Origin of the sequence: Frondihabitans cladoniiphilus (assembly GCF_039544345.1) — a bacterium.
In the GTDB taxonomy this organism is placed as follows: Bacteria; Actinomycetota; Actinomycetes; order Actinomycetales; family Microbacteriaceae; genus Frondihabitans; species Frondihabitans cladoniiphilus.
This window is the reverse complement of sequence record NZ_BAABLM010000011.1, coordinates 1-54,827: the sequence shown is the minus strand read 5'-3', so window position 1 is coordinate 54,827 and position 54,827 is coordinate 1. Positions and strand designations below refer to the sequence as shown.

Annotated in this window: 54 protein-coding genes (1 of these 54 running past the window's edge); 27 read left to right on the top strand and 27 right to left on the bottom strand. The window is 70.7% G+C overall.

Annotated elements, in window-relative coordinates; genetic code table 11:
• A protein-coding gene (locus ABEA39_RS17435) for a DedA family protein (protein WP_345377242.1) crosses the window boundary here: on the top strand, window positions 1–968 show its 3' portion. Its footprint begins 337 nt before the window's first position; only the last 968 of its 1,305 coding nucleotides appear in the window; its start codon lies beyond the left edge, outside the window; its stop codon occupies window positions 966–968.
• On the opposite strand, the gene ABEA39_RS17430 is transcribed toward ABEA39_RS17435, so the two are convergent.
• From ABEA39_RS17430 to ABEA39_RS17415, 4 genes are read right to left on the bottom strand one after another with little or no spacing between them, the layout of a single operon-like run.
• Window positions 965–2,311: a dihydrolipoamide acetyltransferase family protein gene (locus tag ABEA39_RS17430; protein WP_345377241.1), complete on the bottom strand. Its 1,347-nt coding sequence runs from the start codon at window positions 2,309–2,311 to the stop codon at window positions 965–967. The two genes, ABEA39_RS17435 and ABEA39_RS17430, sit on opposite strands and share 4 nt — an antisense overlap.
• An 8-nt stretch (window positions 2,312–2,319) precedes the next feature.
• On the bottom strand, window positions 2,320–3,342 hold the full coding sequence (locus ABEA39_RS17425) for an alpha-ketoacid dehydrogenase subunit beta (RefSeq protein WP_345377240.1): 1,023 nt from the start codon (window positions 3,340–3,342) through the stop codon (window positions 2,320–2,322).
• Window positions 3,339–4,469 carry a thiamine pyrophosphate-dependent dehydrogenase E1 component subunit alpha gene (locus tag ABEA39_RS17420; protein ID WP_425556997.1) on the bottom strand — a complete coding sequence of 377 codons (1,131 nt, stop codon included), beginning with the start codon at window positions 4,467–4,469 and terminating at the stop codon, window positions 3,339–3,341. Before ABEA39_RS17420 ends, ABEA39_RS17425 begins: the two co-directional genes overlap by 4 nt.
• 35 nt (window positions 4,470–4,504) lie before the next feature.
• On the bottom strand, window positions 4,505–5,569 hold the full coding sequence (locus tag ABEA39_RS17415; protein WP_345377239.1) for a pyridoxal phosphate-dependent aminotransferase: 1,065 nt from the start codon (window positions 5,567–5,569) through the stop codon (window positions 4,505–4,507).
• 54 nt (window positions 5,570–5,623) lie between these two features.
• On the opposite strand from ABEA39_RS17415, the gene ABEA39_RS17410 reads away from it, so the two are divergent.
• From ABEA39_RS17410 to purB, 3 genes are read left to right on the top strand one after another with little or no spacing between them, the layout of a single operon-like run.
• Entirely contained in the window at window positions 5,624–6,043 is a 420-nt protein-coding gene (locus tag ABEA39_RS17410; RefSeq protein WP_345377238.1) for a phage holin family protein, read from the top strand.
• 10 nt (window positions 6,044–6,053) lie between these two features.
• On the top strand, window positions 6,054–6,590 hold the full coding sequence (locus ABEA39_RS17405) for a low molecular weight protein-tyrosine-phosphatase (RefSeq protein ID WP_345377237.1): 537 nt from the start codon (window positions 6,054–6,056) through the stop codon (window positions 6,588–6,590).
• Complete coding sequence (gene purB / locus ABEA39_RS17400; RefSeq protein WP_345377236.1) at window positions 6,587–7,975, top strand: adenylosuccinate lyase; 1,389 nt, start codon at window positions 6,587–6,589, stop codon at window positions 7,973–7,975. The genes ABEA39_RS17405 and purB overlap by 4 nt, the downstream gene beginning before the upstream one ends.
• A 77-nt stretch (window positions 7,976–8,052) precedes the next feature.
• On the opposite strand, the gene ABEA39_RS17395 is transcribed toward purB, so the two are convergent.
• A complete protein-coding gene (locus tag ABEA39_RS17395; protein ID WP_345377235.1) occupies window positions 8,053–8,298 on the bottom strand; it encodes a hypothetical protein in 246 nt (81 codons plus the stop codon).
• Window positions 8,295–8,954, bottom strand: a complete 660-nt coding sequence (locus tag ABEA39_RS17390) for a DUF308 domain-containing protein (protein WP_345377234.1) — start codon at window positions 8,952–8,954, stop codon at window positions 8,295–8,297. The genes ABEA39_RS17395 and ABEA39_RS17390 overlap by 4 nt, the downstream gene beginning before the upstream one ends.
• Before the next feature lie 147 nt (window positions 8,955–9,101).
• On the opposite strand from ABEA39_RS17390, the gene ABEA39_RS17385 reads away from it, so the two are divergent.
• From ABEA39_RS17385 to ABEA39_RS17370, 4 genes are all read left to right on the top strand, one after another.
• Window positions 9,102–11,249, top strand: coding sequence for an alpha-L-rhamnosidase-related protein (locus tag ABEA39_RS17385; protein ID WP_345377233.1), 2,148 nt, complete (start codon window positions 9,102–9,104; stop codon window positions 11,247–11,249).
• A gap of 4 nt (window positions 11,250–11,253) precedes the next feature.
• Window positions 11,254–11,694, top strand: coding sequence for a hypothetical protein (locus ABEA39_RS17380; protein ID WP_345377232.1), 441 nt, complete (start codon window positions 11,254–11,256; stop codon window positions 11,692–11,694).
• 10 nt (window positions 11,695–11,704) lie between these two features.
• Window positions 11,705–12,736, top strand: coding sequence for an aldo/keto reductase (locus ABEA39_RS17375; protein WP_345377231.1), 1,032 nt, complete (start codon window positions 11,705–11,707; stop codon window positions 12,734–12,736).
• Window positions 12,737–12,819: 83 nt separating this feature from the next.
• Window positions 12,820–14,064, top strand: coding sequence for a mannosyltransferase family protein (locus ABEA39_RS17370; protein WP_345377230.1), 1,245 nt, complete (start codon window positions 12,820–12,822; stop codon window positions 14,062–14,064).
• Between the two features lie 72 nt (window positions 14,065–14,136).
• Here the strand turns inward: ABEA39_RS17370 and ABEA39_RS17365 are convergent, their stop codons facing one another.
• Window positions 14,137–15,039 carry a 2-deoxy-5-keto-D-gluconate 6-phosphate aldolase domain-containing protein gene (locus tag ABEA39_RS17365; RefSeq protein WP_345377229.1) on the bottom strand — a complete coding sequence of 301 codons (903 nt, stop codon included), beginning with the start codon at window positions 15,037–15,039 and terminating at the stop codon, window positions 14,137–14,139.
• A gap of 198 nt (window positions 15,040–15,237) precedes the next feature.
• Here ABEA39_RS17365 and ABEA39_RS17360 point away from each other — a divergent pair, with 198 nt between their 5' ends.
• Window positions 15,238–16,251, top strand: a complete 1,014-nt coding sequence (locus ABEA39_RS17360) for a glycoside hydrolase family 6 protein (protein ID WP_345377228.1) — start codon at window positions 15,238–15,240, stop codon at window positions 16,249–16,251.
• A 109-nt stretch (window positions 16,252–16,360) separates the two neighbouring features.
• Here the strand turns inward: ABEA39_RS17360 and ABEA39_RS17355 are convergent, their stop codons facing one another.
• Window positions 16,361–17,134 carry a YqjF family protein gene (locus ABEA39_RS17355; RefSeq protein ID WP_345377227.1) on the bottom strand — a complete coding sequence of 258 codons (774 nt, stop codon included), beginning with the start codon at window positions 17,132–17,134 and terminating at the stop codon, window positions 16,361–16,363.
• Window positions 17,128–18,630, bottom strand: a complete 1,503-nt coding sequence (locus tag ABEA39_RS17350) for a cryptochrome/photolyase family protein (protein WP_345377226.1) — start codon at window positions 18,628–18,630, stop codon at window positions 17,128–17,130. Before ABEA39_RS17350 ends, ABEA39_RS17355 begins: the two co-directional genes overlap by 7 nt.
• A 51-nt stretch (window positions 18,631–18,681) precedes the next feature.
• Here ABEA39_RS17350 and ABEA39_RS17345 point away from each other — a divergent pair, with 51 nt between their 5' ends.
• The 3 genes from ABEA39_RS17345 to ABEA39_RS17335 all read left to right on the top strand — a co-directional run bounded on the left by ABEA39_RS17345 (window position 18,682) and on the right by ABEA39_RS17335 (window position 21,764).
• Window positions 18,682–19,029: an SdpI family protein gene (locus ABEA39_RS17345; protein WP_345377225.1), complete on the top strand. Its 348-nt coding sequence runs from the start codon at window positions 18,682–18,684 to the stop codon at window positions 19,027–19,029.
• Window positions 19,030–19,080: 51 nt separating this feature from the next.
• Entirely contained in the window at window positions 19,081–19,647 is a 567-nt protein-coding gene (locus ABEA39_RS17340) for a PadR family transcriptional regulator (RefSeq protein WP_345377224.1), read from the top strand.
• 65 nt (window positions 19,648–19,712) lie between these two features.
• Window positions 19,713–21,764 carry an MFS transporter gene (locus ABEA39_RS17335; RefSeq protein ID WP_345377223.1) on the top strand — a complete coding sequence of 684 codons (2,052 nt, stop codon included), beginning with the start codon at window positions 19,713–19,715 and terminating at the stop codon, window positions 21,762–21,764.
• A 501-nt stretch (window positions 21,765–22,265) separates the two neighbouring features.
• Here the strand turns inward: ABEA39_RS17335 and ABEA39_RS17330 are convergent.
• From ABEA39_RS17330 to ABEA39_RS17315, 4 genes are all read right to left on the bottom strand, one after another.
• A complete protein-coding gene (locus ABEA39_RS17330; protein WP_345377222.1) occupies window positions 22,266–23,747 on the bottom strand; it encodes a C40 family peptidase in 1,482 nt (493 codons plus the stop codon).
• Between the two features lie 139 nt (window positions 23,748–23,886).
• Window positions 23,887–24,603: an SDR family oxidoreductase gene (locus ABEA39_RS17325; RefSeq protein ID WP_345377221.1), complete on the bottom strand. Its 717-nt coding sequence runs from the start codon at window positions 24,601–24,603 to the stop codon at window positions 23,887–23,889.
• Between the two features lie 90 nt (window positions 24,604–24,693).
• Entirely contained in the window at window positions 24,694–25,173 is a 480-nt protein-coding gene (locus ABEA39_RS17320; RefSeq protein WP_345377220.1) for a winged helix-turn-helix transcriptional regulator, read from the bottom strand.
• A 93-nt stretch (window positions 25,174–25,266) separates the two neighbouring features.
• Complete coding sequence (locus ABEA39_RS17315; RefSeq protein WP_345377219.1) at window positions 25,267–25,632, bottom strand: LysR family transcriptional regulator; 366 nt, start codon at window positions 25,630–25,632, stop codon at window positions 25,267–25,269.
• 45 nt (window positions 25,633–25,677) lie between these two features.
• Here ABEA39_RS17315 and ABEA39_RS17310 point away from each other — a divergent pair, with 45 nt between their 5' ends.
• Together ABEA39_RS17310 and ABEA39_RS17305 are read left to right on the top strand one after the other, a co-directional pair.
• Window positions 25,678–26,292, top strand: a complete 615-nt coding sequence (locus ABEA39_RS17310; RefSeq protein ID WP_345377218.1) for an acetate uptake transporter — start codon at window positions 25,678–25,680, stop codon at window positions 26,290–26,292.
• A 34-nt stretch (window positions 26,293–26,326) separates the two neighbouring features.
• Complete coding sequence (locus ABEA39_RS17305; protein WP_345377217.1) at window positions 26,327–26,674, top strand: MmcQ/YjbR family DNA-binding protein; 348 nt, start codon at window positions 26,327–26,329, stop codon at window positions 26,672–26,674.
• 113 nt (window positions 26,675–26,787) lie between these two features.
• Here the strand turns inward: ABEA39_RS17305 and ABEA39_RS17300 are convergent, their stop codons facing one another.
• Window positions 26,788–27,702: a DUF3105 domain-containing protein gene (locus ABEA39_RS17300; protein WP_345377216.1), complete on the bottom strand. Its 915-nt coding sequence runs from the start codon at window positions 27,700–27,702 to the stop codon at window positions 26,788–26,790.
• A 93-nt stretch (window positions 27,703–27,795) separates the two neighbouring features.
• Between ABEA39_RS17300 and ABEA39_RS17295 the strand changes: the two genes are divergently transcribed.
• Window positions 27,796–28,221, top strand: a complete 426-nt coding sequence (locus ABEA39_RS17295; protein ID WP_345377215.1) for a fluoride efflux transporter FluC — start codon at window positions 27,796–27,798, stop codon at window positions 28,219–28,221.
• Entirely contained in the window at window positions 28,218–28,610 is a 393-nt protein-coding gene (locus ABEA39_RS17290; RefSeq protein ID WP_345377214.1) for a CrcB family protein, read from the top strand. Before ABEA39_RS17295 ends, ABEA39_RS17290 begins: the two co-directional genes overlap by 4 nt.
• A gap of 149 nt (window positions 28,611–28,759) precedes the next feature.
• Here the strand turns inward: ABEA39_RS17290 and ABEA39_RS17285 are convergent, their stop codons facing one another.
• A complete protein-coding gene (locus ABEA39_RS17285) occupies window positions 28,760–29,329 on the bottom strand; it encodes a TetR family transcriptional regulator (RefSeq protein ID WP_345377213.1) in 570 nt (189 codons plus the stop codon).
• Between the two features lie 103 nt (window positions 29,330–29,432).
• On the opposite strand from ABEA39_RS17285, the gene ABEA39_RS17280 reads away from it, so the two are divergent.
• The 3 genes from ABEA39_RS17280 (at window position 29,433) to ABEA39_RS17270 (ending at window position 31,916) form a co-directional block, all read left to right on the top strand.
• A complete protein-coding gene (locus ABEA39_RS17280) occupies window positions 29,433–30,353 on the top strand; it encodes an SDR family NAD(P)-dependent oxidoreductase (RefSeq protein ID WP_345377212.1) in 921 nt (306 codons plus the stop codon).
• Between the two features lie 133 nt (window positions 30,354–30,486).
• Window positions 30,487–31,380 carry a factor-independent urate hydroxylase gene (gene pucL / locus ABEA39_RS17275; protein ID WP_345377211.1) on the top strand — a complete coding sequence of 298 codons (894 nt, stop codon included), beginning with the start codon at window positions 30,487–30,489 and terminating at the stop codon, window positions 31,378–31,380.
• 5 nt (window positions 31,381–31,385) lie between these two features.
• The gene (locus ABEA39_RS17270; protein WP_425556996.1) at window positions 31,386–31,916 is read left to right on the top strand and encodes a nucleoside deaminase; all 531 of its coding nucleotides are present in this window, start codon (window positions 31,386–31,388) and stop codon (window positions 31,914–31,916) included.
• 142 nt (window positions 31,917–32,058) lie between these two features.
• On the opposite strand, the gene uraH is transcribed toward ABEA39_RS17270, so the two are convergent.
• Together uraH and uraD are read right to left on the bottom strand one after the other, a co-directional pair.
• A complete protein-coding gene (gene uraH, locus ABEA39_RS17265) occupies window positions 32,059–32,385 on the bottom strand; it encodes a hydroxyisourate hydrolase (protein ID WP_345377210.1) in 327 nt (108 codons plus the stop codon).
• Window positions 32,382–32,912, bottom strand: coding sequence for a 2-oxo-4-hydroxy-4-carboxy-5-ureidoimidazoline decarboxylase (gene uraD, locus ABEA39_RS17260; RefSeq protein WP_345377209.1), 531 nt, complete (start codon window positions 32,910–32,912; stop codon window positions 32,382–32,384). The genes uraH and uraD overlap by 4 nt, the downstream gene beginning before the upstream one ends.
• Window positions 32,913–32,980: 68 nt before the next feature.
• Here uraD and ABEA39_RS17255 point away from each other — a divergent pair, with 68 nt between their 5' ends.
• From ABEA39_RS17255 to ABEA39_RS17240, 4 genes are all read left to right on the top strand, one after another.
• Window positions 32,981–33,595: a nucleotidyltransferase family protein gene (locus tag ABEA39_RS17255; RefSeq protein WP_345377208.1), complete on the top strand. Its 615-nt coding sequence runs from the start codon at window positions 32,981–32,983 to the stop codon at window positions 33,593–33,595.
• A gap of 40 nt (window positions 33,596–33,635) precedes the next feature.
• A complete protein-coding gene (locus ABEA39_RS17250; RefSeq protein WP_345377207.1) occupies window positions 33,636–33,914 on the top strand; it encodes a hypothetical protein in 279 nt (92 codons plus the stop codon).
• 103 nt (window positions 33,915–34,017) lie between these two features.
• On the top strand, window positions 34,018–34,830 hold the full coding sequence (locus tag ABEA39_RS17245) for an FAD binding domain-containing protein (RefSeq protein ID WP_345377206.1): 813 nt from the start codon (window positions 34,018–34,020) through the stop codon (window positions 34,828–34,830).
• Window positions 34,827–37,613, top strand: coding sequence for a molybdopterin-dependent oxidoreductase (locus tag ABEA39_RS17240; RefSeq protein ID WP_345377205.1), 2,787 nt, complete (start codon window positions 34,827–34,829; stop codon window positions 37,611–37,613). The genes ABEA39_RS17245 and ABEA39_RS17240 overlap by 4 nt, the downstream gene beginning before the upstream one ends.
• 119 nt (window positions 37,614–37,732) lie before the next feature.
• Here the strand turns inward: ABEA39_RS17240 and ABEA39_RS17235 are convergent, their stop codons facing one another.
• The 4 genes from ABEA39_RS17235 to ABEA39_RS17220 all read right to left on the bottom strand — a co-directional run bounded on the left by ABEA39_RS17235 (window position 37,733) and on the right by ABEA39_RS17220 (window position 41,100).
• Complete coding sequence (locus ABEA39_RS17235; protein ID WP_345377204.1) at window positions 37,733–38,101, bottom strand: HepT-like ribonuclease domain-containing protein; 369 nt, start codon at window positions 38,099–38,101, stop codon at window positions 37,733–37,735.
• On the bottom strand, window positions 38,098–38,580 hold the full coding sequence (locus ABEA39_RS17230) for a nucleotidyltransferase family protein (RefSeq protein ID WP_345377203.1): 483 nt from the start codon (window positions 38,578–38,580) through the stop codon (window positions 38,098–38,100). The genes ABEA39_RS17235 and ABEA39_RS17230 overlap by 4 nt, the downstream gene beginning before the upstream one ends.
• 41 nt (window positions 38,581–38,621) lie before the next feature.
• Window positions 38,622–39,980 carry an 8-oxoguanine deaminase gene (locus ABEA39_RS17225; protein ID WP_345377202.1) on the bottom strand — a complete coding sequence of 453 codons (1,359 nt, stop codon included), beginning with the start codon at window positions 39,978–39,980 and terminating at the stop codon, window positions 38,622–38,624.
• A 91-nt stretch (window positions 39,981–40,071) separates the two neighbouring features.
• Window positions 40,072–41,100, bottom strand: a complete 1,029-nt coding sequence (locus ABEA39_RS17220) for a YdcF family protein (protein WP_345377201.1) — start codon at window positions 41,098–41,100, stop codon at window positions 40,072–40,074.
• A gap of 138 nt (window positions 41,101–41,238) precedes the next feature.
• Here ABEA39_RS17220 and ABEA39_RS17215 point away from each other — a divergent pair, with 138 nt between their 5' ends.
• Both ABEA39_RS17215 and allB read left to right on the top strand, forming a co-directional pair.
• On the top strand, window positions 41,239–41,781 hold the full coding sequence (locus ABEA39_RS17215) for a hypothetical protein (protein WP_345377200.1): 543 nt from the start codon (window positions 41,239–41,241) through the stop codon (window positions 41,779–41,781).
• Between the two features lie 163 nt (window positions 41,782–41,944).
• Window positions 41,945–43,285 (top strand): allantoinase AllB, encoded by a 1,341-nt coding sequence (allB, locus tag ABEA39_RS17210; protein ID WP_345377199.1) that lies wholly within the window; start codon window positions 41,945–41,947, stop codon window positions 43,283–43,285.
• A gap of 532 nt (window positions 43,286–43,817) precedes the next feature.
• On the opposite strand, the gene ABEA39_RS17205 is transcribed toward allB, so the two are convergent.
• From ABEA39_RS17205 to ABEA39_RS17185, 5 genes are all read right to left on the bottom strand, one after another.
• Complete coding sequence (locus ABEA39_RS17205) at window positions 43,818–44,759, bottom strand: MurR/RpiR family transcriptional regulator (RefSeq protein ID WP_345377198.1); 942 nt, start codon at window positions 44,757–44,759, stop codon at window positions 43,818–43,820.
• Entirely contained in the window at window positions 44,756–46,018 is a 1,263-nt protein-coding gene (locus ABEA39_RS17200; protein ID WP_345377197.1) for an allantoate amidohydrolase, read from the bottom strand. The genes ABEA39_RS17205 and ABEA39_RS17200 overlap by 4 nt, the downstream gene beginning before the upstream one ends.
• Window positions 46,015–47,280 (bottom strand): pyridoxal-phosphate-dependent aminotransferase family protein, encoded by a 1,266-nt coding sequence (locus ABEA39_RS17195; RefSeq protein ID WP_345377283.1) that lies wholly within the window; start codon window positions 47,278–47,280, stop codon window positions 46,015–46,017. Before ABEA39_RS17195 ends, ABEA39_RS17200 begins: the two co-directional genes overlap by 4 nt.
• A 218-nt stretch (window positions 47,281–47,498) precedes the next feature.
• The gene (locus ABEA39_RS17190; RefSeq protein ID WP_345377196.1) at window positions 47,499–49,175 is read right to left on the bottom strand and encodes an AtzH-like domain-containing protein; all 1,677 of its coding nucleotides are present in this window, start codon (window positions 49,173–49,175) and stop codon (window positions 47,499–47,501) included.
• Window positions 49,168–50,268 (bottom strand): acetamidase/formamidase family protein, encoded by a 1,101-nt coding sequence (locus ABEA39_RS17185; RefSeq protein ID WP_345377195.1) that lies wholly within the window; start codon window positions 50,266–50,268, stop codon window positions 49,168–49,170. Before ABEA39_RS17185 ends, ABEA39_RS17190 begins: the two co-directional genes overlap by 8 nt.
• Window positions 50,269–50,373: 105 nt before the next feature.
• Here ABEA39_RS17185 and ABEA39_RS17180 point away from each other — a divergent pair, with 105 nt between their 5' ends.
• Window positions 50,374–52,641 (top strand): transglycosylase domain-containing protein, encoded by a 2,268-nt coding sequence (locus tag ABEA39_RS17180; RefSeq protein ID WP_345377194.1) that lies wholly within the window; start codon window positions 50,374–50,376, stop codon window positions 52,639–52,641.
• Between the two features lie 4 nt (window positions 52,642–52,645).
• Here ABEA39_RS17180 and ABEA39_RS17175 read toward each other — a convergent pair whose 3' ends face one another.
• Window positions 52,646–53,497, bottom strand: a complete 852-nt coding sequence (locus ABEA39_RS17175; RefSeq protein ID WP_345377193.1) for a patatin-like phospholipase family protein — start codon at window positions 53,495–53,497, stop codon at window positions 52,646–52,648.
• A gap of 40 nt (window positions 53,498–53,537) precedes the next feature.
• Here ABEA39_RS17175 and ABEA39_RS17170 point away from each other — a divergent pair, with 40 nt between their 5' ends.
• Window positions 53,538–54,719 (top strand): AI-2E family transporter, encoded by a 1,182-nt coding sequence (locus ABEA39_RS17170; RefSeq protein ID WP_345377192.1) that lies wholly within the window; start codon window positions 53,538–53,540, stop codon window positions 54,717–54,719.
• Window positions 54,720–54,827: the final 108 nt, after the last annotated feature.

The following is a 54,827-nucleotide window of genomic DNA, read 5'->3' as shown; positions in this document are numbered from 1 at the left end:
CCTGGGCCGTGCTGCTGACCCGGATGGTTCCGGTCGTCCGAACGCTGACTCCGGCCGCGGCCGGCGTGGCCGGCGTGGGCTACCGGCCGTTCGTCGCCGCCTCGCTCTCGGGGGCAGTCCTCTGGTCCGCCCTCTACGTGGGGGTCGGCTACCTCTTGCGCTCCTCCCTCGACGCGGTGCAGCACTACCTCGGCAACGCCGGCTGGATCCTGGCGGGGGCCGCGGTCGTCGTCGTCACCCTGGTCGTGGTGGTCCGCGCCCTTCGGCGGAGGCGGAGAGGCGCGGTCGACGACCCCGTGCGGGTGATCGGAGCGGGGGCTGACCTCGTCCTCCCCGAGCCGCCCGAGCAGACGCGACCGGCCACCCGCACCGTCGTCGTCGAGGCGTTCCAGGGTCGGACGGGTGCCATCGCCGTCTTCGCGGTCCGTGCATCCACCGTTCTCGCCGCTGCCGTCATTGCGGCGAACCAGCACTTCTTCGTCGCCGCCCTCCTGCTTCTGGCGACCCTGCTGTCGAAGCCCCTTCAGACGCTGCTTCGGCCCGAGGGGTCGCGTCGGTCTCCGCGCGACCGCGCACTGTGGACGGAGCCGACCCTCGACCGGATCACCGCGTCGCTCGTCGGCCTGGGGCTGTGGGCGGGTCACGCCCTGCCGTGGGAAGGCCTCGCCCTGCTGGTGCTGCCGGAGGTGCTCCTCGGGATCGCGACGGTGCTCGCGTTCCGGGGGTTGGTGGGACTGCCGGTGACCCGGGCCGAGCGCGTCCGCTCGTTCTTCCAGCTCATCGGCCTGACGGCGGTCTGTCTCGGGTTCGCCGGCCGCCTGGCCCTGCCCATCGTGGTGGCGCCCGTCACCGTGATCCTCGTCGGCTACCTGACGCTCTTCGTCGGCATCGTCGCGTCGTACGTCGTGGCCGCCCGGTTCTCGCGCGCGATGCTGGCGCGCTGGCAGATGAGCCTCGCCCGGCGCTAGTCGAGCAGCAGTGCCGGCTCTTCCAGCACGCTGGCGACGTCGGCCACGAAGCGCGAGGCCACGTCGCCGTCGACGACCCGGTGGTCGAAGCTGGCACCGATCGTCGTCACCATGCGAGGGCGGACCTCGCCGTCGACGACCCAGGCCTTCTGCTTGATCGTGCCGAGGGCGACGATCGCCACCTCGCCGCTGTTGAGGATCGGCGTGCCGGTGTCCATGCCGAACACTCCGATGTTGGTGATCGTGATGGTGCCCGCACTGGTGTCGGCAGGCTGCGTCTTCCCGTCGCGCGCCGTCAGCGTGAGCTGCTCGAGTGCCTGGGCCAGCTCGAGCAACGACATGCCCTGGGCCTCCTTGACGTTCGGGACGATGAGCCCGCGGGGTGTCGCAGCCGCGATGCCGAGGTTCACGAAGTGCCGGACGATGATCTCGTCGTCCGTCCATTCGGAGTTGACGGTGGGGTTGCGGCGGACCGCCCAGATGACGGCCTTGGCCATGATGAGGAGCGGGGAGACCTTGACCCCGGCGAACTGCGCCGAGTTCTTGAGCCTGGCGACGAACTCCATCGTGCGGGTCGCGTCGACGTCGACGAAGAGACTGACGTGGGGAGCCGTGAAGGCCGATCCGACCATGGCGGAGGCGATGGCCTTGCGGACCCCCTTGACCGGGATCCGCTCGATCCGCTCGTCGCCCCACTCCGGCGTCTCGATGTTGTGAAAGACGCTGGCCTGACGCGCGTGACGGATGACGTCGTCGCGAGTGGTCTCGCCGGCGAGGCCGGTGGGCTCGACGATGGCGAGGTCGACTCCGAGGTCTTTCGCGAGCTTGCGGATCGGCGGCTTGACCACGACCGGCTGAGCGGAGGATGCCGGTACCGACGTCGGGCGTCGGCGCTTCTCCTCGGCCACGCGAGCCACCCGCGCGTCCGCCTCGCCCTTGCTGGGGCGGCGGCGACGCGTCGAGAGGTGCCCCCCGGTGGTGCCGTAACCGACCAGGACGGCCCCGCCCGCCTCGTCGGCCACGGGGTGGGGCAGGCTGAGGACCTCGGCCTCGGCCTCGAGGATGTCGTCGGCCGGAGTGCGTGGGATCTCGCCGCCGGAGACACGGATGATCGGCGCCCCCACGTCGACGGTCTGGCCCACGGAGACGAGGAGTTCGTCGACGACACCGGCGAACGGCGAGGGGAGTTCGACGAGCGACTTGGCGGTCTCGATCTCGACCAGAACCTGGTTCACCGAGATGACATCGCCCGGGGCCACCTTCCACTCGACGATCTCGGCCTCGGTCAGGCCTTCGCCGACGTCGGGAAGATGGAATTCGTTGCTCGTGGTCGTCAAGGACACGGAGTCTCCTAGTAGGCGAGGGCGCGGTCGACGGCCTCGAGCACCCGGTCGGCGTCGGGCAGGTAGTCGGCTTCCAGTTTCGCCGGGGGGAACGGGGTGTCGAAGCCGCTGACCCGGAGCACCGGAGCCTCGAGCGAGTAGAACGCCTTCTCGGCGACCGTGGCCGCGATCTCGGACCCGACGCTCGTGCTTCCTGGCGCCTCCTGGGCCACGACGAGTCGACCCGTCTTGCGGACGGACGCGAGGATCGGACCGTAGTCGATCGGGGAGATCGAGCGGAGATCGATGACCTCGATGCTGATGCCCTCCTCGGCGGCGACCTCGGCGGCCTGCAGGAGCACGCTCACCATCGCGCCATGGCCGACGACGGTCACTTCGGTGCCCTGCCGCACGACCCGGCTGGCGTGCAGCGGGACGCCCGGCTCGTCGAAGTCGACCGGCCCCTTCGGCCAGTAGCGGCTCTTCGGCTCGAAGAACATGACGGGATCGTCGGAGCGGATGGCCTCCTGGATCATCCAGTAGGCGTCGTGCGGGGTCGACGGGCTAACCGACCGCAGGCCGGCCGTGTGCGCGAAGTAGGCCTCGGGGCTCTCCTGGTGGTGCTCCACCGCTCCGATGTGACCGCCGTAGGGAACCCGGATCACCACGGGCATCCGCAGCGAACCCTCGTGGCGGTTCGTGAGCTTGGCGAGCTGCGACGTGATCTGGTCGAAGCCGGGGAAGATGAAGCCGTCGAACTGGATCTCGCACACCGGACGGAAGCCGCGCATCGCGAGACCGATCGCCGAACCGACGATGCCCGACTCGGCGAGCGGGGTGTCGATGACGCGCTTCGACCCGAACTCCGTCTGCAGCCCCTCCGTCACCCGGAAGACACCGCCCAGCGTGCCGATGTCCTCGCCGAGGAGGAGGACGCGGGGATTCTCCTGCATGGCCCGTCGGAGGCCCGCGTTGATGGCGCGGCCGAGGGGCATCGTCTCGACGCCGGTCGGCGTCGCGCGAGCCGTCGAGGTCGCGATCGTGTCGGTCATTCGCTGCCTCCGAAGGACGACTCGTAGTTGGCGAGCCACTCCTTCTGCTCGTCGATACGCGGGTGGGGCTCGGAGTAGACGTGGTCGAAGATCAGGTCGGTGTCGGGGATCTCGAGGGCGAGAGTCCGCTTGCGGACGTCCTCGGCCAGGTCGCAGGCCTCGGCCTCGACGTCGGCGAAGAAGGCGTCGCCCTCGCCCCGACTCCGGAGCCAGGCCTCGAAGCGGGTGATCGGATCGCGGGCGATCCACGACTCCGTCTCGGCGTCGGTGCGGTATTTGGTGGGATCGTCGGACGTGGTGTGGGCGCCGATGCGGTAGGTCATCGCCTCGATGAAGCGGGGCCCCGCGCCGGCACGGGCGGCGTCGAGGTCGCGGAGGGTGACGGCGTAGCTCGCCAACACGTCGTTGCCGTCGATCTGTGTCGACGGGATGCCGAACCCCTCGCCGCGCAGGTAGAGCGGCGTGCGCGACTGCGTGGCGACCGGCACCGAGATGGCCCACTGGTTGTTCTGGAGAAAGAAGACCTGGGGGGTCTGGAAGCTGGCCGCGAAGACGAGCGCCTCGGAGACATCGCCCTGGCTCGTCGCGCCGTCGCCGAAGTAGGTGATGACGGCCTGGTCGCACTCGGGATCGCCCGTCGCGTACTCGCCGTCGAGGGTGATACCGAGGGCGTAGCCCGTGGCGTGGAGGGTCTGCGAGCCGATGACCAGCGTGTAGAGGTGGAAGTTGCCGCGCTCTTCGGGGACCCAGCCACCGTGCGTCACCCCGCGGAGGAGGCGCACGACGTCGACGGGGTCGATGCCGCGGACCATGCCGACGGCGTGCTCGCGATAGGACGGGAACAGGTGGTCTTGAGGGCGCGTCGCGTGGGCGGATCCGACCTGGGCGGCCTCCTGCCCGTGGCTCGGCACCCAGAGGGCAAGCTGCCCCTGTCGCTGCAGGTTGCCGGCCTCGTCGTCGAAGCGGCGGGTCAGGACCATGTCGCGGTGGAACCGGCGGAGGGTCTCGTCGTCGAGTGCGGCGATCACCGGAAGGAACTCCGCCGTGCGGTCGTTCTCCTGGAGGACGCCCGAGGCGTCGAGGAGTTGCACGGGCAGCTCTGCTGGCCCCATTGCGCTCGAAGACATGCCGTCGAGCCTATCCGGCGGCTGCATCCTCGGTCTTAGTGGGGACGGACAACCTGCTGGGCGGCAGCTAGGAGTTTCTCGACAGACTCGGCCTCGCCGATGCTGATGCGGACGCCCTCGGGAGCGAACGCCCGGACCACGATCCCGTGCGCCGAGAAGACCTCGGCGGCGTGCGCCGTGTGCTCGCCGGTCGGGAGCCAGACGAAGTTGCCCTGCGCCCTCGGGAGGTCCCAGCCCTGGGCGACCAGGGCATCCCGCACCTGATCGCGTCGCTCGACGAGCACGGCGACCCGTTCGAGCAGTTCGTCGTGATGGGCGAGGGATGCCAGGGCCGCCTGCTGGCCCGTCTCGGTCACGGACAGCGCGAGAGCCGTCGAGCGTGCCGCGTCGAGCAGGTAGGCCGGCCCGATCGCGTAACCGATGCGCAGGCCGGCGAGGCCGTAGGCCTTGGAGAAGGTGCGCAGGACGACGAGGTTCGGGTGACGCTCGGTCAGGGACTCGCCGTCGACCGCGTCGGGGTCGGTGACGAACTCGACGTAGGCCTCGTCGAGGATCACCAGGACGTCGTCGGGGACCTTCGCCATGAACGTCTCGAACTCGCGGGTGGTGACGATCTCGCCGGTGGGGTTGTTGGGCGTGCAGACGATGATCGCCCGGGTGCGGTCGGTGATCGCCGCGGCCATCGCCTCGAGGTCGTGACCGCCGTCGGGGCGGTTGGGGACCTGGACGCTCGTGGCGCCGGTCACGGTGACGAGGCCCGGGTACGCCTCGAAGGAACGCCAGGCGTAGAGGACCTCGTCGCCCTTCTGCGCCACGGCGTGGAGGAGCTGGGACAGGATCGACAGCGACCCGGCCCCGACGTGGATCTCGTCGACACCGGTACCGAAGCGCTGGGCGAGGGCCTCGCGGAGCGGCACGGCGGCACTGTCGGGGTAGCGGTTGACGTGGAGGGAGTCGTGGAGCACCGCGAGCACCGAGGGCAGCGGCTCGAACGGGTTCTCGTTCGAGGACAGCTTGAAGGCGTCGTCCGCCGCCTGACGGCCCTGGCGGTAGGGCGGGAGCGCGGCGATCTCGGGACGGAGGCGAACGGGCGTGGTCACGGAGCAAGCCTACGGGCTACCGGGATGCCGCCCCGGGTCGGCATAGTTGTCCGCATGCGATTCCTCGTCCGGCTGGTCATCAACGCCGTCGCCCTGTGGTTCACCACGTTCATCGTCTCAGGCGTCACGGTCGAACCGTTCGCGGGCGGAGGCGGCGACACGTCGAACACGATCCGCACCGTGCTCACCTATCTCATCGTCGCGTTCGTCTTCGGTCTCGTGAACGGCATCATCGGCACGGTCGTCAAGATCGTCGCCTTCCCGCTCTACATCCTGACGCTCGGGCTGATCTCGCTCGTCATCAACGGGCTGCTGTTGCTGGTCGTGTCGTGGATCTCGGAGGCGATCGGCTTCGGTCTCCACGTCGCGAGCTTCGGATCGGGCATCCTCGGCGCCCTGGTCCTCGCGATCCTGGCCTGGTTGATCGGACTCGTGCTCCGGCCGCTGTTCGGCTCGGTCACCCGGCGCGCCTGAGAGGCCCTCGATGAACCTCGCCCCCGACGCCGAGCCGCCCGCGCTGTTCCGCATCGTCTTCGTCTGCACCGGCAACATCTGCCGGTCGCCGATGGCCGAAGTCGTGTTCCGCGCCCTCGTGACGAAGGCCGGCTACGGCGACCGGGTCGTCGTGTCGAGCGCCGGCACAGGCGACTGGCACGTGGGCGAGCACGCCGACTCCCGCACGATCGAGGCGCTGGCACGGCGCGGCTACGATGGATCCCGGCACCGAGCGAGGCAGTTCGAGGCCGCGGACTTCGACCGGCACGACCTCGTGGTGGTCTTCGACCGCGGGCAGGAACGCATCCTCACGGCTGCCGCGCCGACCGAGTCCGACCGCTCGAAGGTCCAGCTGCTGCTGAGCTTCGACCACGACGCCGGCCGCCGCGGCACCGGAACGGACGTCCCCGATCCCTACTACTCGGACGCCGCCCTGTTCGAAAGTGTCCTGGACATGGTCGAACACGCCTCCACGGCGCTCTTCCGCCAGATCGAGCCCGCCCTACGTCAAGGAACCTCCTCATGAGCCCCGCCTCGTCCCTCCCGGTCCAGCCCCTCAGCCCGCTCGACGGGCGGTACCGACCGGCCGTGGCCGACCTCGGCGACCACCTCAGCGAGGCCGGCCTCAACCGGGCCCGGGTGCACGTCGAGATCGAGTGGCTGATCGACCAGACCGACCGGTCGTTCGCGGGATCCGAGCCGCTCACCGACGAGCAGAAGGCCTCCCTCCGCGGGGTCGTGACCTCGTTCGGGCAGGCCGACATCGACGAGTTGGGCGCCCTCGAGGCCACCACCCGCCACGACGTCAAGGCCGTGGAGTACTACGTCCGGGCCCGTCTCGAGCAGCTCGGTCTCGGGGCCATCGCCGAGCTGACCCACTTCGCGTGCACCTCGGAGGACATCAACAACCTCTCCTACGCCCTGACCGTCAAGGCCGCCGTCGAGAACGTCTGGCTGCCCCGCTTCGACGGCGTCGTCGCCCTGTTCGAGAAGCTGGCGGACGAGTACGCGGATGCGCCGATGCTCTCCCACACGCACGGCCAGCCCGCCACCCCGACCACCGTCGGCAAGGAGTTCGCGGTCTACGCCTACCGCCTGAAGCGGGTCCGCTCGCAGATCGTCGGCACCGAGTACCTCGGCAAGTTCTCCGGTGCGACAGGCACCTTCTCGGCCCACGTCGTCGCGTCGGCCGACATCGACTGGCCGACCGTCTCCCGCTCGTTCGTCGAGGGCCTCGGACTCGAGTGGAACCCTCTGACGACGCAGATCGAGTCGCACGACTGGCAGGCCGAGCTCTACTCGCGCGTCGCCCACGCCAACCGCATCCTGCACAACGTCGCCACCGACATCTGGACCTACATCTCGATGGGCTACATCACGCAGATCCCGCAGGCAGGGGCGACCGGCTCGTCGACAATGCCGCACAAGATCAACCCCATCCGCTTCGAGAACGCCGAGGCCAACCTCGAGATCTCGTCGGCCCTGCTGTCGTCGCTGGCCGAGACCCTGGTCACGAGCCGGATGCAGCGCGACCTCACCGACTCGTCGGCGCAGCGCAACATCGGCGTCGCGTTCGGTCACTCGCTCCTGGCGCTCGACAACATCACGCGCGGCCTCGGCGAGATCTCGGTGAACACCGCTGCCATGCTCGACGACCTCGACCACAACTGGGAGGTGCTCGGCGAGGCGATCCAGACGGTCATCCGCGCCGAGATCACCGCCGGGCGTTCGTCGATCAGCGACCCCTATGCGCTCCTCAAAGAGCTGACGCGCGGCCACAAGGTCGGGCAGGCCGAGCTGGTGGCGTTCGTCGAGGGGCTCGACATCGGAGCCGAGGCGAAGGCCCGTCTGGTCGAGCTGACGCCGGCCACGTACACGGGCCTGGCCGCCGACCTGGTCACGTACCTGTAGCGAGAGCCGGCAGGCACGGCCGGCCAGGCGCGGTCGGCCGGGACGGCCAGGCGCGGTCGGCCGGGCCGACGCGAGGGTCAGTGACCCCGGGGTCGGTCCTCTTCGTCGATCTCGTGCTGCTCGACGTCGTTCGGCTTCGCCGCCAACGTGAGCATGGCGAGGATGACGGCCGCGACGATGAACGCGATCAGCAGGAAGATCAGCGACAGCTTCGGCTCGCGGGTCGACAGCAGCACGATGACCCCGGTGAACACGGCGAAGACGCCGGCGATACCGAGGAGCTCCGCGGGGCGGATCCGTTCGCGGCGGGTGGGTTCGGTCATGGTCGGTGTGCTCCGTCGATCGTCGGGTCTGTCGTCGCTTCGGCCACGGACGCATCCGTGCCCTGCCATCTCAGGGAGAGCCCCTGGATCACGAGGAACACCCCGACGAGGGCGCCGTAGGCCCCGACGAGGCCCACGAGGATCGTCGACGACGTCAGTGTGCCGTGGATCTTCTCGATGCCGCCCAGCTCTTTCGAGTAGTCGGCGGGGACGACCAGATAGGCGATCGCGAGGATCAGGGTGATCGCTCCGACGATCATCCAGTCGCGGCCCAGAGCGCTGCGACGACGGCGTCGCAGCCCGGAGACGAGTTCGAGGACGCCGCTGACGAGCGCCCAGAAGGTGACGACGGCGACCAGGGTCGGGACCCCGCCACCGCGGAAGAGGATGGCCACGACGCCCATGACGAAGCCGAACGCCCCCTGCACCATCGCGAGGGTGCGGCTGCCGGAGTCGTCGAGCCACCGACGCGAGCCGTACATCAGCACCATGCCGGCGACGGCCGTCGTGAGCCCGAAGGTGAGCAGCCCGATGTCCGTCGAGTGGTTGTTGACGAACGTGATGACCATGCCGAGAACCAGCAGGGGCACCGCCCGGAGGAGAGGGACCGGCCAGTAGCGCGCGTCGGACGCCGCGTCGAGCTGGAGGGCCGTCACAGTACTTCTTCCGGGAGGATCGGGGGGACGATCGAGTTTACCTCTCCGCCGGCCGTGCCTCCGCCGCTGCCTTTCGAGCCGCGGACGGACCACGTCGCGCGTCCCCGCGTCACGGGGAGTTCGCGATGTCCCGGATAATTGGCGATCGTGAGCACCCCTCGACGTCGCCGCCTCATCATCACCATCGCCGCAGGCGCAGCCCTCCTTCTGGCAGCCGGCGTCGTGGTCGGCGTCGCCAGCACCCCTCACCCGACGGCGACCGCGCCCGTAGATACGATGGGCGCGTCGGCCGGGTGGCGGAAGGACGTCGTCGCACCCACCTCGCGCCACGTGATTCCGGCGGCGGTCCTCACCTCGACAAGCGGGGTCACGGATGCGCAGGCCCTCGTCGACGGAGGCACGACGGTTCTGACCCGCGCTCCGAACGCAGCGGTCCCGACCGTGACGCTCGACTTCGGGAAGGTCGTCAGCGGCTACCCCGAAATCACGTTCGCGGGAGCATCCTCCGATCGCCCGGGGCTCCGTCTGGCGTTTTCGGAGACCAAGGAGTACCTCACCGACGGATCCGACTTCTCACGGAAGGCCACCGGAGAGGCGGTCGATCCCGGCACCGATCAGATCGCCGTGCCCTCCGGTGCGTCGACGTGGAAGGACGCGGACGGCTGCGCTTCGGCCGGCAAGGTCTGCGCGAGCGGCCTCCACGCGTTCCGCTACCTCCGGATCGGCCTCGACGCCCTTGCGAGCGACGCGCCGTTGACCCGGGCGAGCGGCTCGATCAGCATCACCTCCGTCGCCCTCGACTTCACCCCGTACCTCGGCACGCCGGCGAGCTACAAGGGATCGTTCGAGTCGTCCGACGCCCAGCTCAACGCGTACTGGTACGACGCGTCTTACACGAACGAGCTCATCACGGACACTTTCCACGCGACGGACACCGATCCACGTGGCGCGGCCACCCCCGGGCTGGAGGGGAAACTGGTCCTCACCGACGGTGCGAAGCGGGACCGAGACCCGTACGTCGGCGACATCTCCGTCTCCGGCCGGACCGACTACCTCACGCACGACGTCGGGGAGGCGGCGGAGAACGTCCTCGCCGATGTCGCCGACCATCAGCGCGCCGACGGTTACATCCCACCCGCATCGATCCTCGGCTACGGCCTGCCGCTCTTCGATTACCCGATGTACTGGGTCACCTCGAGTTGGGACTACGAGGCCTACACCGGCGACGTCGCCTACGCACGGAAGTACTGGGGAGCCCTGACCAGGGTCCTGGACGACTGGTACCCGTCCGTGACCGACGCCAACGGCCTGCTCTCGCGCGGCATGAACGGCACGTCGACCTACGGCGACTACGCCTTCGTCTCCCGGACCGGCGAAGTGACCTATTACAACGCCCTCTACGTCGAGGCCCTCCACGACGCCTCCCGGACCGCTACGGCGCTCGGCCATCCCACTGAGTCCGCGGCCTGGTCGGAACGCGCCGAAGCTGTGAGGAAGGCGATCAACGTCCATCTCTGGGATGCCGGAGCCGGGGCCTACCTCGACTCGGCCACCGGCACGGCCCACGCCCAGGACGGCATCGGAACGGCGATCGTCGCGGGCGTGGCGAGCGAGGCACGCGCATCCTCGTCGCTGGCCCATCTGTCCGCGACGACCGCCAACCCCTGGGGGAACGCCTTCTACGACGACGACTCGACCGTCTCCGACGGGACGAAGCGGGTTTACGCGTTCACCTCCTACCCGGAGATCGAGGCGCGCTTCCTGACCGGCCACGCCGACTCCGCCATCGACGAGATCAAACGGCTCTACGGCTCCATGCTGGCGTCGGACCCGGGCACGACGTTCTGGGAGGGCGTCGGCGACGGGGGCGTGCCGTACGAGAAGGGCTACACGTCGATGGCGCACGGGTGGTCGACGGGAGTCCTGCCCGCTCTGACCAACGACCTCCTCGGAGCCGCTCCGACCGGGGTCGGCTTCTCCACCTGGACCATCGCTCCCCACCCCGGCAGCGTGAGCTGGGCCCGAGGCACCCTGCCGACGCCGCACGGCGACCTGGCCCTGACCTGGAAGCGGGCGAACTCGGGCGGAGGGTTCTCGCTCTCGGTCACCTCGCCGCAGGGTACGACCGGAGTCGTCTCGATCCCCGTCTCGGGCGCCCATCCAGTCGTCACCCTCGACGGCCTCACGGTCTACGACGGGTCGAAGGGCGTCTCCCACAACGCTTCGCGGTCGGGCGATCGGGTCTCGATCCCCTCGATCGCGGCCGGCTCCCACACGGTCACCGTGGCAGGCTGACCGCATGGACGAACCCGTCGTCGCGGCCCTCCGCGAGATCCGAGCGGCCGAGGCGGCCCGGATCCTCGGGCTGCTGCCGGCGGGGGGTCTCGTCGATCGCGCCGAGGGATGGGCGGCTGCGGGGGTGACCCAACCCGAGATCGTGCGCCTCGCGACCGACGCCACCGTCTCGGATCCCACGGCCCTCGCCCTTCTCGGCCAGGCCGCGGCCCGGCTCGGACTGACCTTCGCCTCGACGCAGGAGGCACGGAAGGCCTACGTCGACGACGTGCTTCCGGATCTCGCGGGGTCGCCGTACGTGGGCTCGCTCACGTTCACGCTCTCGAACAACTTCACAGACGAGCTCACCCGGAACACGCGCGGGCGGCTCGGGCGGCTGTTCCGGCGCAGGCGGGATCGGCCGGCGGCGAACCCGTCGGACCCGGAGGCCGGCCCCCGGGTCTAGCGTCGACCCCATGGACTACAGAAAACTGGGCAATTCGGGAACGATCGTGTCGGAGCTGACACTCGGCACCATGACCTTCGGCGCCGAAGCCGACGAAGCCACCTCACACCGCATCCTCGACACGTTCTTCGAGCACGGCGGCACCTTCGTCGACACGGCGGACGTGTACTCGGCGGGCACGTCGGAGAGCATCATCGGTCGATGGCTGGCCGAGCATCCCACCGAACGGGGTCAGGTCGTGCTCGCCACGAAGGGCCGGTTCCCGATGGGCGAGGGGCCGAACGACCTGGGGCTCTCGCGCCGCCACCTCGCGGCCGCCCTCGACGCCTCGCTGACGCGGCTCGGCGTCGACCACGTCGACCTCTATCAAATGCACGCGTGGGATGCCCTGACCCCTCTCGACGAGACCCTCCGGTTCCTCGACGACGCGGTGACGGCCGGCAAGATCGGCTACTACGGCTTCTCCAACTACCTGGGCTGGCAGCTGACCAAAGCGGTGCACCGGGCGAACGCCCTGCACCTGGCGCCGCCGGTCACGCTGCAGCCGCAGTACAGCCTGCTCGTGCGCGACATCGAGCACGAGATCGTGCCGGCCGCCCTCGACGCCTCGATCGGCCTGCTGCCCTGGTCGCCCCTCGGCGGCGGCTGGCTCACCGGCAAGTACAAGCGGGACGAGGCTCCCACCGGTGCCTCGCGACTCGGCGAGAACCCGACCCGGGGCATGGAGGCGTGGGAGGCGCGCAACCGCGACGAGCGCACCTGGACAATCCTCGACGCCGTGCAGGCCGCCGCCCGCGATCACGACGCGACGGCCTCGCAGGTCGCGATCGCCTGGTTGCTGGCCCAGCCCGCGGTGACCAGCGTGATCCTCGGCGCCCGCACCGTCGACCAGCTCGTCGACAATCTGGGGGCCTCCTCCGTCGACCTCGGCGAGGCCGACGTGCAGCGCCTGTCGGACGCCAGCGCCCCGCAGGTCGACGAGTACCCGTACGGGCGCGCCGGGGTGCAGCAGCGGCACCGCAAGGTCGAGGGCGGGCGGTAGCGCAAGGTCGAGGGCGGGCGGTGGCGACGGGACCATCCCGATGGGGGATGCCAACACGCAGGTCGGCATGAATACAATGCTTCGTGCTGGACAGAGACCCCGCGATCGCCCGAGTCGCGTTCGTCGAACCCGCACGTTCGCCGTCCCGTCTCCTCTCGGCGGCCAGTCGTCTGCCCTCCTGGGGCGCCGTCCTGGTCATCTACGGCCTCTCGCGGGTGTTCTCGACCGTGCTGCTCTTCGTCCTCTACCGGGTCGCCGCGACGCACCCGGGCCAGTACGCCGACAAGTACGTCGACGGCGGTGACACCAAGGGCTTCTTCGGCTTCCTGAACGTGTGGGACGGCCGGTTCTACACCAGCATCGCCGAACACGGCTACCCGCACGTGCTGCCGGTGGACGGCTCGGGAACGGTCGTCTCGAACGCCTGGGCGTTCCTGCCGGTCTATCCGTGGATCAACCGCATCCTCGCCGAGATCACCGGCTGGGACACCGGCGCCATCGCAGCCGGCGTCGCCACGATCTTCGGCGCCCTGGCCGCGGTGATGCTCCACAAGTTCCTGCGGCTGCGCGTCGACGAGCTGAGCGCTCTGTGGGGCACCGTCTTCTTCTGCTTCGGAGCCCTGGCCTTCGTGCTGGAGGTCGGCTACGCCGAGAGCCTGTTCTTCTTCCTGATGTTCACGGGTGTCTGGGCCCTGATGACCAAGCGGTACGTGCTGCTCGGCTGGGTCGGGGTCGTCGCCTCGTTCACCCGGCCCGGGGCCCTGGCCCTGGCGCTGGCCCTGCTGATCGTCGTGATCCAGAGACTGCGCACGCACGACGACTTCCCCCGCAAGGAGCGCATCGCGGCCGTCGTCTCGGGGCTCGCCATCGCCGCGGCAGGGCTCGCCTGGCCGCTCGTCGCGGCGGGGGTCACCGGCGACTCGGGTGCGTACCTGAAGACCGAGATGTCGTGGTGGACCGCGTACATCGGCCACGTGTCGTCGTTCGTGCCGCTGAGCCCGTGGTTCCTGTTCGGAGTGAAGTACCTCGGCCTGCCGGGGATCATCGTGGTCCTCGCGATCCCGGCGCTGTGGATCTGGGGGATGCGCAAACCGTCGCTCAAGCGGCTGGGCTTCGAGATCCGCGCCTTCCTCACCGCCTACGCGCTGTACCTGTTCGCGGTGTTCCTGCCGCAGCAGAGCCTGCCGCGGCTGATCATGCCGCTGGCGCCGCTCGTGGCCGTCGACAGCATCACGCACCACAAGCACCTGAGGCGCCTCGCCCTGGTCTCGAGCATGGCCATCCAGGTGGCCGTCGCCGTGACGATGTGGCTCGTCGGGCCCCCGTGATCGGCGCGGGACGGGCATCCCGCGTTCCGGTCGCGAAGTGCGAGTGAATCGGCCGCGACGCCGCCTCTCGGCCTACGAGCGAGCGGCGAGGAAGCGCTTGGCGTAGTCGAGGTACTCGGCACCGATGCGGCGCTGCGCCTCGGCCCGGTCGATCTTCTCGGCACGGAGGTCGACGAGCGCGTCCCACCAGATGCTGCGCCCGATGGCGAACCCGACGAAGTCGTCGATCGGGGCCGCGGCGTCGAGCCACTTGTCGAGGTCCTCCTTCGAGGAGTGGCGGCCGAGCACGATGCACTTGGCCTCGCGCCCGTCGCGGACGGCGAGGTCGGCGACGGCCTGGGCGTCCTTCTCCGAGTCCATGCCCTCGACCTTCCAGATGGCCGGGTCGGCGCCGTGGTCCTGCAGGTACTCGATCGCACGGAGCGTCAGCTCCGGACGCATCTCGTCGTCGTAGCGGTGCTTGTCGCCGTCGACCTGGGCCAGGTCGGCGTCGGTGGCCGGCACGAGCAGCTCGATGATGAGCGGGCGGTGGTTCTCGCGGCACCAGGTCGACAGCTCGGCCATCTTCTCGGCCTGCTTCGAGCGGTCGGCGTCGTCGAACTCGGGGTTGTCGCGGATCAGCACCTTGGCGTGGTCGTTCTCGAAGAACAGGCCGTGCGTCTGCCAGTCGGGGTAGGCAAACTCGAACCAGTCCTTGCCGGAAGCCTCGAGGGGCATCGACAGGTTGATCAGCCCGTCGCTCCGCGCGGCGAGCTCGGCGACGGCCGCCCCGTACTGCTCGTCGACGAGGATGCCCGCCTGCACTCCGTCGGGGAGCTCCGCCGCCACGTCGACCAGACCCTGGTACACCGTCAGCTTGTCCTGGCTGATGCGCGCCGCCTCGGCCGGAGTGGGCGAAGCCGTCAGCTCGTAGAGATCGGTCTCGAGGGAGTCGCGGTGGTCGGAGGCGAGGATGAGGAGAGTGTTCGCAGTCATTCCTCCGTCATACTCGCGACGGCTTCGACTGCGTGGAGCCGGGGGACGTGACCCGGTCGCCGCGCCGTGTCGACGTCGGCCGGGTTCCACCGACCTCCGTCTTCCCCGAGAGACGTTGATGCGACGGCCGCGACCGTGGTGGAATTGCCGGACGTACCGGAGTGGATGCGTCACCGCCACTCTCCGATCGGGGCCCCCATGACCTACTCGCGCGACCGACCCTCCCGGCTTCGCAGGCTCGCCCTCGCCTCGGCCGCCGTCGCGACCCTCCTCGTCCTGTCCGCGTGCAGTGCCGCGGCCCCTCAGCCGAAGGTGACCACCATCCACAGCGAGAAGAACACCGCCGTCTTCCAGGGCGGCCTCTACCTCCAGAAGGACAGCATCGCCGCTCTCGCCGCCTCGAGACTCGCGGCGAGCGGCCAGAGCGCCGATGCGTCGGTCGCCGAGCAGATCGCCAAGGTGCCCGTCGCGATCTGGCTCGGCGACCAGTACGACGACACGCAGGTCGTCCGAAAGATCGAGCTGAACCTCGCGGCCGCGAAGAAGCAGGGCACGACGCCGACGTTCGTTCTCTACGCCATCCCGAACCGCGACTGCGGCGACTTCTCCGCGGGCGGCTTCACGGCCGAGAAATACCCGGGCTGGATCAAGGCCGTCACGGGTGCGCTCAAGGGTCACAAGGCGACCGTCATCCTCGAACCCGACTCGCTGGCCATGCTCAGCAACTGCGCCGACGAGGCCGCGGTGCGCATCCCCCTGATCCGCAATGCGGTGAAAGAGCTGTCGGCGGCCAAGGTGCCCGTCTATCTCGACGCCGGCAACTCGCACTGGGTGCAGCCGACCGTCATGGCCGACCGCCTCGAGAAGGCCGGCATCGAATACGCCCGCGGCTTCTTCACCAACGTCGCGAGCTATTACCCGCTCGACGACGAAGAGGCGTACGCCGGCAAGGTCTCGGCCCTGACCGGAGGCGCCCATTACGTGATCGACGTCTCCCGCAACGGCACCGGCTGGAAGGGCACCTGGTGCAACCCCGACGGGACCGGCCTGGGCGAGCATCCCCACGTCACCGACGGGTCGACGAAGCTCGACGCGATCCTCTGGGTCAAGTCGCCGGGGACGAGCGACGGCACCTGCAACGGCGGGCCCGCTGCCGGCCAGTGGTTCCCGCGGTACGCGAGCGATCTCGTGCGGAACCGGGTGCAGAGCTAGCCTCTCGCTGGGCCTCTGTCGCAAATCGCGAGTGTATCGTCGGCGCGCCCGTGCAGCCATGCGGGCTGTCGGGCGGGTGCGGCCCATTCGCTCGACATTTGCGGCGGGATCAACCGCGGGAGTAGCGCACGTCGGCCCCGGTCGAGCAGAGCACCGAGTCCGGGGGCGTGCCGGCGAGCATCCCGAGACCCGCGGCGGCCAGCAGGGTCTCGTCGAGTTCGAGCACGTCCGCCCGCTCCAGCACCCACGGCTCGTGCTCGAGCCGCCACCACGACGTCCGCCCGAGGTGGTGCGCGTGCACACCCCAGCGGCGGGTGAGGAAGGCCACGAGCGGATCCGAGGGCGAGGCGGGGCCGGATGCACGGACCCGGAGTCGCGCGGAGGCGCCGGCCGCGCCCTCCCCGGCGCCGCCCGGTCGCCGCGTCCGGTGGGCGATCTGCGGCCCGTACCGCCGCGACCCCGCCCGCGCGTAGGTGTACGGCAGGCCGATGCCGAGGCGTGCCGCGGCGATGGCGGGGAGGTGCTGCGTGTCGATCGAGCGGTAGGCGATCCCCTGCCGTCCGTCGGCGTCGACGGTGAGGATCTCGACGGTCACCTCCGTCATCGTCCCGAGCCTCCCGAGCGGCGGCAGCGGCGGGACCGTGCTGTCGGCGAAGACGTAACCGGTGAGGGCGACCCAGGCGGATCCGTCGTGGAGGTCGGGCGTGCATCCCCCGGGTACGAGATCGGCGACGAGGGCGGGGTCGACGCGCCAGTGCAGCAGCACGACGTCGCGCTGGCGGTGGAACGTGACCGGGCGGTGCGGCAGGGGCGGCGCAGTCGGCGAGGGGATGCGCTCGGGCGGCGCGGGCACGTCGGATGGGGGGCCGGGCTCGGTCACCACGAGGCACGCTCCTTCTCTTGCGCGACGACGGCCTCGCGATCGGACAGACCCCGGAGGCCGGCGAGCGGCTGAGCCATGCGGTGGTTGCGCGACAGCCGCTCCTCGTTGCGGTCGAGGAAGGCCCAGTACCCGGCCGTGAACGGGCAGGCGTCTTCGCCCAGCCGCTTCTTGGGCGAGAACCGGCAGCCGTGGCAGAAGTCCGTCATGCGGTCGATGTAGGCGCCGCCCGAGGCGTACGGCTTCGTCGCCACGATGCCGCCGTCGGCGTGCTGCGACATGCCGACGACGTTGGCCGGCATGACCCAGGGCGTGCCGTCGACGAACATGTCGATGAACCAGTCGTTGAGCTCTTTCGGGTCGTAGCCCCGCTGCAGCGCCCAGTTGCCGAGCACCATCAGCCGCTGGATGTGATGGGCCCAGCCGTGCTCGCTGACCCCGTCGATCGCGTGGTGCAGACAGTTCTCCTCGATGGCGGCGGGGTCGAGCTCCCAGAACGCCTGCGGCAGCGGCGTCGTGGCGGCGAGAGCGTTGTGACTCACCGCGTAGTCCTCGCCGAGGTACCAATAGAGGTGCCAGACCCAGTCGCGCCAGCCGGCGATCTGCCGGACGAAGCCCTCGACGCTCGGCAGGGGTGCGCCTCCGGAGGTGTACTCGGCGGCGACGCGCTCGACGACCACACGCGGATCGAGCAGCCCGAGGTTGAGCGGCGCGCTCAGCAGCGAGTGCGCCATCGTCCAGTCGCCGGTCAGCGTGGCGTCCTCGAAGGGGCCGAAGTCGCCGAGGCGCGACTCGACGAAGTCGTCCAGGGCGGCGTTCGCCTCGGCCTCGGTGACCGCGAACCGGCGGGGGCCGTCGCCTCCGACGAGCGTGACGCTGCCGTCGGCCTGCCAGCGGTCGAGGTCGTGCCGGACCTCCTCGTCGATGTCGTCCTCCGTCGGCCACCACGGCTCCGGCAGCCCGAGCGTCACGGCGTTCTTGGGCGGCGACGCCCGATTGTCGGGGTCGTAGTTCCAGTGACCGCCCGCGGGATGCTCGCCCTCCATCAGGAGTCCGGTGCGTTCGCGAGTGGCCCGGTAGAAATCCTCGAGCAGCAGTCTCGAACCGGGTTTCCTGGCATCGGCCCAGGCCCGGAACTCGTCCTCGGTCGTGACAAAACCTCGGCTGGGCAGGATGCTCGCCCCGACTCTGCGGACGTAGCGGCGGGCCGCCCACGAGGTGGGGTCGATCACTTCGAGGGAACGGGCATCCCCCGCTCTCGCCTCGAGCGCTTCGTCGTAGGTGTCGACGCGGAGGTACTCGACGCGATCGCCCAGCTCGCGCGCCCGGTGCCGGATGGCGCTGAGCAGGAGATGCGCCTTGGCCCGGTGGATCGGTCGCCCGGCGATCAGCGACTTCGCCTCGACGAGCAGGATCGGCCCGCCGTCGTCGAAGAGCGAGCCGAGCTGACCGGCGAAGAGCCAGCGAATGCGCGGGGTGTCGGCGTCGGCAGAGTCCATGCCCGACACGGTAGGCGCTCCGGCCCGTCCTGTTCGCCCTACCCTGGAGGCATGACCGTCGTCGCCATCGTCCTGTTCGTCCTCGCCGCCGTCGTCGTCGGGACGACCGTCGCGGCCACGAGCGGGATCCTCAAGCGCAACACGATCGCCGGCATCCGTATCCCCGCCCTGCTGTCGAGCGACGAGGCCTGGGAGAAGGGGCATCAGGCCGCACTGCTGCCCATCACTATCGGCGGGGTGATCGCGGTGGTCGGCGGGATCGTGCTGCTCGTGCATCCCGCGGGCGTGGTCGTGGTGTTGATCGCGACGATCATCCTCTTCGTCGCCCTGCTCTCGTGGGGTGTGCTGCAGGCGACGCGGACCGGGCTGGCCATCGCTCGACGTTCCCTCGACGAGTGATGTAGCGCGACTACTTGCGCGAGAGTAGTCCCGTGTGACAAGCTGACCGTCATGTCCAGCATCCGTCTCTTCATCCTCGACGCGTTCGCGCGCGAGGGCGAGATGCACGGGCACCAGTTGCGCCTTCTCGCCGAGAAGGAGCACGTCCACAACTGGACCGACATCACCGTCGGCGCCATCTACGGCGCCATCAAACGTCTGGCGGCCGACGGGCTGCTCGAGGTGGTGCGGACGGAGCGCGAGGGCAACTTCCCCGAGCGACACGTCTACGCCATCACCGACGCGGGCCTCGTCCAGCTCGCATCGATCCGCACGGCGGGCCTCGTCGAGGTCACCGTCAAGCCCGACCCGTTCGACCTCGCCCTGGCGCGCATCGACCCCGAACGCCTGGACGAGCTACCGGGTACCCTCCAGACGAGACGGGCCAGGCTGCTCGGTCTCCTCGACGAAAGCGTCGAGTCGTTCGAAGCAGCCCGTCCCCACCTGACCTACACCGAGTCGCGAGTGCTCTCGCACCGCCAGCACCGGATCCGCTCCGAGATCGAGTGGCTCGACAGCATCATCGCCGACCTGCCCGCGATCGTGGCCGACGAGACCGACCGTCTCCGAGCATCCTGACCCCCCTTCGCTTTCCCCCTCCACCCGAGATCCCGCAGCACGGCTGCGGCACGAAAGGCACCACGATGTCCTCCGCGACCGCCACCACCAAGGCACCCGCACCCGCTATCCCCAAAACCGCCTGGCGTGCACTGATCGTGCTGCTCATCGGCATGTTCATCGCGCTCCTCGACACGACGATCGTCAACGTCGCGCTGCCGACCATCCGGACCTCGCTGGACGCATCCGAGTCGACCCTCTCCTGGATCATCTCCGGCTACGCGCTGGCCTTCGGGCTCACGCTCATCCCCGCCGGCCGCATCGGCGACCGGATCGGGCACAAGTGGGTGTTCTTCACCGGAATCGCGCTGTTCACGGTCTCGAGCTTCGCCTGCGGCATCGCGCAGAGCGACGAGCAGCTCGTCATCTTCCGCGTGATCCAGGGTCTCGCCGGCGGCATCTACGTGCCCGCGGTGACGGCCTTCATCCAGCTGCTCTTCCCGCCGCAGGCCCGCGGCCGCGCGTTCGCCATCATGGGCGCCGTCATCGGCGTCTCCTCGGCCCTCGGACCGATCATCGGCGGCCTGCTGATCCAGGCGTTCGGCGACACGAACGGCTGGCGCCTCGTCTTCTACGTGAACCTCCCGATCGGCGTCGCGGCGCTCATCCTGGCTGCGATCTTCCTGCCGAAGCGCGACAAGTCCGCCCCGCGTCCGCCCGCCGGGCTCGACTGGATCGGCCTGCTGCTGGTCTCGGCCGGGCTCGTCGCCATCCTCGTGCCGCTCATCCAGGGGCAGAACGAGGGCTGGCCGCTGTGGACCTACATCACCATCGCGGCGGGCGTCGTCGTCATGGCGCTGTTCGCCCTGTGGGAAGTCCAGTACACGAAGCGCGGCAAGAGCGCCCTAGTGCCGCCGTCGCTGTTCAAGCACCCGTCGTTCACCGGTGGCGTGATCCTCGCCCTGGTCTACTTCGCGGCCTTCACCAGCATCTTCTTCACGATCTCGCTGCTCTGGCAGAGCGGTCTGCAGCACTCCGCCCTCGCCTCCGGTGCGGTCACGATCCCCTTCGCGGTCGGCAGCATCATCGGCTCGTCGCAGAGCAACCGCCTCTCGTCGCGCCTCGGCCGGAACGTCCTGATCATCGGTACGGCCCTCGTCGCCATCGCACTGATCTGGCTCTGGCTCCTGCTGTCGAACGTCGACGGGACCTCGCTCACGAGCTGGATGCTGCTCGCCCCGCTGTTCATCGGCGGCCTCGGCAACGGCCTGTTCATCGCGCCGAACGCCCAGTTCATCGTGGCGACCGTCGACCGTCGTGACGCCGGCTCCGGCTCGGCCGTCATCGCGGCCATCCAGCGCATCGGTTCGGCTGTCGGCATCGCCGTGATCGGCAGCGTCCTGTTCGGCACCCTCACCATCGCGAAGGCACCCGCGCCGACCTCGAACACCCCGGCCGCCATCGCCGCGGTCAAGAAGGCCGCGCTCGACAACGTCGCGACCGGCTTCACCAACGCATCGGCGCACGCCATGCTCGTGAGTGCGATCTTCGCGGTCGTCGCGTTCGCCCTCGTGTTCGCGCTGCCGAAGCGCGTGGCGCAGTTCGGTGGCGGAGCGCCTGCGGGTGGTGGGGCTGCTGGTGGTGGGGCTGGTGCTGCTGGTGCTGCTGGTGCCGGTGCCGGTGCCGGTGCTAGTCCTGCTGGCGGTAGTGCTGGCCAGGCTGGGGCTGCTGATGGTGCGGGTGCCACGAACGGCGGGGCTGACGGGCACGCTGCTCCGGCGGCGGTCGGCGCTCCGGCGGATGGTGGGGCCTCGGCTCCGGTCGGTGCGGGCTCGGCGAGTGCGGGGCAGCACGCGGGCGCGGGCTCCGCGGGTGCGGGACAGCACGCGGGTGTTGCCCCGGCTCCGGTGGGGGCGGGTTCCGCGGGTGCGGGACAGCACGCGGCCGGCGAGGACTCGAGCGCGCAGGCGGCGGCCAGTACGACGGCGGCGGGAGCAACGGGGCACGGGTCGCATGCGGCGGACCCCGCGCATCCCGCGGTCCCGGTTCACAGTGCCCACGGGGCGCACGCCGCGACGACCACGCATGGCAGTCATGCGGCCGACGTGGAGCCCGATCAGGCGCCGCAGCACGACTAGGCGCAGCGCGTTGCAGTAGGACCACAGGCGAGGGGCCGGGCGGATGCTCGGCCCCTTCGTCGTGCGGGAGGTGCTGTCTCGGACGCCCCGTTCAGCAGGGCATCGCGTTTTACGCGAGGCATCGCGCCGCGACCCGATGCCTTGCGTGAATCCCGATGCCTTGCGCCGGGGCTCGTGCGCCGCGGCTCGTGCGCCGCGGGGGCGATTGCCGCTTGCGAGGAACCTGGCGGAGGAGTTCCTCGGGAATGCGTACTGCTTCGGGGAATCTCCTCGGATGGCTACCGTTCGGCGACCGAAGTCCTCAGTTGTCGTGAGGATTTCCTCGTGAAACGGGGCTGCGAGCCGCCCCCGCATACGCAAGACGCCCCGCTCACGTAAGACGCCCGGTTTCACGGATGTCGCCCCGGCACGGCAGGGCGACTTCCGTGAAACGGGGCGCTTTCCGCTGCGTCAGCGCGAACCCGCAGGCGCGGCGTCAGCGCGAAAACCGCAGGCGCAGCGTCAGCTACCGATGCGCACGAAGTGGTGCGGAGCCGACCAGATCGGCCGAACGGTGATCACGCCGCCGGGCTTGGGGGCGTCCATGATCATCCCGTTGCCGGCATAGAAGCCGTCGTGATCGTCGGTGTTGAACACGACCAGGTCGCCGGGAACGGCTTCGGACTCGGGGATCGTCGTGCCCAGGGCGTCCTGCGACGGAACGTAGTGGGGCAGCGAGATGCCGTACTGGGCGTAGACGAACATGATGAAGCCCGAGCAGTCGAAGGCCGACGGGTCGGCGCCGCCGTGCACGTACGGGGTGCCGAGGTACTGCAGCGCCGTCTGGAACACGGCGGCCCGGTCGAGCGGCGTGTGCGAGTAGAGGGGGTTGGCCAGGTAGTCGGCGGCGGTCGGACCGGTGTAGGTCGTGTTCGCCTGCGCCTTGCGGTTGGCGATGACCTGCTGTTCGTAGTCGAGCACCGAGGTGGCTCCGTACGCGTCGCGGCCGGCCTCGGCGTTCGTGATATCGGAGGAGACGTTCACCCGCTGACCGCTCGTGCTGGTCGTCGTGAACTCCGCGCCGGTGTTGCCGGCAGCGTAGGCGGCGCCCTGCGAGTGCTCGAGAACGGGCAGAACCGAGGTCGCGAGGATGCCCGCCACGACGGTGACGATGGTGACACGACGCACGACCGCACCCAGTCGCGCCGGGCGCGGAGCCGACGTGGCCGCGCGCGAGGCGGGACCCGAGCTGCGGAGTGCCCGCGTGGAGGCGAGGGCGCGACGACGGGCCGCGGCGGCGTCGCCGGAGTGCGCGAGGCGGTGGGTCTCTCCGGGGGTGGCGGGAACGAAGGTCTGGCGACGGCCGGCCACGGACGGCCCGAACGCGGACGACGACGGGCTGCCCACGAACTTCTCCGTGACCAGAGCGGCAGGGAAGTCGATGGCGGGAGCGGCGACGACGGCGGGGACATCAGCAGCAGGCACAGAGGCAGCAGCCGCAGAGGCAGCAGGCACAGAGGCAGCAGGCACAGCAGGCGCGGTGGCCGCAGCCGCAGAGGCAGCCGGCTCCGAGACGGACGGGGCCGAGACGGACGGCGTCACGACCGCAGCGGGCCGCGACACCGCGACGGGCGGCGACATCGGAGCGACGGGCGAACTGGGCGCGAGCGGCGAACCGGGCAGCACGGGCGAGGTGGGGGCGACGGCGGCCTCACGGGCGGCAGCGGCCTCGCGAGCAGCCCGAGCGGCACGGCGCGGGCTCACAGCGGCGTCGAGCACCGGGCCGGCGGGAGTCGAGGTGCGGTCGGACGCGACACCGGCGACCGATGCGGCCTGACCAGCGCCGACGGCACGCTGACCAGCGACGGCAGCACGCTCGCCAGCAACGGCGTCACGCTCGCCGGCGACCGCAGCACGGCGACCACGGAGCCGCGTCGAGTCGACGTCTACCGGGGTCTCGGAACGGAGGGCCAAGGAGTCGGGAGTCGGGTCGGTCGAGCGCATCGCGTTCCACCCTAAGGGCATGACGGGTGATCGGCCAAGCGCTTCCGGGTGACTCGAACCGGAGTGACGAGAACGGGGGATGCCCGTTCCCGTCACCCGGGGTACGTCGTTCAGGTTCGAGCCCAAGGGCCCGGAAACATCAGACGCGGGCGGGGAGACCGGGGTACATCGCCTCGATCGGACCCGAGAGCCCGGCCTTGACGTCGATGCTGGTCTGGTCGGCCAGCACCTCGTGGTCGCCGCGCTCGAGCCCGTCATAGGCGTCGCGGACGACGTCGGACGCCTGGCCCATCGGTGCGTCGATCCCCTCGGTCATCGGAGTCGCCGTGTAGCCGAGGTGCAGCCCGAGGACCTGCGTGCCCTGGGGTGCGAGCTCGAGACGGAACGAGTTCGTGGCCGACCAGAACGCGGCCTTCGTCGCCGAGTAGACGCCGCTGATCCCGATCCAGCTCAGAGCCGAGTGAACGTCGATCAGGGCGCCGCCGCCGTTGGCGCCGAGGACGGGCGCGAAGGCGCGGACCACCTGGACGGCGCCGAAGAAGTTCGTCTCGAAGAGAGCGCGAACCGCCTCGAGGGGGCTGGTCAGCAGCGAGTTCTCCTCGCGGTTGGAGACGCCGGCGTTGTTGACGACGACCGTCACGTCGGAGGCGGCTGCGGCTGCCGCGGCGACGGACTCCGGCGAGGTCACGTCGAGGGCGAGGGAGACGATGCGGCTGTCCTCCCAGTCGCGGGGCGTGCGGGCGGTGGCGTAGACCTTGGAAGCCCCGCGGGAGAGGGCCTGGGCGACGAACTCCTCCCCGAGGCCTCCGTTCGCTCCGGTGACCAGGACGACGGCGCCTTCGAGTGACTGCGACATGAGCTTCTTCTTTCGTGAGGGTGTGGGCTACTGACTTGTTTTATGCAACTCAGCCGAGCCGAGAACATTCCCGCGCCCCTGCGAAGACGCCTAGCGGATCGGCGTGGGGTACTGGGCGGTCCGCTCGAACCGCACGTCGTCGACGGCGAGGGGGCGTGCATCCCCGTCGACGAAACCGACCGACACCGGGCCCCCGTCAGGGCTGCGCCTCACGACCGTCGGGCCGTCCCGCCGCGGTTCGTGCTCGTCGCCCCACTGCTGGAGCGCCGCCAGGACCACCTTCAGATCGAGCCCGGCCCGGGTCGCGTGGTAGCTCCACCGCGACCGGGATCCGGCCTCGCGATACGGCTGCTTCTCGAGGACCCCGCCCTCGACGAGACGCTCGAGGCGGTCGGTCAGCACGTTCGTGGCGATGCCGAGGCGCTGCTGGACCCCGCTGAACCGCGTCGATCCGAAGAGGAGGATCTCGCGGAGGATCAGGAAGCTCCACCGGTCGCCGACGATCGCCACGGCCCGCTCGATGGAGCAGTACGGGGCGACGGGACCGGGGAGGGCGGCGGACGCAGGCATGAGCGAAGTGTACGTCTGCGTTGTCGAAGCGAAGTCAGCATCCCCGGCCACAGCGAGGTGGGATGCCCGACCCGACCCTCGACGGAGCAGCCGCTATCGCCCCTGCCGCTTCTTGAACGGCTTCGGCTCGCCCTTCACGACGGGCGCACGCCCCTGCCCCTTCGACGCCTTGGCCTTGCCGCCGGCCGGTCGAGGAGGGGCGGGCGGAGGTGTGGACGGCTGTGCGAGCTCCTCCCGGGCATCCCGCAGCGCCTGCTCTCCGGTCTTGGTCAGGCGCGTCTCGCCGCCGTCGGTCACGAACAGCGCCTTGCCGTACTGGAGCTCGACGGCCGCCAGCGACGAGTTCAGCTTTTGCCGGGAGATCTCGAGCTTCTGCGCGGCGCGGAGGAAGTGCAGCTCGTCGGCCGCGACCACGAAGTGGCGGAGATGGCTGACCTTGATCAGTGACGCGTTCGACATGTTTGTCCTGACAAAGTGGAGGCGAAAACGAAGTAAGTTGGAGCGATGACGACGACGCCGGAATCCGCACCCCTCGCAGAGCCGCTCCTCCACACGGAGGAGCCCAGGCCGAAGGCCGCAGTCGACCCGGGGGCACTCGGGCTCGGGGCCTTCGCCCTCACGACGTTCGTGCTGAGCGTAGCGAACGCCGGCTGGATCCCGGGCGCCGGTGCCGTCCTCGGCCTCGCCCTGTTCTACGGCGGCGTCGCCCAGTTCGCGGCCGGCATCTGGGAGTTCGCGAACAAGAACACCTTCGGTGCCACGGCCTTCTGCTCGTTCGGCGCCTTCTGGATGTCGTTCTGGTACCTCGAGGTCGCGACTCCCCCGGCCGCGATCGGCACGCACGGCGTCGGCGTCTTCCTTCTGGCGTGGGGCATCTTCACCCTCTACATGTGCGTCGCCTCGTTCAACACGAACGGCTCGATCTTCGCCGTGTTCGTGGCTCTGACGCTCACGTTCTTCGCCCTCGCCTTCGGCGCCCTGAACGACTCGACGACGCTGACCCACCTCGGTGGTTACCTCGGCGTCGCGACCGCCATCATCGCCTGGTACGGCTCGTTCGCCGTGGTCTTCAACTCGACCGCGGGGCGATCCGTGCTGCCGGTCTGGGCCCGCAAGTAACCCGCCTCCGGCTGGCGAGACGGGGGATGCCCGGGTGAACTCCGACGAAGCGCTCGACTTCTGCGCGAATCTGCCCTCGGCCGAGCTGACCCATCCGTTCGGCTTCGAGACCGCCGTCTTCAAAGTGCGCGGCAAGGTCTTCGCGATCGCCCCGCTCGACGGCGAGGTGGCCGCGATCACCCTCAAGGCGCATCCCGACGACGTCACCGAACTGGTGCGCGAGCACGACGCGATCACCCGCGGCTACCACATGAACAAGAAGCACTGGATCACGGTCGTCCTCGACGGCAGCCTGCCGGAGGGGCTCGAGGAGGCGATCGTCACCGAGTCCTATCGACTCGTGATCGCCGGGTTGCTGAGGGCGCAGCGGCCGGTGGTCTGAGCCGGGTGGTCTAAGCCGGGCGGCCTGAGCCGGTCGGCCTGTGCCGGGCGGGCTGTGCCGGGCGGCCTGTGCCGGGCGGGCTGTGCCGGGCGGGCTGTGCCGAACGGCTCGTGTTATTGGGCGGTGCCCGCCGGGTTGGCCTTGGCGCTGCCGTCGGTCGCAGGGACACCGCCGGTCTGCACCGGCACCCCGTCGACCGCCGCGCCGTACTCGGGCGTGTACGTCTGACTGTGCCGGAACGTGTCCACGAACTGCTGGAGTCGCGGGTCGGTGGCGCTGGTCACCTGGAGCTGGTGGCCCCAGGCGGTGATCACGATCGGTGTCGGCAGGTCGTTCTTCGCCCAGGGCGTGAGGTCGACGTAGCGATTCGCCTGGCCGGTGACGCCCTGCTCGGCCTCGGGGATCATCGTCTGCTTGGTCACGAACGCCGTCAACGTCTTCACGTCGGCAGCGGGGAGGTCGGGGTCGTAGGTGATCCAGACGGCTCCGTGCTCGAGGTTGTGCACGGCACGCTCGGTCGGGACCGGCTTCGTGTAGACGCCCGCGTTCATCCAGATCGCATTGTGAGGCCCACCGACCGGGGGAAGGATGCTGTAGTCGACCGGACCGGCGACGTGATCGTGCTGCAGGGCGCCGGTGTGATCGGCCCCGTCGCCGGGCCAGCCCGTGGTATCCCAGGCCAGGACCCCGGGGATGCCCGAGGTGTCGGCAACCGTGGTCGTCGCGGACTGCGTCGTCGTCGACGCGCCCCCGACCGCCGCCGGGACGATCTGCGCCGAGGTCGTCTTCGGGGAGTGTTTGATGAGCTGCCCCCCGCCGCCGATGTTCAGCGCAATGATCACCGCAACGATCACCGTGGCAGCCGCGGCGGCCAGGATCGTGATCAGGCGTCGGCGCTGCTGGGCCTCTTCCTTGCGCCGGTACTCCTCGATCTTCAGCCGGCGCTTCTCCAGCGCCGCGGCCTTCGAGCCGGGCTTGGGAGTGGCGGGCCCGGAGTCGCCGGGCGGGGTCTTCGAGTTGGACGGCACGGAAGACGACGGTAGTCGACCTGACTGACCCCCGTGTCCGGCCCGTCCCGTCGCGAGCCCGCGCCGACCGCGGTTCCCCGCTAACGTCGGGGCATGCGACCCGCCCACCTGCAGCCCCGGCTGCTGCTGCTCGTGGCGCTCGGGGGCGCTGCCGGGACCGCTCTGCGGGAGGGCCTGTCGCTCGCCTTCCCCGCTCCGCACGGCACGTTCCCCGTCACCGTCTTCGTCATCAACCTCGTCGGCTCGTTCGCGCTCGGGCTGCTCCTCGAGCGGCTCGCCCGGCGAGGGCCCGACGAGGGCGGTCGACGCACCACGCGCCTCCTCGTCGGAACCGGGGTGATCGGCGGCTTCACCACCTACAGTGCACTCGCGACGAGCACGGCTCAACTGCTGACCGCTGCTCCCCTGGTCGGTGTCGCCTATGCGCTCGCCACGGTCGTCCTCGGGTTCGGGGCGGCGCTCGGCGGAGTGCTGCTGGCCGCACGCGTGCGTCGCGGGGACGCGGGGCACCGATCGTGACGGGACCACTCGTCTGGGCGGGCATCGTCGTGGCGGGCGGGCTCGGCTCGGCGCTGCGCTTCTTCGTGGACGGTGTCGTGAAAGGGAGGCTGCGCATCCCCCGTTCCGCTCCTCTGCCTCTCGCGACGTCGGTGATCAACGCCACCGGGTCGTTCGGGCTCGGACTGCTGACCGGTCTGGCCGCCGGTGCCGGGCTCTCGAACGACTGGGTGCTGGTGCTGGGCGGCGGGCTGATGGGCGGCTACACGACGTTCAGCACGGCGAGCGTCGAGACGGTGCGGTTGGCGCTCGAGGGCAGGGTCCGTGCATCCCTTGTCACCGGCCTGGGGATGCTCGTGGTCGCGGTCGCGGCGGCTTCCCTTGGCCTGTGGCTGGGCAGCTCCCTCTGACGCCGCCCGCACTCTTCTCCGTCTTCTCCCTTTCGCAAATGTCGAGCGATTCGGGCGACACGGCGTCGGCACCCCCGGATTGACGGGGTCGCCCCGGCGAATCGCTCGCGATTTGCGACAGTGGCGAGAGAGAGGGGCTCGGAGGGGCCTCAGGCGGCGAGCAGCGCGGCGACCGCGGCCACGACGACCGCGCGCCTCCGGGCCTCGTCGTGCTCGGCAGTCAGGGCCTTGAGTTCGGGCTCGGCCGACGCCCAGACGCCGGTGAGGGCGAGCAGGAGCGTCAGCAGGTCGATGGCCGCGAACGACGTGGGCACGATCCCGGCCTCCTGCGCCTGCTCGAGCGCCTCGACCTTGTGCTCCATGCTGGCGGTGATCGCGGCGATGAGCCCAGTGGACGTCGACCGTTCGAGGCGGTGCCAGCTCGCGATCCGCTGGATCTCCGGGTAGGTCCGGTACCCGTCGAACAGGCGCCCGGCGTACTCCGGCAGGTCGTCGACGGTGATCGGCACGTCGTTCATCGTCCGCGCCACGATCTCGTCGAAGACCGCGTCGAACAGGTCGTCCTTGCTGCCGAAGTACGTGTAGACGAGGCCCGCGCTGACCCCGGCGGCCTGGGCGATCCGATCGACCCGGGCGCCGGCGATGCCGTAGGCGGCGAACTCCGAGGTCGCCGCCTCGAGCAGCAGACGGCGTTTGGCCTCGGGATCCCTGGTGCGCATGGCGTCCATCCTACCGGCGCTATTGAGTGGACATTCATTTGACAGCGAGACGGCGGGATGCTCTACTCGTGTTATTGAATGAGTGTTCATTTAGGAGGACATCATGACCGCATCCCCATCCACCGTCACGGCCGGCTCCGAGTCGTCCGCCGCCGGCTCCGTCTGGTTCGTGACCGGCTCGTCGCGGGGGCTCGGACGCTCCCTCGCCGAGGCCGCTCTGGCCGCCGGACATCGCGTCGCGGCGACGGCTCGCGACCCGCGCACGCTCGACGATCTCGTGGCCGCGCATCCCGACCGCGTTCTCGCCCTCGCCCTGGACGTGACCGACGACGCCGCCGCGCAGGCCGCCGTCGCCGCAACCCTCGAGCGGTTCGGCCGCATCGACGTGCTGGTGAACAACGCCGGGTACGCCGACCTCGGCAGCGTCGAAGACACGACGCTCGAGTCGTTCCGTCGGCAGATCGACACGAACCTGTTCGGCGTGATCACGGTCACGAAGGCCGTCCTGCCGCTCCTGCGTCGGCAGGGCTCGGGGCGGATCATCCAGATCTCCTCGGTCGGCGGGCGCTCCTCCACTCCCGGGCTCAGCGCCTACCAGTCGGCGAAGTGGGCCGTCGGCGGGTTCACCGAGGTGCTGGCCAAGGAGATCGCTCCCCTCGGGCTGTTCGCCACCGCCATCGAGCCCGGCGGCATGCGGACCGACTGGGCCGGCTCGTCGATGACACTCGCCCCGGTCACGCCCGGCTACGAGGAGACGGTCGGCGCGATGGCCGTGCTGCACGACGGGGAGTCCCTCGCCGCGAGCGACCCCGCGAAAGTGGCGCAGCTCGTGCTGACGGTGGCGTCCCTCGAGAACCCGCCGGTGCGCCTGCTGTCGGGGAGCGACGCCGTGCTCTACTCCGGGATGAACGCCGAGGCGCTGGCCGCGTCGGACGCCGCCTGGCGCGACCTCAGCGTGTCGACGGACGCCGACGACGCGACGGCCGAACACCTCGACCCGCTGGGCGCCGGCCGGGAGGCGTGAGGGCGTGCGGGCCGGCGTCTCGGACGGCGTCGGCCCGTGCATCCCACGGCCCCGGGGGTTCACCGGTCTGCAGGACGGCCGCTCCCGCCGCCCCGAAACACTGCCGATACAAAGCGCTGGCAGACTGCGCAGCATGGCAATCATCCTCGGCGACCACCAGTACGGGAAGGCGGAGTCGCGCCTCGTGCGCATCTACCGCGACCAGCCCCGGCACGAGATCCACGACATCAACGTCTCGACGGCCCTGCGCGGACCGTGGGACGCCGCCTACCTCGAGGGCGACCAGTCGAACGTGCTGCCCACCGACACGCAGAAGAACACGGCGTACGCGTTCGCGAAGTCGAAGGGCGTCGAGTCCATCGAGTCGTTCGGACTCGACCTGGCGCGGCACTTCGTCGGCGACGTCGATCCCGTCGAGGGTGCTCGCATCGAGATCGAGGAGTACGCCTGGGAGCGCGCGATCGTCGACGGCAGCGAGCACGACCACACCTGGCTCCGGAAGGGGCAGGAGGTGCGCACCGCCGCGATCACCGTCGACCAGACCGGCGAGTACGTGATCGGCGGGCTCAAAGACCTGGTGCTGCTGAAGTCGACCGGGTCGGAGTTCTTCGGCTTCTTGAAGGACGAGTTCACGACCCTGCCCGAGACCCACGACCGCGTCATGGCCACCGCCCTCGAGGCCAAGTGGCGCTTCTCGACGACCGACGTCGACTGGGAGGCCGTCTACGTCGAGGTCAAGAAGCTGATGGTAAAGGAGTTCGCGACGCTGCAGTCGCTCGCCCTCCAGCAGACGCTGTGGCACATGGGCACCGCTGTGCTGGAAGCGATCCCGTCGATCTGCGAGGTACGGCTCAAGGCCCCGAACAAGCACCACTTCGACTACGACATCGGCCGCTTCGGCATCGAGAACAAGGGCGAGGTCTTCTGGGCCGCCGACCGGCCGTACGGGCTGATCGAGGCAGCGCTGATCCGCGACGACGCGCCGCCGGCGAACGAAGCGTGGCGCGCTGCGGCGGGGCTGGCGTGAGGGGGGTGGGTGAGGTGACGGGTTCGGGTGCTTCTGCTTCTGCTTCTGCTTCTGCTTCTGCTTCTGCTTCTGCGGATGCCGGCTTCCTGGCGCAGGCGATCGCGCTGGCCGTCGACAACGTGGGTGACGGCGGCGGACCCTTCGGTGCGCTCATCGTCCGTGACGGCGTGGTCGTCGCGACCGGGCAGAACCGCGTGACGCGCGACCTCGATCCGACCGCGCACGCCGAGGTGGTCGCGATCCGTGCGGCCTGCCAGGTCGAGGGCTCCTTCTCGCTGGCCGGCGCCGTGCTCTACACCTCGTGCGAGCCGTGCCCGCTGTGCCTGTCGGCCGCTCTCTGGTCGCGGGTCGACCGGGTCGTGTTCGCTGCCGACCGGCACGATGCCGCCCGCGGAGGCTTCGACGACCTCGAGTTCTACGAGCTGTTCGCGCGCGACCGCTCGACCTGGGAGCTCCCCGTCGACACCCTGCGCCCGTCCGACGCGTCGGCCCCGTTCGACGCGTGGCTGGCCGCGGAGGCGCGGACGGACTACTAGCGGTCACCGGCGCAAATCGCGAGCGATTCGGGCCGCGCGCCCATCCGAGGCCCGCAACCGCGGGGGCGGTGCGGCGGATCGCTCGACATTTGCGACCAGGGGCAAAGGGCAGGGCAGGCAGGGCAAGCGGGGGATGCCCGGCTCAGCTCCCGCGGTACGTCGAGTACGCGAAGGGGCTGAGCAGGAGCGGCACGTGATAGTGCGCGGCGGCGTCGGCCAGATCGAAGTCGAGCGTCACCCGGGGGTAGAAGGTCGGCGTCGAGGTCCGCGCGAAGTACGTGCCGGTGTCGAAGACGAGGCGGTAGGCGCCCACGGGGAGCGTCTCGGGGCCGAGCTCGGGGACACGTCCGTCGGAGTTGGTGGTGCCGGTGCCGAGGACGGTGCCCCGGGCATCCTGCAGCTCGACCGAGACCGCGACCGCGGGGCGACCGGCAGCCGCGTCGAGGACGTGAGTGGTGACGTGGCTCATGCGGAGGCCCCCGTCTCGGAGACCCCCGCGACCCCGGCCGCAGCCGCCGGCCCGTACAGCTTCTCGAGGCGGAGCAGAGCGATGTCGCGAAGCTCCTGCCCGACGAGCTCGAGTTCGGAGGCGTCGTCGAGCACGAGTCGCCGGTCGAGCTCGGCGACGATCTCGGCCCGCGAACGCCCCGCGGCGCGGATGAGGAACACCCGCCCGAACCGCTTCTCATAAGTGGCGTTGCCCTCGGCGAGCGCCTTGGCCAGGTGCTGGTCTTCGACGTCGGGCGCCTGCTGCTCGGCGGTGCTGAACGCCTGGGCCTGCCCCTGGCCGACGGGCCTCTCGCCGATCCGGGGATGCGAGGCCAGGGCTTCGTCGATCTCCTCCGGGCTGAGCGGGGTGGCCGCGTCGTGAGACTTCTGCCGCAGCGACTCGAACGAGTCGAAGGGGGCGGCCGATGCGACCTCGTCCACCCAGCGCTGGACGTGGAGGCTGGCGGCGAGGCCCTCGCGGAGGTCGGAGTCGGTGACGTCGATCATGCGGTTCACCCTACCGAGCGGCCCTGCGCCCCGACGCGGTTCGACTGCCGAGGCGCTAGACAGGAGGCATGATTCTCGCGGGGCTCGTCCTGGCCGCCGGCGCCGGCAGCCGGTACGGCCGACCCAAGGCGCTGGTGCGCGACGCCGGCGGCGTGCCGTGGGTGGCGTCCGCCGTCGCACTGCTCGAGAGCGTGGGATGCACGCAGGTCACCGTCGTCCTCGGCGCCTCCGCCGTCGAGGCACGCGAGCTCGTCCCCGCCGACGCGCACGTGGTCGAGGCCGTCGACTGGCACTCCGGCATGGCCGCCTCCCTGCGCGCGGGGCTGGCCGCAGTGGCCTCCGCGGAACCCGCCGCGGACGCCGTGCTCCTCACCCTCGTCGACCTGCCGGGCCTGCCGGCGGCGGTGGGGGCGCGGGTGGTCGGGTCGGGGACGCTGGAGTCGGCCGCTCAAGGCGTCAGCGGCCCGGGCGTGCCTGCCGGACTCAGGAGCGCGCTGCGTCAGGCGGTGTTCGAGGGGCGGCCCGGGCATCCCACGCTCATCGGTCGCAACCACTGGCCGGCGCTTGTGGCGTCGCTCACCGGCGATCGCGGGGCGAGGCCGTATCTCGTGGCGCACGGGGCGGTCGAGGTGGAGTGCGGCGACCTCTGGCACGGGGCGGATGTGGATGTGTCGCCCGGCTGAGTGAGATCCACCACAACCCTCTTCGGGATACGATATATAAATGAGCAAATCCGATCCCGGAGAAATCAATGATCCAGAGCGCAGACGGCGGAGGATCGACAGCGTCCACGTCCGCTGCGCCGCCGCGCTGGCATTGGGCCTGCTGTCACTCTGGCTCGTCATCGAGGAACGCAAGCTGTCGCTCATCCCCCTCATGCTCGGGCTCTCGCTGATCATGCGGGGCAAGGCCGCGCAGACCAGGCATGCACCGCCGATCACGTTCCTTCTGCTGGTTCCGATCATCGTCGCGATCGTCGTGCTGTTCATCGCGCGCCGCTGAGGGGCGGCGAGGCCTCCAGAGGGCTGGCGACGGCCGGGGTAGGGCGCGAGCGCGGCGAGGCGACACACGCCCGAAACACGCATGAGGTTGACTCGACGGCACCATGGACCTCATCAGCGTGCGCGAGATCCGGATGCCGCGCGACCGGAGCGAGATCGTCTTCGCGCCGGGCGAGCAGCCCCTCGGCGGCGGCACCTGGCTCTTCTCCGAACGGCAGCCCGGGCTCACCGGTCTCGTCGATCTGACCGCACTCGGCTGGGAGCCCCTGACGGTCACGGCGGAGACCCTCACGATCGCAGCGACCTGCACGATCCGGGACCTCACGCTCCTGCCCGCGCAGGCGGGGTGGCACGCGCATCCCCTGCTCTCTCTCTGCGCGAACTCGCTGCTGGCCTCGTTCAAGATATGGAACGTCGCGACCGTCGGCGGCAACGTCGCCACCGCCCTCCCCGCCGGCGCCATGACCTCGCTGATGGCTGCCCTCGACGCGACCGCCGTGATCTGGGGGCCGGAAGGCGAGGCGCGCACGATGCCCGTGGCGACGTTCGTCCGAGGCGTCCGCCAGACCGACCTCCGACCCGGCGAAGTGCTGCGCGCCCTCGAGGTGCCGGTCGCCAGCCTCTCGTCCCAGTTCGCGTTCCGCCGCATCGCGCTGTCGAACCTCGGGCGTTCCGGCGCCCTCGTCATCGGCCGCGTCGATCCGAGCGGCGAGCACGTCTACACGGTCACCGCCGCCACGCCGGCGCCCGTCCAGTTCCGCTTCGACGAAGCCCCCTCGGCAGCCGCACTAAAGCATGCCTTCGACGGCATACAGGAGTGGTACGACGACCCGCACGGAGCCCCGGACTGGCGGCGCGCGGTGTCGACCCTGTTCGGCGAGGAGATCCGGGGCGAGCTCGAAGGGAGCGCCGCATGAAGTTCGAGGTCAACGGCGAGACCGTCGAGACCGCCGTCGCCCCGGGACAGGTGCTGCGCACGCTGCTCCGCGAGCACGACCACTTCGAGGTGAAGAAGGGCTGCGACGCCGGCGACTGCGGGGCCTGCTCCGTCCTGGTCGACGGTCAGCCCGTCCACTCCTGCATCTACCCGGCACACCGACTCGAGGGCACGCAGGTGACCACGGTCCGCGGTCTCGGCACCCCCGAGCATCCGCACCCGATGCAGCAGGCCTTCTCGGACGCCGCGGGCCTCCAGTGCGGCTTCTGCACCGCCGGCATGGTGGTCACCGCTTCGACCTTCACCGAGGAGGACAAGGACGACCTCCCCCGCCTCCTGAAGGGCAACCTCTGCCGCTGCACCGGCTACCGCTCGATCCGCGACGCGATCTGCGGCGTGACCAACACGGAGACGCCGGCAGCGGGCGAAGCAGCCGGGCGGTCCGTCAAGGCACCCGCGGGGATGCGCGTGGTGACCGGTCGCGAGGAGTACACGCTCGACTTCCGCACCCCCACCAAGCTGCTCCACCTCGCCGTGCTGAAGAGCCCGTATGCCTCGGCGCGCATCCTCTCGATCGACGCGACCGCCGCTCGGGCGGCCGACGGCGTGCACGCCGTCTTCACCCACGAGGACGTTCCCGACCTGCTGTTCTCCACCGGGCGGCACGAGGACCGCAACGACGACCCCGACGACACCCGGATCCTCGACACCGTGATGCGGTTCCGAGGTCAGCGCGTCGCAGCGGTCGTGGCCGACTCGGTCCGGCTGGCCGAACTCGCGCTCGCGCTGATCGAGGTCGAGTACGAGGAGCTGCCCGCCGTCTTCGACCCGGCTCTCGCCCGCGAGCCCGGCGCACCCCTCCTGCATGGCGAGAAAGGGCCCGAGTCGCGCATCTCCGAGCCGGGCCGCAACGTCGTCGCGCAGATGCACGGCGAGACCGGCGACGTCGACGCGGCCCTGGCGGCCAGCGCAGCCACGGTGGAGGGCACCTGGCAGACGCAGCGCGTCAACCACGCCGCGCTCGAGACCCACGCCGCCCGCGCTTGGCTCGACGACGACGGCCGGCTCGTGGTCCGCACCTCGACGCAGGTGCCCTTCCTCGTGCGGAGCGAGCTCTGCCACATCTTCGGCCTTCCCGAAGATCGGGTGCGGGTGTTCGCCGCGCGAGTGGGTGGTGGCTTCGGGGGCAAGCAGGAGCTGCTGACCGAAGACCTCGTCACCCTCGCCGTCCTGAAGCTCGGCCGGCCCGTGCAGTACGAGTTCACCCGCGAGGACGAGTTCACCATCGCGCCACCTCGGCACCCGATGCGCGTCGGCGTCCGCGTCGGAGCCACTGCGGATGGCGTCCTCACCGCTCTCGCCGTCGACGAGCTGATGGACACCGGCGCCTACGGCAACCACGGCGTCGGCGTGATGTTCCACAGCGTGCACGAGTCGATCAGCGTCTACAACGCCCCGAACAAGCGGGTGGATGCCGAGTCCGTCTACACGAACAACCTCCCGTCGGGCGCCTTCCGTGGCTACGGCCTCGGGCAGGTGATCTTCGCGGTCGAGAGCGCCCTCGACGAACTCGCGCGGAAGCTCGGCATCGACCCGTTCGAGTTCCGCCGCCGCAACGTCGTGAAGCCCGGTGATGCGATGGTCGTCGTCGATCCGCACGAGGAGTCGGACCTGATCTACGGCAGCTACGGGCTCGACCAGTGCCTCGACCTGGTCGAGACCGCGCTGAAGTCACCGCCGCCCGCGAGCCTCGACGGCCCGCTCGGCACCCCCGTGCCCCCGGTCGGCGAGCAGTGGGCCTTCGGCACCGGCATGGCGCTGGCGATGATCGCGTCCATCCCCCCGCGAGGGCACTTCGCCGACACCACCGTCGGACTCGAGGTGGACGGCAGCTACTCGATCGGCGTCGGAACGGCCGAGTTCGGCAACGGCACGACCACCGTGCACGGTCAGCTCGTCGCCACCGTCCTCGGTACGACCACGGACCGCATCACGATCCGGCAGTCGGACACCGACGTCGCGCGCTACGACACCGGGGCCTACGGGTCCGCCGGGGTCGTCGTTGCGGGGAAGGCGCTGCACGCCGCGGCGCACAAGCTCCGGGCCGCGATGCTCGCTCGGGCTGCGGCGATCGTGACGGGCGTGGGGGCGGTGGACCAGGATCCCGCGGCCCCGGCTTCGTCTCTGGCCGTGGTCGGCGAGGTGGTGCCCGGTGGTGTGCTCGTGCCGGCAGGGCGCTGGGGGGACGCACGGCTGGTCACGGCCGCCGAACTGCTCGCGGCCGGCCCGATGGTGGCGGACGGCAGCCACGACGGGACGCCTCGCACCGTCGCGTTCAACGTGCATGCGTTCCGGGTCGCGGTCGACCGCGGGACGGGTGAGGTGCGCATCCTCCGCTCGATCCAGGCGGCGGACGCCGGCACGGTGCTGAACCCCGAACAGCTGAGAGGCCAGGTCGAGGGAGGCACGGGGCAGGCGATCGGGACGTCCCTGTACGAGGAGGTCATGCTCGACGGGGCCGGCACGGTCCTCACCCCGGCGTTCCGCGGGTACCGGGTGCCGAAGTTCTCCGATCTCCCGGTCACCGAAGTGCACTTCGCCGAGACGCACGACGACCTCGGGCCGCTCGGGGCGAAGAGCATGAGCGAGGCGCCCTACAACCCGGTGGCGCCGGCGCTGGCCAACGCGATCCGGGACGCCCTCGGTGTGCGCCCGCACGAGCTGCCGATGTCGCGGGATCGCCTGTGGCGGCTGCTGCAGTAGTTGCCCTGTGCTCGGCCACGCGGCACGAACACCCGTGCGGCTCGAACACACCCATGCGGCGGGAACACCTGTCCGCGGCGGGTGGTCTGCGCCGTTCAGCGGTATTCGAGTGCCCGGGCTCAGGAGCGGCGAGCGAGGTGCGCGCGGCGCGCAAGGTGCGCGAGGACGACCGCGTGCAGCTGTGGGAACGCAGTGGCGACGGTGTTCCACAGGGCATGGGTGTCGAGTCGGTCGTAGTGGTGCACGACGAAATCGCGGTTTCGGGCCGCCTGCGACCAAACGGGCTCGGTGAATTCGCCGGGCGCCGCGGCCGTCAGCCGTTTGGCGAGGTCACCGACTCGGTTGGCCAGCGCCTCGAACGCGAGTGGCAGCGCCTCGTCGGCTCGGAAGGCCTCCTCGCCGCGGGCCACGAGATCCGCCGCTCGTTCGAGTGTGGCCGCGAGATCGGTCAGCCACCGCTCGCACCGATCTCGCGACTCGGGACTCACAGCGGCAACGCCTCGGTCAGGATGCCTCGGTCGCGCTCGGCGTCGAGTGACCGCCGTGAGACGACGTCGACCGGGCGATCGAGCAGTGCTTCGAGGTCGATCTCCAGCTGCGCGAGGTCGAACAGCGTCGCATCGTCGTCGGGGTCGACGAGGAAGTCGACGTCGCTGTCGGGCCGTTCCTCTCGACGCGCCACCGAGCCGAAGACCGCCAGAGCGCCGACGTGATTCAGGGCGGCGAGCCGCCTGATCAGCGCCCTCTTCGCGGAGACGACATCGAGGATGCTCGGCGCCGGCACGACGGGGACGGCCGAGTACCGGCGATCGAACAGGACGAACGGGATGAGAACGGCCTCGGGGCGACGGTGCGCACCCAGGATCACAGGGCTCGCCGAATCGGGGTCGGCGCGGAACCCGGCGAGGATCTGGGAGAGGCCGGCGCGGACCTCGGCGACCGGGGACACCACGGAATCGAGAGTCATGCCGACAGTCTAAAAGATGTACAGATTTCTGTACAGAAACTTCAGAGGCGGGCGGCCAGCGCCGACGACGCCGCAGCGACACCGCGCGCGATGTCGGGCTCGGAAGCCCGCGCCAGGTGCCCCTCGTGCACGACGACCTCGCCGTTCACGAACAGTCGCGTCAGCGTCGGCAGCCCGCCGAGCGTCAGCGCAGCCACCGGGTCGGCGATGCCGGCGTGCTCGACCCCGTCGATCCGCCAGAGAGCCAGGTCGGCGAGCTTGCCGACCTCGATCGAGCCGATCTCCGCCGTCCGGCCGAGCACCTGGGCCCCGCCGTAGGTCGCCATGCGCAGCGCCTGACGGCCGCTCAGCTGATCGGCGCCCGAGCGGAGACGGTTGACGAGCAGCGAGTTGCGCAGCTCCGTGCCGAGCTGCCCCGACTCGTTCGAGGCCGCTCCGTCGACACCGAGTCCGACCGGCACTCCGGCCCGCAGCAGTTCGGGGATCGGCGCGATGCCGGCGGCGAGACGTCCGTTCGACGACGGGCAGTGGGCCACGCCCGTCCCGGTGGCTGCGAAGCGCGCGATCGAGTCGTCGTCGAGGTGCACGCAGTGCGCCATCCAGACGTCGTCGCCCAGCCAGCCGAGCCCCTCCAGGTAGTCGGTCGGCTTCTGGCCGAAGCGCTCGAGGCAGAAGGCCTCCTCCTCGGCGGTCTCCGAGCCGTGGGTGTGCAGGCGCACGCCGAGACCGCGGGCGAGCGTGGCCGCCTCCCGGAGCAGGTCCGAAGTCACACTGAACGGCGAGCAGGGCGCGACGGCGATCCGCACCATGGAGTCGAACGACGCGTCATTGTAGGTCTCGACCGCCCACTGCGATCCGGCGAGCGCCCCGTCGAGCGATTCGACCGCGAAGTCCGGGGGGAGTCCGCCCTGCGAAGAGCCGAGGTCCATCGACCCGCGCGCGACGTCGAGACGCAGGCCGATCCCACCCGCCGCTTCGATCAGTCCGCCGACGATGTCGCCGCCGCCCTGCGGGAACACGTAGTGGTGGTCGGACACGGTCGTGCAGCCCGACTTCGCCAGGGTCGCGAGAGCCCCCGCAGCTCCGTCCCGCACGAGATCGGCGTCGATACGCGACCAGGCCGGGTACAGCGCGACGAGCCAGTCGAACAGGATGCTGTCCTGCGCGAATCCTCGGGTGAGCCACTGGTAGAGGTGGTGGTGCGTGTTGACGAGCCCCGGAGTCAGCAAGTGGCCGCGGCCGTCGATCACCGTGGCGCCCTCGCGCAGAGCGGCGGGCGCCGAGCCAGGACCCGTGGCGAGGATGCGCGTCCCCTCGATCAGCACGTGCCCGCCGTCGTACTCGGTGTCACGGGCGTCGACGGTGGCGACGTGAGCGCCTTCGATCAGGGTGCGGGTCATGGTCTCAGGGTGCCACGGCGGGATTTCGCCGACGTTTCGCGGACGAGAGGCGGGGGGCCGGGCATCCCACCTTCTCGCTGCCCCGACGGGTTCAGGAGGAGAGCGCCACGGCCGTCACGAAGACGGCGGTGAGAGCGACGAACGGGAGACAGGCGAGGACGTGGAGGCGGCGGTGCTCGGAGAGGACGGCGACGAACTCGCGCAGGAAGGCGCTGGGCACGTAGTAGCGGGCCGTCGGCGACCCGACCGCCTGGGCGTCGAGATCGAGCGAGCGTGCGAGCATCGCCGACCGCAGCACGTGGTAGTCGTTGGTCACCACGAGGGCCGGGCCGGGCCGACCAGCGGCCTCCTGGATCCGGTGGGAGAGCAGGAGGTTCTCGCGGGTCGTCCGGGCCTCGAGCTCCGGGCGGACGTCGGCGGGATCGGCGCCGTTCGCGACGAGGTACTCGGCCATGGCCTCCCCCTCGGGGCGCGACTCGTCGGAGCCCCGCCCGCCGCTCGGGATCAGCAGGGGCCGCGGCGCATCGAACGGCGCCGAGCGGTAGGCCCTCAGCGCTCGGTCGAGACGGCTCCGGAGCAGCGGCGGCACGCGACCGTCGACGATCTGGGAGCCGAGGACGACGAGGGCCTCCGGTCGGCTGCGGTGGTGCGTCCTGCCGTAGACGAGCGAATAGACCAGGAAGACGACGAAAGCGACTCCGAAATAGCTGGCCAGGAAGAACGCTAGCGCCAGCACGGCCACGCCGACGAGGCCCGCGTGCCGCGCGATGAGCGAGAGCACGACCGGCACCACGAAGATCGCCAGGCCGAGCAGGAACGACAGGAGGTTGCCGAGGCTGCGGCCCTCCCGGCGGAACATGGTCACGCCGTTCGCGAGGAGGAAGACGCCCAGCACCACGACGGCCACCGGGGCGCCGAAGAGGATCACACCCACGACGACCGGGCCGGCCGCCGTCGATCGCGTCACGAGGAGCAGCACGCCGGCGACGAGGAAAAAGGCCGCCGCCACGAGGAACAGGCCGTTGCGCAGCAGCCGCCGATCGCGCGCCCGGAAGACCAGGTACAGCGCCCCGAAGACGACCGCCACGCCGAACACCACGGCCACCCCGAAGCCACCCATGCCGCCACGGTAGCGGAACGAGCGGTGAGGCACGTCGATGCGCGGAGCGGCTGGCGCGCCGGTGCACGAGGCGCCCGGAAACGGGGGATGCACGACACCCGGTGGCTGGTCAGGCGCGGCCTCGTAGGCTTTCCTTCCGTGAAATCTCTGTTCCGTGCATCCCTCGTCGGCCTCGTCGCCGTCTCCGCTCTCGCTCTCACCGCCTGCTCCGGCGCGGGCGGCTCCTCGTCCTCCGCGTCCGGCTCGGCCTCCCCTTCCGCGTCGACCGCCGCCGTCTGCACCTCGCTCGGCTCGAAGCTCTCGTCGACCCTGAAGGGCCTCGAGCTCGTGTCGTCCTCGAGCACCGGCGCCACCGACTTCACCTGCGAATGGCACGACGCCAAGCAGAGTGACCCGCTGAAGCAGAAGTCGCTGCTCGTCTCGACCACTCCCTCGACCGACGGCAGCGTCGACAAGTCGTTCCTCGAGGGCAACTCGGCCGTGTCGATCATCCCCGACACCCACGTCGACGGCCTCTCGGGCGTCGTCTACTCGGTCGCCGACAGCACGGACTCGCCGAACCGCGTGGTCAGCGTCGACACCCCCAAGACCAACACGACGATCACGGTCCGCAACTTCGGGGCCTCCGGCTTCGACGACGCCGTCGCGACGCGCGTGGTCGATGCGGCTGTGACGAAGTAGGCGCTGTCTCGAAGGAGCGGCCGTCTCGAGGGAGCGGCGTCGCCGGGTGGATGGAGCGGCGTCGCCGGGTGGATGGAGCGGCGTCGCCGAGTGGAAGGTCACACGAGGCGACGCGCTGCACCCGGCCGACCCGCGCATCCCCCGCTCCTCTAAAATCGCGAGGGTGAGCCACGACATCGCACCCTCCCGCGTCATCCGCAGCAGCCGCGTCCTGATCGACGGCGAGTTCCGACCGGCCGCCGTCGTGGTGGAGGGCGGGCGGATCGCCGCGATCGAAGCGGTGGATGCACGCCTCGACATCGCCGACGACATCACGCTGGGCGACGAGCAGGTGCTGATCCCGGGCATCGTCGACAGCCACGTGCACGTGAACGAGCCCGGCCGCACCGAGTGGGAGGGCTTCACCACCGCCACCCGAGCGGCGGCGCGTGGGGGCGTGACGACCATCGTCGACATGCCGCTCAACAGCATCCCGCCCACCACGACAGTCGAGGCGCTCGACCTCAAGCGGGCCGCGGCGGCCCCCCAGTCGGTCGTCGACGTCGGCTTCTGGGGCGGCGCGATCCCGTCGAGCCTGGGCGCGCTCGAGCCGCTTCACGACGCCGGCGTCTTCGGGTTCAAGTGCTTCCTGTCGCCGTCGGGGGTCGACGAGTTCCCGCACCTGTCCACCGAGCAGCTCCACGCCGCCATGGCCGAGATCGCCGCATTCGACGGGCTACTGATCGTCCACGCCGAGGATCCCGCCACCCTCGACGCCTCCCCCGCGCCCGAGGGCACCTCCTACGGGGCCTTCGTCCGCTCGCGCCCCGAGGCCTCGGAGCAGTCGGCGATCGGGCACGTCATCGACGCCGTGCGCGCAACCGGCGGGCGGGCGCACATTCTGCACCTCTCGTCGGCGGCCGCGCTCGAGCAGATCAAGGCCGCGAAGGCCGAGGGTCTGCGGATCACGGTCGAGACCTGCCCGCACTACCTCTCGTTCGACGAGGAGAGCATCCCCGACGGCGCGACCCAGTACAAGTGCTGCCCGCCGATCCGTGACGCCCACAACCAGGAGCTCCTCTGGGAGGCGCTCGTCGACGGCACCATCGACATCGTCGCCTCCGACCACTCCCCCTCGACCGCGGCGCTCAAGTTCGCGGGCGACGGCGACTTCGACCTCGCGTGGGGTGGCATCTCGGGCCTCGAGTTGAGCTTCCGCGCCGTCTGGACCGGTGCCGCCCGCCGCGGAATCGCACTCCCGCAGGTGCTGCAGTGGATGTCCACCGGCACCGCCGACCTCGTCGGGCTCTCCTCGAAGGGCCGCATCGCCGTCGGAGCCGACGCCGACCTCGTCGCCTTCGACCCCGACGCCACGTTCACCGTCGACGCGACGGCGCTCGCGCACAAGAATCCCGTGAGCGCGTTCGACGGGAGCGAGCTCCGCGGGCGGGTGGCGGCCACGTGGGTGGCCGGCCGGCTCGTCGACGAGGATGCCCAGCCCGCTCGCCTGCTCCGCCGGGGCTGAGGCTCGGGCACCGGGGCTGAGGTTCGGCCCGCCGGGCTGAGGCTCGGCCCGCCGACTCCGTGGCCGACTCCAGAACACGCCGCTCACTTCTTCCGCCGCCCGCATCTTGTGGAGTCGAGTGTGCGGCGTCCCGTGCCCGACTCCAGAACACGCGGCTTCCGCGGAACATGAGCGGCGTGTTCTGGAGTCGCGAGAGACGGGGGATGCACGGCGCGCACCCGTGGGACTCCCGCAGGTGGCACGGGGTGCAGCTCGGCGCGAGCAGGGTGCGAGCCGACCTCCCCTCGCACCCGCACCCTCGGAACCGCGGAGGACCCCCGGTCGACCAGGGTGCCCTGGCGCGACGGGGGTGCGCGTCCGCGGGAGCGGGGTGCGCGTCCGCGGGAACGGGGTGCGGCTCCGCGGGAGAGGGGTGCGGCTCGGGGCGGGAAGGGTGCAGCCCCCCGCAACCCGGGCGCAGCCCTACACCAGAGGCACGATGCGGTGCACGACGGGATGCACGGCGCGCACCCGTGCGACTCCCGCCGCCCCGCTACTCCAGCTCGCCCAACTCCTCGAACAGTCCGGTGACCTCCGAGATCCGTGCCCGTCCGGCCGAGCCGGTGGCGGCGAGCACCCCGGACGCGAGCAGGTTCACGAGACTCATCGGGGCGGCGTAGGAGTCGAAGGGGGACGGGCTGTCGATCGGAGTCGCGAGGCGGATCACGCCCGGCACGTCGACCGAGCGCGCGGAGTCCGTGATGAGCAGCACGTGCATCCCCCGGCTTGCCGATGCCTCGACCAAATCATCGAACCCGGCCGGCCGACGCCGGAACCCGATCAGTACGACGGCGTCGTCCGATGTGAGCCCCGCGAGTTCTTCGGCGACGGTCTGCCCGGGCTGCGGGCCGAGCCGCACGCCGTCGCGAGCCTGCGCGAGCTGCTGCCGCAAATGCAGCGCCACGGGATAGCTGTTGCGGAAACCGACCACGACCACCTGCCGAGCGCGCGCGATGACCGAGACGGCGGCCTCGAGACGGCCGTCGCCGAGCCCCCGCAGCAGCCCCTCGAGGTTGGCGTGCTCCGCTGCGAGGTGGGCGGACGCCGACCCGACGGGCCCCAGAGGCACCCCACGGCCGCGGGATGCACGGGCCTGGTCGCGCACCTCCTGCGCGTTCTCGAATCCCAACCTCCGGAACAGCCTCGACACCGTCGCCTTCGAGACGTCGCTCCGCGAGGCGATCTCCGTGGCGGAGAACACGGCGAGGTCCGCCAGGTGGTCGAGGATGAAGTCGGCCGCGCGCTGCTCCTGCGGGCTCAGGTCGCGGTAGCCGGAGTCGATGCGAGTGCGGATGTCGCCGGGTCCGTCACCGGTGCCACCGGGTCCGTCACCGGTGCCGCCGGGTCCGTCGCCGGGTCCGTCACCGGTGCCGCCAGAGCCTGCCCCGGAGTCGGAGCCTGCCCCGGAGTCGGACCCGGTCTCGGAACCGGTCACGGCGCGGGCGTCGCGTGCGCACCCGATCGGTACGTCTCCGCGAGCGCGAGCACCGCCGCCTCGAACGCGTCGAGAGCGGTGGCGACGTCGTCGACCGTGACGATCTCGTCCGGGTGGTGGCTGATGCCGCCGCGGCCGTTGCGGACGAAGAGCATCGCCCACTCGGTCAGGTCGGCGATGGCCATGGCGTCGTGGCCGGCCTTCGAGAACAGCACTTCGGGCTCGGCGTCGCCGGTGGCCTGGATGCCCCGCCCGATGACGGCCTGGAGCCGAGGGGATGCGACGACGGCTGGAGCGTTGTGCGTCTCTTCGACCTCGAAGGTCAGCCCGCGCCGGTCGCAGGTGTCGTCGGCCACGGCCTGGATCGCGGCCCAGACGGCGTCGCGGGCGAAGTCGGTCTCGCCGCGGAGATCGAGACTGAACTCCACTCGGCCGGGGATCACGTTCACGCCCCCGGGGAACGCCTGGAGCCGGCCGACCGTGGCGATGCATCCCGCGTCTCGGGCCAGCTTCTCGACCGCGAGGACGATCTCGGAGGCCCCTGCCAGCGCGTCGTGCCGCCGGTGGAACGGGACGCCGCCGGCGTGACCGGCCTCGCCGATCAGGGTCAGGGCGAAGCGGCGCGCACCGGCGATCGAGGAGACGACGGCGAGGGCGCGGTCGCCCTCTTCGAGGTAGGGGCCCTGCTCGATGTGCGCCTCGAGGTAGCCGACGACGTCGCCCGAGCGGTGGGCCGCCTCGCCGATGGCTTCGGGATCGAGACCGAACTCGACGAACGCCTCGCGGAGGGTGGTGCCGTTCTTGTCGTGCAGCTCCCACCAGGCGGGATCCCACGTGCCGGCCACGGCGCGCGAGCCAAGCAGGGCGGTGCCGAAGCGGGTGCCCTCCTCGTCGCCGAACGCCAGGACCTCGATCGCGAAGGGGAGGGCGGCCTCGGCCTCTCGCAGGCGGTCGACGACGGCGATCGCGAGCATGACGCCGAGGATCCCGTCGTAGCGGCCGGCGTTGGGAACGGTGTCGAGGTGGGATCCGAGGAGCAGCGCCGGGAGCCCGGGCGTCTCGCCCTCGAATCGCCCGATCTGGTTGCCGGCGGCGTCGAGGCGGGTGGACATGCCTGCCTCGTACATCCAGTGCCCGGCCTGGAGGTTGACGGCCGCGTGCTCGGGCGAGAGGTAGACGCGCTCGATGCCGTCGGGGTCGGAGGACTGCCGGGCGAGGACCTCGCAGCGGTCGAGGATGGTGAGGGCGTCGACGCTCATCGGGTGGCCTCCGTGGCGGTGGCGTCGGGCTCCGTGGCGGCGGCGGGGGCGGCGGCATCGGGCTCCGCGACGGCGAGGCGGGATGCATCGTCGTAGACGTCGTACGCGGCGCCGACTCCCCCGCCGGCGGTGACCGCGGCGCCTCCGCGGCGGAGGACGGCCTCGAGCGCGGCCAACGTCGTCAGCACGGCGTCCTGGCGGGCGTTGTAGCCCATCGTGCCGATCCGCCAGACCTTGCCGTGCAGGGGCCCGAACGAGGTTCCGATCTCGATGCCGAAGTCGTTCAGCATCGCGCCGCGGGCCGCGTCGCCGTCGATGCCGTCGGGGATCACGACCGCCGTGACGTTGTTCATCTTGTGGGCCGTGTCGCCGAAGATCTCGAGGCCGAGGCCCCGGAGACCCGACAGCATGGCGCGGCCGTTCACCTCGTGGCGGGCGACCGTCTCGTCGATCCCCTCCTCCACGATCAGGCGGGCACACTCGCGCGCGCCGTAGAGCATCGTGGTGGCCTCGGTGTGGTGGTTGAGGCGCTGCGGACCCCAGTAGTCGAAGATCATCGCGAGGTCGAAGTAGTTGGACCGGATCGGGTGCGCACTCACCGCGTCGCCGTCGGTGCGGATGCCCGCCTCGATCGACTTGCGGGCGGTGATGACCTCCACCGCCCTCGGCGAGAAAGTCACCGGAGCCGACCCGGACGGGCCGCCCAGGCACTTCTGCAGCCCGGCAGTGACGGCGTCGAGGCCGAGCTCGTCGGTGCGGAAGGTGTTGCCGGCCAGCGAGGCGGTGACGTCGGTGTAGAACAGCACGCCGTGCTTCTGGCAGATGGCGCCGAGCTCGTCGAGCGGCTGGGCGACGGTGGTCGAGGTGTCGCCGTGCACGACGGCGAGCAGCTTGGGCCGGACTTCGGTGATCGCCGCCTCGATGGCGGCGGGCGTGAAGACCTGACCCCAGGGCACCTCGATGACGTGCACCTCGGCGCCGGCCCGCTCGGAGATCTCGCGGAGGAGGTGGCCGAAGCGCCCGAAGATCGGGACGAGCACGCGGTCGCCCGGCTCGATCAGCGAGACGAGGGCCGCTTCGATGCCGGCGCGCGAGGTGCCGTCGACGAGCATGGTCTGCTCGTTCGACGTCTGGAAGACCTGGCGGTACAGCACCTGCGTCTCGTCCATCGCCTGGGTCATCCACGGGTCGTACTGGCCGACGAGCTGCGCCGACATGGCGCGGAGCACGCGGGGGTCGGCGTTGATCGGGCCGGGGCCCATCAGGAGTCGGGCGGGCGGGGCGATCGGCTGAAAGGACTGTTTCACCCGACTCACGTTACTGCAACGATTGTTTCACGTGGGTAAACGTTCGGAACGCGCTGCCGCGCGACGTATCGCGGACTGTCCCCCGCGCCGCGGCACGTCTCGTTGTCCGAGATACGTCGCGCGGCGCCGGCCAACAGTGGCGCCGGCCAACAGTGGCTAGCGATCGACTGCGGCTACCGACCGAGGCGTGCAGCGAGCGACGCCGCGATCTCGACGAGCGCGAGATCGGAGCCGCGCGGGCCGACGAGGCACAGCCCGACCGGACCGCCGGGCACCTGCATCACAGGCGCCGACACCGCGGGATACCCGCCGATCCCCGCCACCGACGTCAGCCCGAGGGTCCCCGAGCGCACCACGTCGATCTCGGCGGCGGTCGCGGTCAGGGGCGGGGCCGCCGACGAAGCGGACGGGAGCAGGAGGATGCGGTCGTCGAGCACGCGGTCGAGGTGCTCGCGCTGCACGGCGATCTCGGCCCGGGCATCCCCCTCCTGTGTCGGCGTCACGGAGGCGCCGAAGCGGAACCGAGCCATCACGTCCGGGGCGAGGGCCGTGGGATGCGCGGAGATCCAGTCGCCGTGGGTGCGCCAGGCTTCAGCGGCCTGAACGATTCGGAACAGCTCGAACAGGTGCGCGATATCGCCGAGGGCCACATCGGCCGGGGCCGCGCCGTCCGGGCCCGAGTCGACCGAGCCCGCGTCGGCCGGGAAGAGCTCGGCGAGCGTGGAGGCGAAGGCCTCGCGGACGTCGGGGGCGACGGAGGCCACGAGACGCGGGTCCACGACGAACACGGGGTCGACGTCGCGCTGAGCGGGTCGGGTGGCCGACGGGGAGTGCCCGGCGGCACCACCCAGGGTGGCGGCGGCGGCCCGGGCGAGGAGACCGGCGTCGCGAGTCAGCCAGCCGACCGTGTCGAAGGTCGGGGCGAGGGGCAGCAGGTCGGTGCGGCGGACGATGCCGTGCGTGGTGCGGAGCCCCCAGAGACCCTGGTACGAGGCGGGCACCCGGATGGATCCGCCGGTGTCGGTGCCGAGCCCGATGGTCGCGTGCCCGAGGGCGACGGCGGAGGCGGGACCGGAGGAGGATCCCCCCGAGATCGCTCCGGGAACGGCCCCGTTCGGCGGCGTGCCGTAGGCCGAGTTGCGCCCGGCGATGCTGAACGCGAACTCGTCGGTCTGCGCGATCCCGAGCAGGTCGGCTCCGGCGTCGAGCAGGGCCTGCACGGCCGGGGAATGGAACTCGGCGACCGGAGCCTCGGCCAGGTACGCCGGCACTCCCCCGCCGACGGCGAAGCCGGCCACGGCGAAGAGGTCCTTCACGGCGACGGTCTCGCCCGCCAGCTCTCCGGCGCCACCCGCGGTCGAGCCGGCCGCGGTCGAGCCGGCCGGCGACAGCACCAGCGGCGCCCCGACGACCCGCCAGATCCGGGTGTCGAACACGGGGGCCGGGGCCTGCACCTGCGCGGCGCCGATCCGCCACACGCCGTCGGCCCCGCGATTCCAGAGCTGCGTGAGGATGCCCCTCCCGCCCGCCGCCGGAGCGTTCACCGACACCACGACCACAGCCGTCGGCGACAGCACCCGCACGTGGCACTCGACGATCGTCCGCACCGGCGCCTGACTCCGACGCCCTCGGAACGCCGTGATGGCCTCGTGCCCGACCAGGAGCCCGGCGGCATCGGCTCGGAGCGAGTCGGGACCCTCCTCGAAGGCGGCCGCCAGGGCCTCTTGGTCGTTCGCGGCGAGCGCCGCCTCGTAGGCGTCGAACGCCTCGATCAGACCGTCGGGCAGGTCGCCGACGACGGAGGTGGGGACGGTGGGCTCGGTGCCCTCGGAAGCGGCGGCGTCAGACATCGAAGTCCTCCTTGCGAATGCGGGCGTGGACGCCCTTGACCAGGTCGACCACCTGCGAGATGTCGAAGTCGGTCGCAGCCGAGAGGTAGGCGTACGCCAGCGTGCGATCCATGCCGTACCGGGCGTGGAGCAGGTCGATGGCGGCGCGCACGCAGTTCTGCACGGCCTCGTCGAGGTCTTCGTCGAGGCCGGTGGGCACGAGGTACTCCGCGGTCTCGGCCAACGGCCCGGCGATCTCGCCGAACGCGGCCACCGCATCCGCCCGCTTGATCAGGTCGAACCGGACCGTCACCCGGAGCGAGGCCTCCATCGCCGTGAGGGCGACCTCGCCGTCGCCCTGCGCGAAGTGCGGGTCGCCGACGTACGCGAGGGCGCCCGGCACCTGCACGGGAAGGTGCAGCGACGCCCCCTCGACCAGCAGGTTGATGTCGATGTTGCCGCCGTGGGCCCCCGGGGGGACCGAGTGCGGCCTTTCGCCGCCCGCAACCGCGACGCCCATGATGCCGAGGAACGGGTGCAGCGGGAACGTCACGGTGCGAGGACCGCCGGGGATGCGCGGAAGCGTTCCGACCAGCGTGCCGTCCTCGCGGGAGGCGACGGCCGCGAACGTGCTCACGTTCCCCTCGGCCTGCGGGTACTCCCCGGCGAGCGCGCCTCGCCCGTGCCGGTTGGAGATGACGCCGTAGGGCACCCGCGGGGTGGCCGTGACGAGCGTCATCGTCAGCACGTCGCCCGGCTCGGCGCCTTCGACGGCGATGGGTCCGGTGACGACGTGCGGGCCGTCCACGGCGGGGTCGCGGAGGCCGGTCGACGCGGCCACGGCGACGGCATCGTCGAGCACCCCGTCGCGAGCCACGCCGTGCCCGGCGAAGAAGGCGACCGGGTCACGCCCCTGGTCGTCGAGGATGCCCTCGTGGCTGATCGTGTCGATCGTCACCTCGGTGCCCGGCGCCACCGTGAGCACGGCCGTGTCGGCGGCGCACGGCAGTCTCCCCCAGAGGATGTTCGGCAGCGCCGCGGACAGATAGACCGAAGCGGGGATCTCTCCCGTGTCGGGCTGCAGGGCGGCCTGGGCCGAGGGAGTCGTCGTCACGGGGGTCCTTTCGCGGGTCCGCCCAGCCTATTGGCCATCCGCCGGAGGGATGATTCCCCGGATCCCCCAGCTTGTTCTTTGCGTCGTCGGATTGGCTCGAGGTTCGTGAGTTCTTCTGCATCCCGCCCCCGCTCCCGTTTCTTCCCCGCCATCGCGGGGTTCGCCGGCCTGGCCGTCGTGGCCGGCGTGCTGGTCGGAGTGCTCGCCGTCCCGTCTCTGGTGGTGGCCGGCAACGCGGTCACGACCGGCGTCGACGCGTTCGACTCGCTGCCCAGCTACCTCGCGATCACGGCGCCGGCGCAGGCGTCGAGCATCTACGCGAAGGACGGCAGCCAGGAGGTCAAGATCGCGTCGTTCTACACCGAGAACCGCACCGACGTCGCCGACGACCAGATCTCGACCCTCGCCAAGCAGGCGGCGGTCGCCGCCGAGGACCCCCGGTTCTACACGGAGGGCGCCATCGACGTACAGGGCACGATCCGGGGGATCCTCGCCACGACCCTCGGGGGAGACGTGCAGGGCGGCTCGTCGATCACCCAGCAGTACGTGAAGAACGTGCTCGTCGAGCGGTGCGCGACCGAGAACACCGATGCCACCAAGGCCCTGCAGTGCTACGACGACGTCACGGCGGTCACCCCGCAGCGGAAGCTCCAGGAGATGCGGTACGCGATCAGCGTCGAGAAGAAGTACACCAAGGCGGAGATCCTGCGGGGCTACCTCAACATCGTCGGCTTCGGCGGCAACGTCTACGGCATCCAGGCGGCCTCCGAGTACTACTACGGGGTATCTGCGTCGCAATTGAGCCTCACGCAGGCCGCCACGCTCGTCGCCATCGTGAACAACCCGGCGAACCTGCGCATCGACGAGCCCACGAACACCGCCAACGGGTCGGCGAACGGCTACGTGCTGACCAAGGCCCGACGTGACTACGTGCTGCGGTCGATGTACGACCACTCGATGATCTCGAAGGCCGACGAGACGGCGGCCCTGGCCAGCGCCATCACGCCCACGATCACGCAGGCGGCCAACGGCTGCGCCTCCGCGGTCGCCTACGACGCCGGCTACTTCTGCGACTACATCGTCAACTCGATCAAGAACGACGCGGCCTTCGGCACGACGCAGGACGCCCGGTACGCGACTCTGACGCAGGGCGGTCTCAAGATCTACACGACTCTGAACCTCGCCCAGCAGAAGGTCGCGCAGGACTCGCTGAGCGCTTACATGCCCACCTCAGTCGCCGGGCTGAACATCGGCGCGACCAACGTGGCCGTGGAGCCCGGCACCGGCCGCATCGTCACCATGGTGCAGAACACGGACTACACCCAGGGCGGCTCGAACACCGCCGGGACCACCTCGGTGAACTACAACACCGACCAGGCCTACGGCGGCTCGACGGGGTTCCAGACCGGCTCGGCCTACAAGGCGTTCACCCTGGCCGCATGGCTCGAGGCCGGCAACTCGCTCTCCGACTACGTGACGACGTCGCAGCACTCGTTCCCCGACAACGAGTTCAGCAACTCGTGCACCAACGTCCACGACGGCAAGACCTGGAGCGTGTCGAACGCCGAGAGCGTGCCGGGCAGCATGAGCGTGCTCCAGGCCACCGCCGAGTCGATCAACACCGCCTTCGCCCAGATGGGGCGGACCCTCGACCTCTGCACCATCCGCGACACCGCGAAGTCGATGGGCGTGCACACGGCCGCCACGGGAGGATCCCTGAGCAGCGTGCCGTCGAGCATCCTCGGCATCAATGCCATCTCGCCCCTGACCATGGCCACCGCGTACGCCGGCATCGCGAACAACGGCGTCGTCTGCACGCCCGTCGCCATCGACAGCATCACCGGCCCGACCGGCAAGGCGATCGCCGCATCGAAGACGACCTGCACGCAGGGCATGCCGTCGGACATCGCCGCGGGCGTGGCCTACGCGCTGCAGACCGTGCTCAAGAGCGGTGGCACCGGCGCGCTGGCGAACCCGAACGACGGGGTGCCGATGCTGGCCAAGACCGGCACCAACGACGACGCCGAGCAGAACTGGCTCGTCACCTCGACCACGAAGATCGCCACCGCCACCTGGGTCGGCAACGTCTCGGGCAGCGCCGACTTCTACAAGACGTACGTCAACGGCAAGTACGGCTACAACCTGAAGTTCAGCATCGCGAAGCCGATCCTCGCCTCGCTCGACACCCTCTACGGCGGAGCCGCCTTCACGACGGCCCCGGCCTCGGAGATCGGGTCGAGCGCCTCCTCCGGGAGTGCGTCGAGCGGGTCGAGCGGGTCGTCCACGGGCGCCTCCGGCGACTCCTCGAACGGCTCGAGCTCGGACGGCACCTCGACGGGCACCAGCACCCCCACGCCGACCCCGAGCAACTAGCCGGTCAGCCCCAGAACGCGGCGATGTCCGCGGCGATCCGGCGCCCGAGCTCGCGGCCCGCGATCGCCGTGGGCCGGCGGGCCGCCGGGTCGAGAGGGTTCGCCCCCATCGCCGCGACGGACGCTTCGTCGGCGTACACGACGTGCACCCGGCCCGGCGCGAGGCCCTCGAGCTGGTCCGGGGCGAGCGACGGTCCGTACGGGCCGACTTCGGGCGACGGCACCAGGATCAGCACCCGGTCGCTTCCGGCAGCGAGGTCGGCGTTGGCGATCGAGCGGGCGCCGCCGTCCATGTAGTCGTGGCCCTGGATCGGGACGGTCGGCCAGATTCCCGGAACCGCGCAGCTCGCTTCGACGGCGGAGACGAGCGAGACGCCCGAGGCGCGGTCGAACACGCGCAGGGCGCCGGTCCGTGCATCCACCGCGGGAATCAGCAGGGGATGCTCGGGCCAGGTCTCCGACGGGATCCGCGCCTCGATCACCGCGTGCCTCACGGCCGTCGACGGGGTGTCGGCCGCGAGCGCCATCTCCCCGATCCGCCGCAGCTGGTCCTCGCGGGAGCCGCCGCCCTGCAGCAGCCCCGCCATTCCGGCGGCGAACTCCTGGAGGTCGATGTCGGCGAAGACCTCGGCCGACTCTTCGGCGGTCTGCGCGTCGAAGAGGTCGCGCAGACCCCGGCCCAGGGCGAGCTGCGCGGCCACGGTCGATCCGGCCGAGGTCCCCACCAACAGGGTCGATTCCGACCGGAGGGAGGAGACGAGACGGGGATGCTCGTCCTCCAGCCCTCTGAGGACCCCGGTCTCCCACGCGATTCCCGCGACCCCTCCGCCTGCCAGAACCAGTGCATCCTTCGTCATCCCGTCACTCTAAGCCGCGAAAAGCCGGGAGACTGCTCGCATGAGACTTTTCGGAACGCCCGACGACGAGGCCCGCCCGGCGGCGTCGGCGACAGACCCCGGGGAGGCCTCCCTCACCCCCAGCATCCGCATCGCCGGAGCGTGGGGCTGGCGCATCCTCGTCGTGCTCGCCGTTCTCGGCGTGGGGGTCTGGTTGATCGCGAAGCTGAGCGACATCGTCGTGCCGTTCCTGATCGCCCTGCTCATCTCGGCCCTCCTGAAGCCCGGGGTGACCTGGCTCGTCCGGCACCGCTGGCCCAAATGGATCGCCATCATCGTGATGCTGCTTCTGGCCATCGTCGTGCTCGGCGGGCTCGTCCTCCTGGTCGTCTGGCAGGTCCGATCCGGCCTCCCGACCCTCCAGAAGGAGTCGCTCAAGTCGTTCGACAACATCAAGGGGATCCTCGCCGCGCCCCCCTTCAATCTGACGAGCGCCGACTACACGAGCTTCATCAACAAGGGTCTGGCCGCCCTGGAGAGCTCGAGCAAGTCGCTCGCGAGCGGCGTGGTCTCCGTCGGCTCGACCGCCGGGCACCTGGTCGCCGACGCCCTGGTCACCATCTTCGCGACGATCTTCCTCATGATCGACGGCGAGGGGGTCTGGCGCTGGACCACCCGGCTGTTCCCGAAGAAGGCCCGCCCGGCCGTGGACGGCGCCGGCCAGGCCGGTTGGATCACGCTGGCCACCTTCGTCCGCGTGCAGATCTTCGTCGCCGCGGTGGACGGTCTCGGCGTGGGTCTCGTCGCCTACTTCACCGGGGTCCCGCTCGCCGTGCCGATCGCCGTCCTGGTGTTCCTGGCCAGCTTCATCCCCGTGATCGGCGCCATCGTCAGCGGTGTCTTCGCGGTCGTGATCGCCCTGCTCTTCGTCGGATTCTGGCCGGCCGTGATCCTGCTCGCCGGAGTCCTGGGCGTCCACCTCCTCGAGGCCCACGTGCTGCAGCCGCTCGTGATGGGCTCGGCCGTCAAGGTGCATCCGCTCGCCGTCGTGTTCGCCGTCGCCGGGGGCTCGTACCTCGCGGGCGTGCCCGGCGCGCTGTTCGCCGTGCCGACGATCGCGGTCGTCAACGTCATGGTCACCTATGTCGCGCACGGCAAGTGGCGGGAGCCCGGTTCGAAGAAGGAAGGCGAGCAGGAGGCGGCGGAGCAGGTCGTCCCGGACACGGGGCACCAGCCGGCCTAGGGCTTCGGCGGGAGGGTCGGGTCGAGCCCGAGTCGGGCGCGGCGGCGTCAGGCGCGGCGCGGCGTCAGGCGCGGCGCGGCGTCAGGCGCGGCGCGGCGTCAGGCGCGG

What these genes read in the sequence shown, in the direction of transcription:
- ABEA39_RS17280 (WP_345377212.1), top strand. Translation starts at nt 29,433, where the DNA reads ATGACCGCATCCCCATCCACCGTCACGGCCGGCTCCGAGTCGTCCGCC.
- ABEA39_RS17320 (WP_345377220.1), bottom strand. Translation starts at nt 25,173, where the DNA reads ATGCCTGCGTCCGCCGCCCTCCCCGGTCCCGTCGCCCCGTACTGCTCC.
- ABEA39_RS17200 (WP_345377197.1), bottom strand. Translation starts at nt 46,018, where the DNA reads ATGAGCGTCGACGCCCTCACCATCCTCGACCGCTGCGAGGTCCTCGCC.
- ABEA39_RS17240 (WP_345377205.1), top strand. Translation starts at nt 34,827, where the DNA reads ATGAAGTTCGAGGTCAACGGCGAGACCGTCGAGACCGCCGTCGCCCCG.
- ABEA39_RS17425 (WP_345377240.1), bottom strand. Translation starts at nt 3,342, where the DNA reads ATGACCGACACGATCGCGACCTCGACGGCTCGCGCGACGCCGACCGGC.
- ABEA39_RS17220 (WP_345377201.1), bottom strand. Translation starts at nt 41,100, where the DNA reads ATGGGTGGCTTCGGGGTGGCCGTGGTGTTCGGCGTGGCGGTCGTCTTC.
- ABEA39_RS17310 (WP_345377218.1), top strand. Translation starts at nt 25,678, where the DNA reads ATGACGACGACGCCGGAATCCGCACCCCTCGCAGAGCCGCTCCTCCAC.
- purB (WP_345377236.1), top strand. Translation starts at nt 6,587, where the DNA reads ATGAGCCCCGCCTCGTCCCTCCCGGTCCAGCCCCTCAGCCCGCTCGAC.
- ABEA39_RS17365 (WP_345377229.1), bottom strand. Translation starts at nt 15,039, where the DNA reads ATGACTGCGAACACTCTCCTCATCCTCGCCTCCGACCACCGCGACTCC.
- ABEA39_RS17225 (WP_345377202.1), bottom strand. Translation starts at nt 39,980, where the DNA reads ATGACCCGCACCCTGATCGAAGGCGCTCACGTCGCCACCGTCGACGCC.
- ABEA39_RS17330 (WP_345377222.1), bottom strand. Translation starts at nt 23,747, where the DNA reads ATGCGCTCGACCGACCCGACTCCCGACTCCTTGGCCCTCCGTTCCGAG.
- ABEA39_RS17345 (WP_345377225.1), top strand. Translation starts at nt 18,682, where the DNA reads ATGACCGTCGTCGCCATCGTCCTGTTCGTCCTCGCCGCCGTCGTCGTC.
- ABEA39_RS17375 (WP_345377231.1), top strand. Translation starts at nt 11,705, where the DNA reads ATGGACTACAGAAAACTGGGCAATTCGGGAACGATCGTGTCGGAGCTG.
- ABEA39_RS17315 (WP_345377219.1), bottom strand. Translation starts at nt 25,632, where the DNA reads ATGTCGAACGCGTCACTGATCAAGGTCAGCCATCTCCGCCACTTCGTG.
- ABEA39_RS17195 (WP_345377283.1), bottom strand. Translation starts at nt 47,280, where the DNA reads ATGGGCCCCGGCCCGATCAACGCCGACCCCCGCGTGCTCCGCGCCATG.
- ABEA39_RS17175 (WP_345377193.1), bottom strand. Translation starts at nt 53,497, where the DNA reads ATGACGAAGGATGCACTGGTTCTGGCAGGCGGAGGGGTCGCGGGAATC.
- ABEA39_RS17285 (WP_345377213.1), bottom strand. Translation starts at nt 29,329, where the DNA reads ATGCGCACCAGGGATCCCGAGGCCAAACGCCGTCTGCTGCTCGAGGCG.
- ABEA39_RS17420 (WP_425556997.1), bottom strand. Translation starts at nt 4,469, where the DNA reads ATGTCTTCGAGCGCAATGGGGCCAGCAGAGCTGCCCGTGCAACTCCTC.
- ABEA39_RS17405 (WP_345377237.1), top strand. Translation starts at nt 6,054, where the DNA reads ATGAACCTCGCCCCCGACGCCGAGCCGCCCGCGCTGTTCCGCATCGTC.
- uraD (WP_345377209.1), bottom strand. Translation starts at nt 32,912, where the DNA reads ATGATCGACGTCACCGACTCCGACCTCCGCGAGGGCCTCGCCGCCAGC.
- uraH (WP_345377210.1), bottom strand. Translation starts at nt 32,385, where the DNA reads ATGAGCCACGTCACCACTCACGTCCTCGACGCGGCTGCCGGTCGCCCC.
- ABEA39_RS17380 (WP_345377232.1), top strand. Translation starts at nt 11,254, where the DNA reads ATGGACGAACCCGTCGTCGCGGCCCTCCGCGAGATCCGAGCGGCCGAG.
- ABEA39_RS17250 (WP_345377207.1), top strand. Translation starts at nt 33,636, where the DNA reads ATGAGCAAATCCGATCCCGGAGAAATCAATGATCCAGAGCGCAGACGG.
- ABEA39_RS17340 (WP_345377224.1), top strand. Translation starts at nt 19,081, where the DNA reads ATGTCCAGCATCCGTCTCTTCATCCTCGACGCGTTCGCGCGCGAGGGC.
- ABEA39_RS17395 (WP_345377235.1), bottom strand. Translation starts at nt 8,298, where the DNA reads ATGACCGAACCCACCCGCCGCGAACGGATCCGCCCCGCGGAGCTCCTC.
- pucL (WP_345377211.1), top strand. Translation starts at nt 30,487, where the DNA reads ATGGCAATCATCCTCGGCGACCACCAGTACGGGAAGGCGGAGTCGCGC.
- ABEA39_RS17190 (WP_345377196.1), bottom strand. Translation starts at nt 49,175, where the DNA reads ATGTCTGACGCCGCCGCTTCCGAGGGCACCGAGCCCACCGTCCCCACC.
- ABEA39_RS17255 (WP_345377208.1), top strand. Translation starts at nt 32,981, where the DNA reads ATGATTCTCGCGGGGCTCGTCCTGGCCGCCGGCGCCGGCAGCCGGTAC.
- ABEA39_RS17245 (WP_345377206.1), top strand. Translation starts at nt 34,018, where the DNA reads ATGGACCTCATCAGCGTGCGCGAGATCCGGATGCCGCGCGACCGGAGC.
- ABEA39_RS17230 (WP_345377203.1), bottom strand. Translation starts at nt 38,580, where the DNA reads ATGACTCTCGATTCCGTGGTGTCCCCGGTCGCCGAGGTCCGCGCCGGC.
- ABEA39_RS17410 (WP_345377238.1), top strand. Translation starts at nt 5,624, where the DNA reads ATGCGATTCCTCGTCCGGCTGGTCATCAACGCCGTCGCCCTGTGGTTC.
- ABEA39_RS17295 (WP_345377215.1), top strand. Translation starts at nt 27,796, where the DNA reads ATGCGACCCGCCCACCTGCAGCCCCGGCTGCTGCTGCTCGTGGCGCTC.
- ABEA39_RS17360 (WP_345377228.1), top strand. Translation starts at nt 15,238, where the DNA reads ATGACCTACTCGCGCGACCGACCCTCCCGGCTTCGCAGGCTCGCCCTC.
- ABEA39_RS17170 (WP_345377192.1), top strand. Translation starts at nt 53,538, where the DNA reads ATGAGACTTTTCGGAACGCCCGACGACGAGGCCCGCCCGGCGGCGTCG.
- ABEA39_RS17350 (WP_345377226.1), bottom strand. Translation starts at nt 18,630, where the DNA reads ATGGACTCTGCCGACGCCGACACCCCGCGCATTCGCTGGCTCTTCGCC.
- ABEA39_RS17335 (WP_345377223.1), top strand. Translation starts at nt 19,713, where the DNA reads ATGTCCTCCGCGACCGCCACCACCAAGGCACCCGCACCCGCTATCCCC.
- ABEA39_RS17325 (WP_345377221.1), bottom strand. Translation starts at nt 24,603, where the DNA reads ATGTCGCAGTCACTCGAAGGCGCCGTCGTCCTGGTCACCGGAGCGAAC.